The 54404-nt window shown below is 73.6% G+C and carries 55 protein-coding genes, 1 tRNA gene and 1 riboswitch (2 of these 57 only partly in view); of the genes, 36 read left to right on the top strand and 20 right to left on the bottom strand.

The genetic code is table 11. The annotated features are described in order from the left end of the window. The 3 genes from EOE48_RS01805 to EOE48_RS01795 all read right to left on the bottom strand — a co-directional run. Nucleotides 1-637, bottom strand: partial view of a methyl-accepting chemotaxis protein gene (locus tag EOE48_RS01805; protein ID WP_127727049.1) — the beginning only. The gene continues 1712 nt to the left of window position 1, outside the view; 637 of the gene's 2349 nt are visible here — the first part of the coding sequence; its start codon is at nucleotides 635-637; its stop codon lies off the left edge, out of view. A 144-nt stretch (nucleotides 638-781) separates the two neighbouring features. Continuing rightward, nucleotides 782-1708: a hydroxymethylglutaryl-CoA lyase gene (locus tag EOE48_RS01800; protein WP_127727048.1), complete on the bottom strand. Its 927-nt coding sequence runs from the start codon at nucleotides 1706-1708 to the stop codon at nucleotides 782-784. After that, nucleotides 1705-2934 (bottom strand): CaiB/BaiF CoA transferase family protein, encoded by a 1230-nt coding sequence (locus EOE48_RS01795; protein WP_127727047.1) that lies wholly within the window; start codon nucleotides 2932-2934, stop codon nucleotides 1705-1707. The genes EOE48_RS01800 and EOE48_RS01795 overlap by 4 nt, the downstream gene beginning before the upstream one ends. A gap of 319 nt (nucleotides 2935-3253) precedes the next feature. On the opposite strand from EOE48_RS01795, the gene EOE48_RS01790 reads away from it, so the two are divergent. Next, nucleotides 3254-3634, top strand: a complete 381-nt coding sequence (locus EOE48_RS01790) for a response regulator (RefSeq protein ID WP_127727046.1) — start codon at nucleotides 3254-3256, stop codon at nucleotides 3632-3634. Here EOE48_RS01790 and EOE48_RS01785 read toward each other — a convergent pair. Both EOE48_RS01785 and EOE48_RS01780 read right to left on the bottom strand, forming a co-directional pair. Next, the gene (locus EOE48_RS01785; protein WP_246153892.1) at nucleotides 3606-3809 is read right to left on the bottom strand and encodes a hypothetical protein; all 204 of its coding nucleotides are present in this window, start codon (nucleotides 3807-3809) and stop codon (nucleotides 3606-3608) included. The genes EOE48_RS01790 and EOE48_RS01785 overlap by 29 nt on opposite strands. 129 nt (nucleotides 3810-3938) lie before the next feature. After that, nucleotides 3939-4154, bottom strand: a complete 216-nt coding sequence (locus EOE48_RS01780) for a hypothetical protein (protein ID WP_127727044.1) — start codon at nucleotides 4152-4154, stop codon at nucleotides 3939-3941. A gap of 184 nt (nucleotides 4155-4338) precedes the next feature. On the opposite strand from EOE48_RS01780, the gene EOE48_RS01775 reads away from it, so the two are divergent. Then, nucleotides 4339-5493, top strand: a complete 1155-nt coding sequence (locus EOE48_RS01775) for a hypothetical protein (RefSeq protein ID WP_127727043.1) — start codon at nucleotides 4339-4341, stop codon at nucleotides 5491-5493. A gap of 298 nt (nucleotides 5494-5791) precedes the next feature. Here the strand turns inward: EOE48_RS01775 and EOE48_RS01770 are convergent. Both EOE48_RS01770 and EOE48_RS01765 read right to left on the bottom strand, forming a co-directional pair. After that, a tRNA-Asn gene (locus tag EOE48_RS01770) sits at nucleotides 5792-5867 on the bottom strand. 51 nt (nucleotides 5868-5918) lie between these two features. Further along, entirely contained in the window at nucleotides 5919-6293 is a 375-nt protein-coding gene (locus EOE48_RS01765) for a restriction endonuclease (RefSeq protein WP_127727042.1), read from the bottom strand. Between the two features lie 356 nt (nucleotides 6294-6649). Next, a riboswitch (TPP riboswitch) is annotated at nucleotides 6650-6760 on the top strand. A gap of 57 nt (nucleotides 6761-6817) precedes the next feature. Between EOE48_RS01765 and thiC the strand changes: the two genes are divergently transcribed. Both thiC and EOE48_RS01755 read left to right on the top strand, forming a co-directional pair. Continuing rightward, nucleotides 6818-8698 (top strand): phosphomethylpyrimidine synthase ThiC, encoded by a 1881-nt coding sequence (thiC, locus tag EOE48_RS01760; protein ID WP_127727041.1) that lies wholly within the window; start codon nucleotides 6818-6820, stop codon nucleotides 8696-8698. Nucleotides 8699-8892: 194 nt separating this feature from the next. Next, nucleotides 8893-10560, top strand: coding sequence for a methyl-accepting chemotaxis protein (locus EOE48_RS01755; RefSeq protein WP_127727040.1), 1668 nt, complete (start codon nucleotides 8893-8895; stop codon nucleotides 10558-10560). A 28-nt stretch (nucleotides 10561-10588) separates the two neighbouring features. Here the strand turns inward: EOE48_RS01755 and EOE48_RS01750 are convergent, their stop codons facing one another. After that, the gene (locus EOE48_RS01750; protein WP_127727039.1) at nucleotides 10589-14056 is read right to left on the bottom strand and encodes an indolepyruvate ferredoxin oxidoreductase family protein; all 3468 of its coding nucleotides are present in this window, start codon (nucleotides 14054-14056) and stop codon (nucleotides 10589-10591) included. Between the two features lie 129 nt (nucleotides 14057-14185). On the opposite strand from EOE48_RS01750, the gene EOE48_RS01745 reads away from it, so the two are divergent. After that, complete coding sequence (locus EOE48_RS01745) at nucleotides 14186-14671, top strand: Lrp/AsnC family transcriptional regulator (RefSeq protein ID WP_127727038.1); 486 nt, start codon at nucleotides 14186-14188, stop codon at nucleotides 14669-14671. 6 nt (nucleotides 14672-14677) lie between these two features. Here EOE48_RS01745 and EOE48_RS01740 read toward each other — a convergent pair whose 3' ends face one another. Continuing rightward, nucleotides 14678-15727 (bottom strand): MFS transporter, encoded by a 1050-nt coding sequence (locus EOE48_RS01740; RefSeq protein WP_127727037.1) that lies wholly within the window; start codon nucleotides 15725-15727, stop codon nucleotides 14678-14680. Between the two features lie 140 nt (nucleotides 15728-15867). Here EOE48_RS01740 and EOE48_RS01735 point away from each other — a divergent pair, with 140 nt between their 5' ends. From EOE48_RS01735 to EOE48_RS29680, 21 genes are all read left to right on the top strand, one after another. Then, nucleotides 15868-16983: a hypothetical protein gene (locus tag EOE48_RS01735; RefSeq protein ID WP_127727036.1), complete on the top strand. Its 1116-nt coding sequence runs from the start codon at nucleotides 15868-15870 to the stop codon at nucleotides 16981-16983. 91 nt (nucleotides 16984-17074) lie between these two features. Continuing rightward, complete coding sequence (locus EOE48_RS01730) at nucleotides 17075-17515, top strand: DUF1489 family protein (RefSeq protein ID WP_127727035.1); 441 nt, start codon at nucleotides 17075-17077, stop codon at nucleotides 17513-17515. Nucleotides 17516-17758: 243 nt separating this feature from the next. Next, complete coding sequence (locus EOE48_RS01725; protein WP_127727034.1) at nucleotides 17759-18340, top strand: hypothetical protein; 582 nt, start codon at nucleotides 17759-17761, stop codon at nucleotides 18338-18340. Then, nucleotides 18297-19742 carry a phage terminase large subunit gene (gene terL, locus EOE48_RS01720; RefSeq protein WP_187371285.1) on the top strand — a complete coding sequence of 482 codons (1446 nt, stop codon included), beginning with the start codon at nucleotides 18297-18299 and terminating at the stop codon, nucleotides 19740-19742. The genes EOE48_RS01725 and terL overlap by 44 nt, the downstream gene beginning before the upstream one ends. A gap of 2 nt (nucleotides 19743-19744) precedes the next feature. Beyond that, the gene (locus tag EOE48_RS01715; protein ID WP_127727033.1) at nucleotides 19745-21013 is read left to right on the top strand and encodes a DUF1073 domain-containing protein; all 1269 of its coding nucleotides are present in this window, start codon (nucleotides 19745-19747) and stop codon (nucleotides 21011-21013) included. A gap of 54 nt (nucleotides 21014-21067) precedes the next feature. Next, nucleotides 21068-22093: a DUF2213 domain-containing protein gene (locus EOE48_RS01710; protein ID WP_127727032.1), complete on the top strand. Its 1026-nt coding sequence runs from the start codon at nucleotides 21068-21070 to the stop codon at nucleotides 22091-22093. Then, on the top strand, nucleotides 22093-22527 hold the full coding sequence (locus EOE48_RS01705) for a structural cement protein Gp24 (RefSeq protein WP_127727031.1): 435 nt from the start codon (nucleotides 22093-22095) through the stop codon (nucleotides 22525-22527). Before EOE48_RS01710 ends, EOE48_RS01705 begins: the two co-directional genes overlap by 1 nt. Nucleotides 22528-22538: 11 nt before the next feature. Then, nucleotides 22539-23492, top strand: a complete 954-nt coding sequence (locus EOE48_RS01700; RefSeq protein WP_127727030.1) for a DUF2184 domain-containing protein — start codon at nucleotides 22539-22541, stop codon at nucleotides 23490-23492. A 4-nt stretch (nucleotides 23493-23496) separates the two neighbouring features. Continuing rightward, nucleotides 23497-23727, top strand: coding sequence for a hypothetical protein (locus tag EOE48_RS01695; protein ID WP_127727029.1), 231 nt, complete (start codon nucleotides 23497-23499; stop codon nucleotides 23725-23727). 2 nt (nucleotides 23728-23729) lie between these two features. Further along, complete coding sequence (locus EOE48_RS01690; RefSeq protein WP_246153891.1) at nucleotides 23730-24092, top strand: DUF4054 domain-containing protein; 363 nt, start codon at nucleotides 23730-23732, stop codon at nucleotides 24090-24092. Next, on the top strand, nucleotides 24092-24406 hold the full coding sequence (locus tag EOE48_RS01685) for a head-tail joining protein (RefSeq protein WP_127727027.1): 315 nt from the start codon (nucleotides 24092-24094) through the stop codon (nucleotides 24404-24406). Before EOE48_RS01690 ends, EOE48_RS01685 begins: the two co-directional genes overlap by 1 nt. Then, complete coding sequence (locus EOE48_RS01680) at nucleotides 24403-24681, top strand: hypothetical protein (protein ID WP_127727026.1); 279 nt, start codon at nucleotides 24403-24405, stop codon at nucleotides 24679-24681. The genes EOE48_RS01685 and EOE48_RS01680 overlap by 4 nt, the downstream gene beginning before the upstream one ends. A 3-nt stretch (nucleotides 24682-24684) precedes the next feature. Further along, the gene (locus tag EOE48_RS01675) at nucleotides 24685-25104 is read left to right on the top strand and encodes a DUF3168 domain-containing protein (protein WP_127727025.1); all 420 of its coding nucleotides are present in this window, start codon (nucleotides 24685-24687) and stop codon (nucleotides 25102-25104) included. 24 nt (nucleotides 25105-25128) lie between these two features. Next, nucleotides 25129-25575, top strand: coding sequence for a phage tail tube protein (locus EOE48_RS01670; RefSeq protein ID WP_127727024.1), 447 nt, complete (start codon nucleotides 25129-25131; stop codon nucleotides 25573-25575). 7 nt (nucleotides 25576-25582) lie between these two features. Next, complete coding sequence (locus EOE48_RS01665; RefSeq protein WP_127727023.1) at nucleotides 25583-26164, top strand: gene transfer agent family protein; 582 nt, start codon at nucleotides 25583-25585, stop codon at nucleotides 26162-26164. Then, the gene (locus EOE48_RS01660) at nucleotides 26161-27108 is read left to right on the top strand and encodes a hypothetical protein (protein WP_127727022.1); all 948 of its coding nucleotides are present in this window, start codon (nucleotides 26161-26163) and stop codon (nucleotides 27106-27108) included. Before EOE48_RS01665 ends, EOE48_RS01660 begins: the two co-directional genes overlap by 4 nt. Before the next feature lie 2 nt (nucleotides 27109-27110). Beyond that, complete coding sequence (locus EOE48_RS01655) at nucleotides 27111-27743, top strand: phage distal tail protein, Rcc01695 family (protein ID WP_187371284.1); 633 nt, start codon at nucleotides 27111-27113, stop codon at nucleotides 27741-27743. A 6-nt stretch (nucleotides 27744-27749) separates the two neighbouring features. Further along, nucleotides 27750-28619, top strand: a complete 870-nt coding sequence (locus EOE48_RS01650) for a DUF2163 domain-containing protein (RefSeq protein WP_127727020.1) — start codon at nucleotides 27750-27752, stop codon at nucleotides 28617-28619. A 4-nt stretch (nucleotides 28620-28623) separates the two neighbouring features. Further along, on the top strand, nucleotides 28624-29070 hold the full coding sequence (locus EOE48_RS01645; RefSeq protein WP_127727019.1) for a DUF6950 family protein: 447 nt from the start codon (nucleotides 28624-28626) through the stop codon (nucleotides 29068-29070). After that, a complete protein-coding gene (locus EOE48_RS01640) occupies nucleotides 29067-32996 on the top strand; it encodes a baseplate multidomain protein megatron (protein WP_127727018.1) in 3930 nt (1309 codons plus the stop codon). The genes EOE48_RS01645 and EOE48_RS01640 overlap by 4 nt, the downstream gene beginning before the upstream one ends. Further along, on the top strand, nucleotides 32989-34923 hold the full coding sequence (locus tag EOE48_RS29680; protein ID WP_246153890.1) for a DUF2793 domain-containing protein: 1935 nt from the start codon (nucleotides 32989-32991) through the stop codon (nucleotides 34921-34923). Before EOE48_RS01640 ends, EOE48_RS29680 begins: the two co-directional genes overlap by 8 nt. Before the next feature lies 1 nt (nucleotide 34924). Here the strand turns inward: EOE48_RS29680 and EOE48_RS01630 are convergent, their stop codons facing one another. Next, on the bottom strand, nucleotides 34925-35140 hold the full coding sequence (locus EOE48_RS01630) for a hypothetical protein (protein ID WP_127727017.1): 216 nt from the start codon (nucleotides 35138-35140) through the stop codon (nucleotides 34925-34927). A gap of 108 nt (nucleotides 35141-35248) precedes the next feature. Here EOE48_RS01630 and EOE48_RS01625 point away from each other — a divergent pair, with 108 nt between their 5' ends. The 4 genes from EOE48_RS01625 to EOE48_RS01610 are packed head-to-tail and all read left to right on the top strand — an operon-like array spanning nucleotide 35249 to nucleotide 36902. After that, complete coding sequence (locus EOE48_RS01625; protein WP_127727016.1) at nucleotides 35249-35779, top strand: glycoside hydrolase family 108 protein; 531 nt, start codon at nucleotides 35249-35251, stop codon at nucleotides 35777-35779. A gap of 28 nt (nucleotides 35780-35807) precedes the next feature. Further along, nucleotides 35808-36077, top strand: a complete 270-nt coding sequence (locus EOE48_RS01620; protein ID WP_127727015.1) for a Pam3-gp28 family putative phage holin — start codon at nucleotides 35808-35810, stop codon at nucleotides 36075-36077. Further along, entirely contained in the window at nucleotides 36074-36559 is a 486-nt protein-coding gene (locus EOE48_RS01615; RefSeq protein WP_127727014.1) for a hypothetical protein, read from the top strand. Before EOE48_RS01620 ends, EOE48_RS01615 begins: the two co-directional genes overlap by 4 nt. A 1-nt stretch (nucleotide 36560) precedes the next feature. After that, nucleotides 36561-36902: a hypothetical protein gene (locus EOE48_RS01610; protein ID WP_127727013.1), complete on the top strand. Its 342-nt coding sequence runs from the start codon at nucleotides 36561-36563 to the stop codon at nucleotides 36900-36902. 63 nt (nucleotides 36903-36965) lie between these two features. Here the strand turns inward: EOE48_RS01610 and EOE48_RS01605 are convergent, their stop codons facing one another. Next, nucleotides 36966-37808, bottom strand: coding sequence for a L,D-transpeptidase (locus tag EOE48_RS01605; protein ID WP_127727012.1), 843 nt, complete (start codon nucleotides 37806-37808; stop codon nucleotides 36966-36968). Nucleotides 37809-38173: 365 nt separating this feature from the next. Here EOE48_RS01605 and EOE48_RS01600 point away from each other — a divergent pair, with 365 nt between their 5' ends. Next, a complete protein-coding gene (locus EOE48_RS01600; protein WP_127727011.1) occupies nucleotides 38174-38701 on the top strand; it encodes a Ros/MucR family transcriptional regulator in 528 nt (175 codons plus the stop codon). A 132-nt stretch (nucleotides 38702-38833) separates the two neighbouring features. Beyond that, nucleotides 38834-39121, top strand: a complete 288-nt coding sequence (locus EOE48_RS01595; RefSeq protein WP_127727010.1) for a GCG_CRPN prefix-to-repeats domain-containing protein — start codon at nucleotides 38834-38836, stop codon at nucleotides 39119-39121. A gap of 37 nt (nucleotides 39122-39158) precedes the next feature. Here the strand turns inward: EOE48_RS01595 and EOE48_RS01590 are convergent, their stop codons facing one another. From EOE48_RS01590 to EOE48_RS01565, 6 genes are all read right to left on the bottom strand, one after another. Then, nucleotides 39159-40460 (bottom strand): MFS transporter, encoded by a 1302-nt coding sequence (locus EOE48_RS01590; protein WP_127727009.1) that lies wholly within the window; start codon nucleotides 40458-40460, stop codon nucleotides 39159-39161. Nucleotides 40461-40531: 71 nt separating this feature from the next. After that, nucleotides 40532-42082 carry a UxaA family hydrolase gene (locus EOE48_RS01585; protein ID WP_127727008.1) on the bottom strand — a complete coding sequence of 517 codons (1551 nt, stop codon included), beginning with the start codon at nucleotides 42080-42082 and terminating at the stop codon, nucleotides 40532-40534. Nucleotides 42083-42117: 35 nt separating this feature from the next. After that, nucleotides 42118-42858, bottom strand: coding sequence for an ABC transporter ATP-binding protein (locus tag EOE48_RS01580; protein ID WP_127727007.1), 741 nt, complete (start codon nucleotides 42856-42858; stop codon nucleotides 42118-42120). Nucleotides 42859-42869: 11 nt separating this feature from the next. Beyond that, a complete protein-coding gene (locus EOE48_RS01575; protein WP_127727006.1) occupies nucleotides 42870-44699 on the bottom strand; it encodes a branched-chain amino acid ABC transporter ATP-binding protein/permease in 1830 nt (609 codons plus the stop codon). Beyond that, entirely contained in the window at nucleotides 44696-45571 is an 876-nt protein-coding gene (locus EOE48_RS01570) for a branched-chain amino acid ABC transporter permease (RefSeq protein WP_127727005.1), read from the bottom strand. The genes EOE48_RS01575 and EOE48_RS01570 overlap by 4 nt, the downstream gene beginning before the upstream one ends. Before the next feature lie 76 nt (nucleotides 45572-45647). After that, entirely contained in the window at nucleotides 45648-46814 is a 1167-nt protein-coding gene (locus tag EOE48_RS01565; protein WP_127727004.1) for an ABC transporter substrate-binding protein, read from the bottom strand. A gap of 198 nt (nucleotides 46815-47012) precedes the next feature. Here EOE48_RS01565 and EOE48_RS01560 point away from each other — a divergent pair, with 198 nt between their 5' ends. The 4 genes from EOE48_RS01560 (at nucleotide 47013) to EOE48_RS01545 (ending at nucleotide 49896) form a co-directional block, all read left to right on the top strand. Beyond that, nucleotides 47013-48089, top strand: coding sequence for a malate/lactate/ureidoglycolate dehydrogenase (locus tag EOE48_RS01560; protein WP_127727003.1), 1077 nt, complete (start codon nucleotides 47013-47015; stop codon nucleotides 48087-48089). A 92-nt stretch (nucleotides 48090-48181) separates the two neighbouring features. Beyond that, complete coding sequence (locus EOE48_RS01555) at nucleotides 48182-48451, top strand: BrnT family toxin (protein ID WP_127727002.1); 270 nt, start codon at nucleotides 48182-48184, stop codon at nucleotides 48449-48451. Further along, a complete protein-coding gene (locus EOE48_RS01550; RefSeq protein WP_127727001.1) occupies nucleotides 48433-48777 on the top strand; it encodes a helix-turn-helix domain-containing protein in 345 nt (114 codons plus the stop codon). The genes EOE48_RS01555 and EOE48_RS01550 overlap by 19 nt, the downstream gene beginning before the upstream one ends. A gap of 87 nt (nucleotides 48778-48864) precedes the next feature. Continuing rightward, nucleotides 48865-49896, top strand: a complete 1032-nt coding sequence (locus tag EOE48_RS01545; protein ID WP_187371283.1) for an SMP-30/gluconolactonase/LRE family protein — start codon at nucleotides 48865-48867, stop codon at nucleotides 49894-49896. 112 nt (nucleotides 49897-50008) lie between these two features. On the opposite strand, the gene kce is transcribed toward EOE48_RS01545, so the two are convergent. The 3 genes in view from kce to EOE48_RS01530 are tightly spaced (at most 16 nt apart) and all read right to left on the bottom strand, a layout consistent with a single transcriptional unit that may run on beyond the window. Next, complete coding sequence (kce, locus tag EOE48_RS01540) at nucleotides 50009-50938, bottom strand: 3,5-dioxohexanoate:acetyl-CoA acetone transferase (RefSeq protein ID WP_127727000.1); 930 nt, start codon at nucleotides 50936-50938, stop codon at nucleotides 50009-50011. Nucleotides 50939-50954: 16 nt separating this feature from the next. Beyond that, complete coding sequence (locus tag EOE48_RS01535; protein WP_127726999.1) at nucleotides 50955-51881, bottom strand: 3-hydroxyacyl-CoA dehydrogenase; 927 nt, start codon at nucleotides 51879-51881, stop codon at nucleotides 50955-50957. 14 nt (nucleotides 51882-51895) lie between these two features. Further along, nucleotides 51896-54404, bottom strand: partial view of a branched-chain amino acid ABC transporter ATP-binding protein/permease gene (locus EOE48_RS01530; RefSeq protein ID WP_127726998.1) — the 3' portion only. Its footprint extends 71 nt past the window's final position; only the last 2509 of its 2580 coding nucleotides appear in the window; the start codon falls outside the window, past its right edge; it ends in the stop codon at nucleotides 51896-51898.

The raw sequence follows: 54404 nt of genomic DNA, 5'->3' as shown, positions 1-54404 counted from the left end.
CGGCCGACATGGCGCCGAGCCGCTTGAGCAGCGTCGCGACCGATCCGGCCTTGGCGTCGAACTGCGCTCGGGTCACGCCGGCCTCGCCGCCCTGGAGCGCGAACTGGAGCGCCCGCATCTCGAGGGCCGAGCGGACCGCGTAGGCGATGACCACGCCGGTGCTGGTGGCGGACTTCTGGTCGGCGAGGGCGCGCTCCAGTTCGCGGCCGGCCTCCCGCAGCCGCTCCTCCTGGCCCTTGCCGACCGCCGCCACCGCCTCCTGGACCTCGGCGATCAGGGCCATGTGCCGGGTCTGCAGGGCCTGCTTGTCGCTCCGCTGCCGGCCGAACGCCTCGACCTCGGCCGCGAAGGCGTCGAGGGAGGCAGCGATCCCGGCGGCCTCGCGAGCGGCGTCCGAGCCGTCGGGCAGGCGGCCGGCGAAACCCGCCAGGGTGGCGCGGACCCGGGCGACGGCGCCCGCCAGCGTCGCGTCGCGCTTGCGGTCGTCGCCCGACAGCGCCTGTTCGGAGGCCAGCGCCATCGCGGCGATGTCGCCGGCGGTGGTCTGCGCCGCGTTGGCGAGGTCGACGCGGCCGGAGAAGCCGCTGAGGCTCCGCCACCCCACGCCCGCCACCGCCACGGTGAGCAGGAGGATCAACCCGAATCCCCCGAAAAGCCGCGCTCCGATCGACATCACTCGCCATCCCGTCCGCATCTTGGACGACAATGTGAGGGCGAGGTTCTAAGGCTTTACTACTTGGCCTAAGTCGAATTGCGGAATTCTGTCCGGGGTTTTCTTCCGTTAGGTCAGTCCGGCGGCCGAACACGACTCGGGATTTGCGCTCAGCGCGTCGCGGACGCGGCCGCCCGGGAGCCCGCCGGGCAGGGCGGCGCCGTCGCGGGCGACCGGGATCAGCGCCGCCAGATCGATGCCGGTGGCGATCCCCATCCGGCCGAACATCCAGGCGAGATCCTCGGTGGCGACGTTGCCGGTGGCGCCCGGCGCGAATGGGCAGCCGCCGAGCCCGGCGAAGGAAGCGTCGAAGATCCGCACCCCGGCCCCGTGGGCGGCGTGCACGTTGGCGAGGCCGAGCCCGTAGGTGTCGTGGGCGTGGAAGGCCCAGGTGCGGGCCTGCGGGAAGCGGGCCCGCGCGGCCCGGAACAGGTCGCCGACCTGCGCGGGGTCGGCCCGGCCGGTGGTGTCGCACAGGCAGATCTCGGCCTCGGGCCGCACCGGCACCAGCCGGTCGAGCAGCGCCAGGGTCCGGTCCGCCGCCACCCGGCCCTCGAACGGGCAGTCGAAGGCGGTGGCGAGATTGAGGCGGATCATCACCGCGGGGGGGATCGCCGCGAGCAGGCGGGCATAGTCCTCGGCCGATTCCGCCGGCGAGCGCCTCACGTTGTTGCGGTTGTGGCTCTCGGTCACCGAGAGCACGAAGCCGAGACGGGGCGCGCCGGCCTCGGCGGCCTCGCGCCCGCGCCGCTCGCTCGGCACCAACACCTGCGGGTCGATGTCCGGGATCTCCTTGCAGGCGGCCAGCAACTCGGGCGTGTCGCGCATCTGCGGCAGGGCCGAGGCGCTGACGAATGAGCCGATCTCGATCCGCCGCAGCCCGGCGCCGACGAGGCGGCGCAGGAAGTCGATCTTCGTCGGCGTCGGGATGAACGGGCCGATGCCCTGCCAACCGTCCCGCGGGCCGACCTCGACGATCTCCACCGTGTCCGTCATCCCACCACTCCCTCGTCGCGCAGGGACCGGATCGCCGCCTCGTCGAGGCCGAGGTCGTCGCGCAGGATCGCGTCGGTGTGCTGTCCGAGCCGCGGGCCGGGCCAGCGCACCGTGCCCGGATCGTCCGGGACGTGGGGCACGATCCCGGCCTGGAGCACCCGGCCGAAGGCCGGATCCTCGACCTCGCGCACCATGCCGCGGGCGCGGAACTGCGGGTCGGCGGCGATCTCGGCCGCGGTGTAGGTGACGGTCGCCGGCACGTCGGCGGCGGCGAGCATCCGGTCGAGGTCGCGGGCGTCGTGGCGCCTCGTCCAGTCGCCGATCTCGCCGTCCAGCGCCTCGACGTTGCGCACCCGGTTGGCGTTGCCGGTGAAGCGGGGGTCGGCGAACAGGTCCGGGCGCCCCATCAGGCTGGTCAGGCGCTCGAAGATCGGGTCGGAATTGCCGCCGATCAGGATCCAGCCGCCGTCGCGGGTCGGGTAGGCCGAGGACGGCGCGGCGGTGGCGATGCGCGAGCCGGTCGGCTGGCGCACGGTGCCGAACACGCCGTATTCCGGCAGCATCCCCTCCATCATCGACAGCACCGATTCGCTCAGCGCCACGTCGAGGGTGCGGCCGCGCCCGTCGCCGCCGGGGCGGTCGCGGGCGAGCAGCGCCGCCACGACGCCGAAGGCGGCGTAGAGCCCGGCGATCGAATCGCCGATCGAGACCCCGACCCGCACCGGCGGCAGGTCGGTCTCGCCGGGAGGATGGTTGGTGAGGTGGCGCAAGCCCCCGATCGCCTCGCCGATCACCCCGAAGGCGGCGCGGTCGCGGTACGCCCCGTCCTGGCCGTAGCCGGAGATGTGCGCCACCACGATCCCGGGGCGAGCCGCCTCGAGGGCCGCGCGGGATAGGCCCATGCGGGCGAGCTGGCCGGGGCGGAAGTTCTCCACCACCGCGTCGCAGGTGCGCACGAGGTCGAGCACCAGCCCGACGGCGCGCTCGCGCTTGAGGTCGACGGTGATGCAGCGCTTGTTGCGGGCGTGCATCGACCACCACGGCGCCCCGGCGCCCTCGACCTGCCGCCCCCATTGCCGCACCGGGTCGCCGCCCGGCGGCTCGATCTTGATGACGTCGGCGCCGAGATCGGCGAGCAGGCGGGTGCAGAACGGAGCCGCCACGAAATGCCCGAGTTCGAGGATGCGCAGCCCCGAGAGGGGGCCGGAAGGGGCGGCGTCGCTCATCGGTGTGCTGTCTCCCTGACCGTCGCTCTTCGACCGGAGCGGCTCCCGGGCCGGGCCGGCGCGCGGCGCGTACCGCCGGTCTTCGCGCGGTCCGGCCGGGAGGACAAGACGAAAAGCACCCGGGCTCCGGCGCTCCGCGGCGCTGGACAAGCCCGGAATCTGCCACATTTCACACCGGGTGCGATCGGGACGGCGGGGCATGGCCCGGCCGGGCGCGCGGGTCCGGGGCGTGACCGGGACCTCGCGGCACTCCGGGCCCGACGGCCGCCCGGCGACGATGGTGCCACGACGACAGGAGCGCAGCGTGGGGGACGAGACCATGACGGATCAAGCCGAGCGGCCCGTCGTCCTGGTGGTCGAGGACGAAGCCTTGACGATCATGGACCTCGCCGACGTGCTGGAGGCCGCCGGCTACCAGGCGCTGCAATCGGCCTCGGCCGAGCGCGCCCTCGGCCTGCTCGAGACCCGCGGCGACATCGTGGCGCTCATCACCGACGTCGAGCTGTCGGGCCGGATCGACGGCTTCGCCCTCGCCCGGTCGGCCGCGCAGTCGCGGCCGGGACTGCCGATCGTCATCGTGTCCGGCCGCGCCAAGGCTGACCCCGACCTCATCCCGGCGGGGGCCCGCTTCGTCGCCCGGCCGTGCGGGGGCGACGACATTCTCGACGTGCTCACGGGTCTGATGGCGAATCGCGGCTGAGCCCGGCCGGATCGACCGGCAGCCACAGCTCGACCGGCGCCTCCGCTGCGTCGAGATCGACGATGACGTTGTGCAGACGGCGCGGCTTGGCGCCCTCCGGGCCGGGAAGGTCGATCGTCTCCCCGATCGCCCGGACCTCGCCCCGCAGCGTCGTCCGTCCGAGCGTCAGGGCCACGGGGGTTCTCGGTCTCGGTGGGGTCATGGCCTCTGGCTCCGGGGCAGTCGTCGATCTGCCCACCCAACGCCGGCCGGCCCGGTCCGGCCCATGCGGCGTTGGGTTAGGGTTACGCATCGGTTCATCCGGTCACCCACCCCGGTCCGCCCGGGCCGCCGGCTTCAGGGCGAGCAGGCGCTGCGCACCGGCCTGGGCCGGGGTTCGCCGCGGGGCGAGGCTGCGTTCCAGGGCGTCGAGCTGGCGGCTCTGCAGGATCAGGGCCTGCTTCAGGGCGGCGATCCGGTCATGCAGGGCCCGGGCGTCGGCGAGCGGATCGGGCGGCGGGAGCGGGGAATCAGCGGTCATGGCCGGCATTCGGGGCGGGCGTGGTTAATCGTTCGTGAATCGCGCCGTCCGGCCGGGCTCACGGCTGCGTGAGGCTCCCGGCGTCGCCGCCCTGCGAAAAATATCGCCGGGCACCGATGCGCCGGTGGCACGGCGGCATCATCTCTCCGTCATGGCACCCGGACCGCCGCTCGCCGGAGGAACCATGACACCCCTCGCGCTGCCGGATCCGGGCCTCGCCGTCGCTCCGGTTCCGACCGTGACGTCCGGCGACTCCGGCCGGCCCGTGCGCGGCCGCTGGCGCGGCGCGGCCGTGCCGCTCCTCGCCGGAACGGCCCTGCTCGCCTCCGCCCCGGTCCTGCTGCCCCGGGCCTGGGAGGCGTGGCACCTGCGGCAGGCCGCCGACGATCCGGCCGCCCTGTCCGACCTGCGCCTCGCCGCCGTGCCGGCGGCGGTCCTGGACCGCGAGATCGACGCCGCGGTGGCGGCCGGCGATTCCGACCTCGCCCGGAGCTTCCTCGCTCTCGCCGAGACCCGCGGCGTCGCGGTGTCGGCCGAACGCCGCGCCGCCGTCGAGGCACTCGACGCGGGTGCCGCCGGCCGTTCGGCGCGGGACCTCGCGCGCGGCTTCGCCACCGGCGAGGCGAAGGGCGCGGCCGGCCTTGCGGGCGCGGTGGCGGGCGACCTCGTCGGCTACGGCGACCTGCGCGACCTGTGGCGGGAGGGCGGGCGCTGGCTGCGCGACGAGCCCTACGACGAGGTGCTGCTCGGCCTGTCCGCGGTCGGCCTCGCGCTCACCGGCGTCACGGTCGCGACCCTCGGCGGCGGGGCGGCGGCGAGCGCGCCGGTCCATGCCGGGGCGACGACCCTGAAGGTGGCGAGCCGCACCGGGCGGCTGTCGCGGCCCCTCGCCGGGCTGCTCGCCCGGACCGGCCGCACCGTCCTCGATCCCGCCGCCGCCAGGGCCGCCTTCGTAGCGGCAGGGCGCCTCGACGTCGCGGCGCTCCGCCGCGGGTTGCAGGGGGCCCTGCGTCCCGCCGCCTTCGCCGAACTGCGCGGTCTCGGGCGCTCGACCGCGGCGCTGCAGGGGCGGCTCGGCACCCGCGGGGCGTTGCAGGCGCTCTCGGTGGCCGAGACGGCCGACGACCTGCGCCGGGCGGCGCGCCTGTCGGAGCGGGCGGGATTGCGGACGCGGGCGATCCTGAAGCTGCTCGGCCGCGGCGCCCTGGTTCTCGGGGCCGGGCTCGCGGCCCTGGTGCAGGGCATCGCGGCGGGGATCGCGTGGTTGGTCGGGCTGGCGCTGCTCTGCCGCCGCCTGGGTCTCGTGCTCGGCCGCCTGATCTGGCGGCGCCGGAGGTGATCCGTCCGAGCGGATCAGCCGAGGAGCGAGGTCAAGGCGTGGCCGAGCATCGCCACGAAGGCGAGGGTGGTGAGGAACTTCAGGTCTTCGAGGCGCTCGCTCATCTCGGTCTCCATCGGGGCTCGGCGCTGCGCACCGGCGATGGAAGAGGGATACGACGACTCGGCAGTCTTCGACGTGCGAAACTGCACCCGGCCCCGACCTTGCCCACGGATTCGTAACGGAGTGGTTAAAGACGGCGCTGTCCGGATGCGACCACCGCCGCGGTCCGGTTCAGATTTCGATAATGATGAAGGGATGGCTCCCCGAGCAGGACTCGAACCTGCGACAAGGCGATTAACAGTCGCCTGCTCTACCAACTGAGCTATCGGGGAACGACGGGCGCCTCTCTAGGGGATTCGCGGGGAGTCCGTCAAACCGAAAATTCACCCTGGCTGCCGTTTGACCGCGCGCCGGTCGCGGGTGAGGCGGGTCGCGGCGTGGAAATCGTCCGGCTTGGTGCGCACCCAGGCGAGGAAGCGGGCGATCTCCGGGTCGGCCCGCAGGCTGGCGACGTCGGCGAGCCGCCGGGCGATCTCGGCCTCGCTGTAGCGGGCGTGGATCGCCGAGTGGCAGATCTGGTGCAGTTGCACCGTCGCACCGTGGGTGCCGCCCTTCAGCTTGGGGGTCAGATGGTGGCGGCTCTGGCGGGCGCCGGCGGGGATCGGCCGCTCGCACAGCGGACAGAGCACCGGCTCGCGCCCCTGCGGCCCGTGCGTCGTCGGATCGTCGTCGCGCCAGCGCCGCTCCCGCCGTCCCAACCATCCCTCCGCGCGATCCTGTCCGTCGCTGCGCCCGAGATGGTCCCCGCCGCGCCCCGCGAACAGGAGGCGCGACATCCTCGACGCAGGGCCATCGCTTCAGAGCGATTGCCCTGGTTTCCCGCTTGACCTCAGGCGCCGGCAGTCACGTGCGACACGTCGTGTCGCCGTGACTTTGGCTTTCGCTCCGCTCTGTGTTCGAGGGGACATTCGTCCCCTCGAACCCGCTCCGCGGGGGCGCTCCTCGCGCCCGCCATGCAGCGTCGCCCTGCGGGCGACCGCAGGACAATCGCTGAAGCGATGGCCCCGCTCGACGCCCGCCGGATTGACAAGACCGGTCCCTGCGGCAACAGTCGGGGCGTTCCGAGGGGGGCCCCGCATCAGGGGCTGAGATTGGGCTGAAGGCGCCCTGACCCTTGAACCTGATCCGGTTCATACCGGCGGAGGGACAGGAACCCATGCTCGTGCGACATCCCCCCACGCCCCAGGTCTGAGTCGGGTCTTCTCCAAACCGGGAGGGATCCATGAACGCGCCATCACCCCTGCACGCCTCGCCGACGACGGTCACCACCGGCCCGGTCGCCGGCTCGTCGAAGGTCTACGCCAGCCCGAACGGGCGGCCCGACATCCGGGTGCCGTTCCGCGAGATCGCGCTCAGCGATCCCGCCGAGGCGCCGGTGCGGGTCTACGACCCGTCCGGCCCCTACACTGACCGGGAGGCGCGCATCGACCTCGCCGCCGGCCTGCCGCAGGTCCGCGCGCCGTGGATCGCGGCGCGGGGCTACGCCGCGGTCGCGCCGCGGGCGGTCAAGCCCGAGGATAACGGCTTCGTCGGCGAGGACCGGCTGGTGGCGCCGTGCCCCGCCGCCCGCACCGTGCGCCGGGCCGGTGCCGGGCAATTGGTGACCCAGTACGAGTTCGCCCGGGCCGGCATCGTCACGGAGGAGATGATCTACGTCGCCCACCGCGAGAACCTGTGCCGCGAGGCGATGCTGGCGCGGGCCGAGGCGGCGGTCGCGGACGGCGAGGGCTTCGGCGCCGCGGTGCCGCCGTTCATCACGCCCGACTTCGTGCGCGACGAGGTCGCCCGCGGCCGGGCGATCATCCCGGCCAACATCAATCACACCGAACTCGAGCCGATGGCCATCGGCCGCAACTTCCTGGTCAAGATCAACGCCAACATCGGCAATTCGGCCGTCACCTCCTCGGCGGCCGAGGAGGTCGAGAAGATGGTGTGGGCGATCCGCTGGGGCGCCGACACGGTGATGGACCTGTCGACGGGCCGCAACATCCACAACATCCGCGGCTGGATCCTGCGCAACGCTCCCGTCCCGATCGGCACGGTGCCGATCTATCAGGCGCTGGAGAAGGTCGGCGGCGACCCGCTCAAGCTCGACTGGGAGGTGTTCAAGGATACCCTGATCGAGCAGGCCGAGCAGGGCGTCGACTACTTCACCATCCATGCCGGCGTGCGCCTCGCCCATGTGCCGCTCACCGCCCGGCGCGTCACCGGCATCGTCTCGCGCGGCGGCTCGATCATGGCGCGCTGGTGCCTCGCCGGGCACCGCGAGTCGTTCCTCTACGAGCGCTTCGACGAGATCTGCGACATCTGCCGCGCCTACGACGTGTCGTTCTCGCTGGGCGACGGCCTGCGCCCGGGCTCGATCGCCGACGCCAACGACGCGGCGCAGTTCGCCGAGCTGGAAACCCTCGGCGAGCTGACCAAGGTCGCCTGGGACAAGGGCTGCCAGGTGATGATCGAGGGCCCCGGCCACGTGCCGATGCACAAGATCAAGGTCAACATGGAGAAGCAGTTGCGCGAGTGCGGCGAGGCGCCGTTCTACACCCTCGGCCCGCTGACCACCGACATCGCCCCAGGCTACGACCACATCACCTCGGGCATCGGCGCGGCGATGATCGGCTGGTTCGGCACCGCGATGCTCTGCTACGTCACGCCCAAGGAGCATCTCGGCCTGCCCGACCGCGACGACGTGAAGACCGGGGTCATCACCTACAAGATCGCCGCCCACGCCGCGGACCTCGCCAAGGGCCACCCTGCCGCACAGGTGCGGGACGACGCCCTGTCGCGGGCGCGGTTCGACTTCCGCTGGGAGGACCAGTTCAACCTCTCGCTCGATCCCGACACCGCCCGCGCCTTCCACGACGAGACCCTGCCGAAGGACGCCCACAAGGTCGCGCATTTCTGCTCGATGTGCGGGCCGAAATTCTGCTCGATGAAGATCACCCAGGACCTGCGTGCCGAGGTGCTGGCGATGGAGCAGGCCGGGCAGGTGCTCGGGCAGGCCGCCCCGCTCAGCGCCGAGGCCCGCGAGGCCGGGATGCGGGAGAAGTCGGCGGAGTTCCTCGCCGAGGGCGGCAAGCTCTACGTCGACGCCGCCGAGTAGGCGGCGCGGCCGAGTAGGCGGCGCGGCCGAGTAGGCGGCGCGGTCGGCCCTGGGACTGCGTTCCCCGGGCCGACCGCACTGTCGTCAGGTCAACTTTAGTGATGAAACTGCATGTAATGTGAACGAATTCCGTGCAGCTTCGACGTGGCCCACCGTCCCGTCCCCTCCACCTTGCCTGCGCGAGTCGAAGCCCGATGTTTCTCACGATCAAGAGTCGCCTCGTCGGCGTGCTGGGCCTGCTGTCTCTGGCGCTGATCCTCTCGACCACCCTCGGCGGGCTCGCCTCGCACTGGGCGAATGCCAGCATCCGGACGATCTACGAGGATCGGGTGATCTGCCTGGAGCAGTTCAACAGCTTGCGCGACCTCTACGACCGGGTCGCGAACACCTCGCGCAAGGCCCGGGACGGACAGCTCGACCCGGCGGCGGCGGCGCGGCAGATCGAAGGCGACCTCGCGGCGGTCCGCGCGCAATGGTCGGCCTATCTCGCGACTTACCTGATCCCGGCCGAGAAGGCCCTCGCGGCCGAGATGCAGGAGCGGATGCGGGGATCCGAGGCCGGACTCGCGGCCGCCGTGCAGCGCCTGCGGGCCGGGCGGATGGACGGCTACGGCGGGGTTCACAACGAGCTGTTCCAGGCGGTGCAGCCGCTCGCCGAGACCCTGTCCAGACTGGCCGCCGTGCAACTCGCCGAGACGCGGGCCGAGTACGACCGCGCGCAGGACCGGGCGGGGTGGTCGCGGCTCGGCCTGATCGCCTGCGCCGTCGTGGCCCTGGCCGCCCTCGCGTTCGGCGTCAGGACAGTGCTCGCCTCGGTGGTGCGGCCGATCGCCGGCATCACCGCCACGATGGGCCGTCTCGCCGGCGGAGACCTGTCGAGCCCGATCGCGGGGACCGACCGTCGCGACGAGATCGGCGCCATGGCGAAGGCCGTGCAGGTGTTCAAGGAGGCGATGATCGCCAAGCGCGCGGCCGACGAGGCCGCCCTCGCCGAGTCGGCCGCCAAGGGCCGGCGCGCCGAAGCGCTCGATGGGGCGACCCGGCAGTTCGAGGCCCAGGTCGGCCTCCTGACCCAGGCCCTGTCCTCGGCGGCGACGGAGATGGAGGCGACCGCCCGGACGATGACCGGAGCGGCGTCGCGCACCGCCGAGCAATCGGCGGGCGTCGCCTCCGCGGCCGGCCAGACCGCGTCGAACGTGCAGATGGTCGCCTCGGCGAGCGAGGAGATGGCGGCCTCGATCCGCGAGATCGCCGGTCAGGTCGCACGATCCTCGGCCATGGCCGACAAGGCGACCACGGATGCCGAGCAGACCCACCGGATCGTCCAGGGCCTGTCCGAGGGCGCCGAGAAGATCGGCACCGTCGTCGGGTTGATCTCCGGGATCGCCGGACAGACCAACCTGCTGGCGCTCAACGCGACGATCGAGGCGGCGCGGGCCGGCGAGGCGGGACGCGGCTTCGCGGTCGTCGCCGCCGAGGTCAAGGAACTCGCCGCCCAGACGGCGCGGGCGACCGAGGAGATCTCGGGGCAGATCGCCGGCATTCAGGGCGAGACGCAGCAGGCGGTGGCGGCGATCCGGGCGATCGCCGCGACCATCGTCGAACTGCGCGCGATCGCGGTCGGCGTCGCCGCTGCGATGGAGCAGCAGGGCGCCGCCACCCAGGAGATCGTGCGCAACGTGACCCAGGCCGCCCAGGGCACCCAGGCGGTGAGCACGAGCATCGTGTCCGTGCGCGAGACCGCCGGGGAGACGGGGGCTGCGTCGGCTCAGGTTCTCGCGGCGGCCTCCGAGCTGGCGCGCCAATCCGGGCAGATGACGACCGAGGTGTCGGCCTTCCTGGCGACCGTGAAGGCGGCCTGAGCGGCACGGGCGGCCCGCCGCCCTCGCCTCACGCCTGCGCCCGGGGGCGCTCCTCCCGCGGAACGGCGTGGTCCGGCTCGGACAGGGAGCGCAGCAGTTCGGCGCTGCGCTGCCGCCATTGCGCGATCGCGCGCGCCTTCACCGGCCCGAAGCCGCGGATCGCCATCGGGGCGGCGAGCAGGTCGAGCAGGGCGCCGCGGTCATCGCGGCCGAGCCGCGCCTGGACGAATGCCGCGTGGCGCTCGAACTCGGCCAGCACGGCGCGCTCCTCGCGTCGCTCGCCGATCAGCCGCAGCGGGTCGATCGCGCTGCCGCGCAGCCGCCGCAAGCCGGCGAGGCCGCGCAGCACCGGCAGCAGCCAGGGCCCGAACGCGATCTTGCGCGGCTCGGTCTCGCCGGGGCGGGGCCGGACGAGGAAGGGCGGCGCGAGATGGAAGGTGAGGCGCGCCGGTCCCTCGAATTCCCGGGCGAGGCGGGCCTGGAAGGCGCCGTCGCTGTGGAGCCGCGCGACCTCGTACTCGTCCTTGACCGCCATCAGCTTGAACAGCGAGCGGGCGAAGGCCGTCGTCAGTTCGTCGCCGCCGAGGCTCCAGCGCTCGGCCTCGCGGAACGCCGTCACGCGGTCGCGGAAGCGCTCGGCATAGGCGGCGTCCTGGTACTCGGCGAGGAACGCGGCGCGCCGGGCGATCAGGCCGTCGAGGGTCTCAGGATCCGGCTCGGGCGTGGCGAGTAGGCCCGCGACGTGGTCGGCATCGGCGGCGAGCAGGCGGCCCCAGGCGAAGGCGAGGCGGTTGGCGTCGGCCGCGACGCCGTTGAGGACGATCGCCCGGTCGAGGGCGGCGAGCGAGACCGGCACAAGCCCGATCTGCCAGGCATGGCCGAGCAGCAGCACGTTGGCGGTCTGCGCGTCGCCGGTCAGGCGCTCGGCCATGGCGTGGGCGTCGAGGCTGCGGAACGCGCCGGTCCGCACCCGGCGGGCGAGGAGCGCGGCGAGCGCCCGCGTGTCGACCCGGGCGTCGGGGTCACGCAGCATCGCGCCGGTCGGGATCTCGCGGCTGTTGGCGACGATCACCGTGCGGGCCGGATCGATGACCCCGGCGGCCTCGCGGCTCGCCGCCACCACGAGGTCGCACGCCAGCACCGCGTCGGCCTGCCCGCGGTCGATCCGGACCTGATTCAGCCCGTCCGGCCCGGCGGCGAGGCGGATGAACGACAGCACCTGCCCGCCCTTCTGGGCGAAACCCGTGAAGTCGAGCACGCTGGCGCCGCGCCCCTCCAGATGCGCCGCCATGGTGACGAGCGCCCCGACCGTGACCACTCCGGTGCCACCGACCCCGGCGACCAGGATCTCGTAGGGGCGCTCGCCGAGGCGGGTTTCAGGCTCCGCGAGTGTAGCGGCGCGGGCGAGCACCGCTTCGGGCGCCACCGCGACGCCGGCGGCCCGGCGTGGCCGGGCGCCGGACACGGTGACGAAGGAGGGGCAGAACCCCTTCAGGCACGACAGGTCGGTGTTGCACGAGGTCTGGTCGATCGTGCGCCTGGTGCCGAACTCGGTCTCGACCGGTACCACCGAGAGGCAGTTCGACTTCGACTGGCAGTCGCCGCAGCCCTCGCAGACCCGCTCGTTGATGACGACCCGCCGGGTCTCGGCCGGCACGAGCCCGCGCTTGCGCCGCCGACGACGCTCGGTGGCGCAGGTCTGGTCGTAGATCAGCACGGTGACGCCGGCGATCTCGCGCAGCGCGCGCTGGACCCGGTCGAGGTCGTCGCGGTGATGGACCGCGACGCCGGGGGCGAGGGGATCGGAGGCGCAAGCTGCCGCGACCCGGTCGGGATCGTCCGACACCACGACGACGCGCTTGACGCCCTCGGCCGCCATCTGCCGGCTGACCCGGCCGACGCTGAGCGGCCCGTCGACCGGCTGGCCGCCGGTCATCGCCACCGCGTCGTTGAACAGGATCTTGTAGGTGATGTTCGCTCCGCTCGCGACCGCCTGCCGGATCGCCGCGTGGCCGGAATGGAAGTAGGTCCCGTCGCCGAGATTCTGGAAGACGTGCGGCAGGGTGGTGAACGGCGCCTGCCCGCTCCAGTCGATGCCCTCGCCGCCCATCGGCACGATGCCGGTGGTGTCGCGGTCCATCCAGTTCGCCATGAAGTGGCAGCCGATGCCGGCGCGTCCCTGCGAGCCCTCCGGCACCCGGGTCGAGGTGTTGTGCGGGCAGCCCGAGCAGAAATACGGCGTGCGCACCGGCAGCCCCTCGGGCGGGCCGGGCGGGGCCGGCAGGTCGGGCTCGGCGAGGGCGATGCCGAGGGCCCGCAGCCGCCCGGCGAGGATCGCGGTCAGGCGCGACGGGCGCAGTTCCTCGACGGCCGGAACCAGCGGCGCGCCGGCGGCGTCGCGCTTGCCGAGGATTCGCGGCCGCCGGTCGGCCGGAAGGCCGTAGAACGCCTCCTTGAGCTGGCCCTCGACGACACCGGCCTTCTCCTCGACGACCAGCACCTCCTCGACGCCGGCCGCGAGGGCCGCGAGCCCGGCACCGTCGAGGGGATGGACCAGCCCGACCTTCAGCACGGCGACGCCGGCCTCGGCGAGGCGCTCCGGCGCCAGCCCGAGGAGCCGTAGCGCCTCCATGGCGTCGCCATGGGCCTTGCCGACCGTGACGACGAGGAGGCGGGGACGGGCCGGCGCGACCACGAGGCGGTCGAGCGGGTTGGCGGCCGCGAAGGCCCGCAGGGCGTCGAGCTTGGCCAGCGCCCGTGCCTCGATCCCCGGAGACGGAAGATCGGGCCAGCGCACGTGCAGGCCGCCGGGGGGCGGCAGGAAGTCCGGCGCGGCGAAGACGGGAAGCGGGGAGAGGTCGACCGAGGCGGCGCTCTCCACCACCTCCGACACCGCCTTGAACCCGACCCAGGCGCCGCAGAAGCGCGAGGCGGCGAAGCCCCACAGGCCGAAGGCGCGGTACTCGGCGATCGAGGCCGGATGGATCACCGGCATCGCCCAGGCGGCGAGGGCGAGGTCGCTCTGGTGCGACATCGAGGACGACACGCAGCCGTGGTCGTCGCCGGCCACCACCAGCACGCCGCCGCGCGGGCTCGACCCGTAGGCGTTGCCGTGGCGCAGGGCGTCGCCGGAGCGGTCCACCCCCGGGCCCTTGCCGTACCACAGGCCGAACACCCCCTCGACGGTGGCCTGCGGGTCGAGGGCGACCCGCTGCGTGCCGAGCAGCGCCGTGGCGGCGAGATCCTCGTTGATCGCCGGCTGGAACCGAATGCCGGCGGCGTCGAGATGGTCCTTGGCGCGCCACATCTCCTGGTCGACGGCGCCCAGCGGCGAGCCGCGGTAGCCCGACACGAACCCGGCGGTGCGCCAGCCCCGCGCCCGGTCGGCCGCGGCCTGATCCAGCATCAGCCGCACTAGCGCCTGGGTGCCGGTGAGATGGACCCGGCCGCCCTCGCGGCGGTAGCGGTCGTCGAGCTGGTAGCCGAGGTCGGTCACGGCGGTCTCCGGGAGATGGCCCGACCGTCAGGCTACGACCGGCCCGGAGGCAAAGCCTGCCTGAATCCTCCCCGATCCGTGGCGGATATGGCATGAACCGACCCGATCGCGCGCGTCAGGAGAACGATCATGCCCACCGGCCGCCCCGGCCTCGACCGCTACGAGCGCGCGATCCTCGACGCGCTCCAGGACGACGCGCGCCTCAGCGTGCAGGACCTGTCGCAGCGCATCGGTCTGTCGACCTCGCCGACCTGGCGCCGGCTCAAGGCGCTGGAGGAGCGCGGCGTGCTGCGCGGCTACGTCGCCCTCGCCGATCCTGGAGCGCTCGGCTACGGCCAGTGCGTCTTCGCCCACGTCACCCTGACCAAGCACGACCGCGACGGCGTCGAGGCGTTCGAGTGGATGATCCGCGGCCGCGACGAGGTGCTGGAATGCTTCTCGACCACCGGCGACGCCGATTACCTGCTGCGGGTGATCGTGCGCGACGCGGCCCACTACGAGCGCTTCCTGCGCGACGCGGTGTTCTCGTGCCCGGCGTTCCAGCACATCCACTCGAACTTCGCCCTGCGCGAGGTGAAGTTCAGCGTGAAGGTGCCGACGGGCGAGGCCGACTGAGCAAGGTCAATCGAGGGAGCGCCGGGCCCGCCCGGCGGCGAGCGCCAGCGCGAGGCCGAGGCCGGCCACCGGCAGCATCAGGGCGAGGGCGGTGGATCCGCCGCCGAACCGGAACGCCGCGCCGCTCGCCAGCGTCGCGAGGGCCGAGGCCAGCGCCGCGAGGGCGGAATAGCGCCCTTGCGCGGCGCCGCGCGCGCCCTCGGGGGCGAGGCGCGACAGGGCCGCCATCACGCCGAGCTGCGTCGCCCCGAAGGTGAGGCCGTGCAGCACCTGGAGCGGCAGGATCGCGGCCGGCAGCGCCCCCACCGCCCAGGCGAGCCCGATCGCCGCCGGCGACAGGCCGAGGGCGGCCCACTGGATGCTGCCGAAGGCGTAGACCGCCGCGTGGCTCGCCTGCACCAGAGCCGCGGCGCCCATCGCCAGCAGCAGGGCGGGCGGCATCCGGCCGGGCCTGGCGGGCGCCGCGACGGGGCGCGCGGTTGCGGGCGGACCGTCGCGGCGCAGGCCGAGGAAGATCGCGCTGCCGGCGGCCGACACAAGGGCGAGCACCGCGAGAAACACCGTCGCCCCGGCCCGCTCGCCGACGAGGCCGAGGAGCCAGCCGCCGCCCAGGCTGGCGGCGAGGAAGCCGAGAGAACCGCCGAGGCGGATCCGCGCGTAGGCGAGCCGCGGCTCCCGGCGCACCGCCGCGAGGCTGAGATAGTCGAGGCACGGCACCAGCGGCGCCGCCGCGACGGCGTTGGCCGCGATGAGGACGGCGAGGAAAGGCCAGCCGAACCCGGCCGCCGCCGGCATCGCCGCGTAGGTGAGAAACAGCCCGAGGCTGCCGGCGACGAGGATCCGGCGCGCGGCGACGCCGCGGTCGACGAGGCCCATCAGCGGCGCGGTGGCGAGGATCTTCACCCCGATCGGCAGGGCGAGGAGGACCCCGATCGTCTCGGGCGCGAGGGCGAGGCTGGCGAGCCAGAGCGGCAGGAACGGCATCGCGACGCCGATCCCGGCGAAGACGAGCGCGTAGAGCAGGCCGAGGCGGGTCGCGGTGGGGAGAGCGGGCATCGGGGGCGAGATCGGGCGCGGGCGCCGGCCGGGAAGGGGCGGGGAGCGAGCGACAGGCGCGTAAGCCGCCGTTAACGGGGGGATGTCACACCTGAGCGCGCTCAAGAGGATCGCCGGTGATCCTGCTGGAACGTCGGAACATGGTCGCGTCTCAACTGCTCACGACGATCAGCCCGGAAGAGTACGGCGCCCTGGAGTCCGCGCTCCTGGAAACGGCCCGGGGGCGCTGGTTCCTGAGCGAGTACGCCCGGCGCAACTGCAACGCCGACACCGACGTCCTGCTCGACGCGATCGGCCGGCTCGAGAACGCGGTCCGGCCCGACCGGCAGCAGCCCCAGGGGCTCGACCGCCTGCGCTTCGACCTGATGGAGATGGCCAAGGCGATCAGCCGGACGAAGTCCGAGATCGCGGCGATCCACGCCCCCGACCACGACCAGAGCCGGCTGCTCGCGGCGTCCGAGGCGCTCGACGGGATCGTGCGCACCACGGAGCGGGCGACCTCCGACATCCTGCAGGCGGCCGAGCAGGTCCAGGAGGTCGCCTGGACCCTGCGCGAGAGCGGCGCCGACACCAAGGTCTGCGACGCCCTCGACCTCAACGCGACCCAGATCTACACCGCCTGCTCGTTCCAGGATTTGACCGCCCAGCGCACCAGCCGCATCGTCAACACCCTGCGCTACCTCGAACAGCGGGTGAACGCGATGATCGCGATCTGGGCCGAGGAGGGCGAGGAGCCGATCGAGCCGGCTCCCGGGCATCATTCGGCCCCGGTCGATGTCGGTCTCGACCAGGGCGACGTGGATGCGGTGATCGGCACTCCGACGCCGCCGGGCGCCGCCGGGCCGCCCCGCCTGACCCTGGTCGACACCGCCGAACCGCTCGACGATCTCGCCTTCATGCCGGTCGCGGTCGAGGTCGCGGTTCCCGAGGTCGAGATGACGACCGTGGTGACGGCCGTCCCGGACGAGCCGGCCACCGTGCAGGCGGAGGCCCCGCAGCCCGAGTCGGACGCGACTCCGGCGATCGCCGCGGCGAAACCGGCCGTGCCGGACGATGCCGCGATGGACGATGCCGAGGCGGCCGAGGCCGAAACGCACGAGACCGTGACGCACGAGCCCGAAACCCACGAGGCCGAAGCCCACGACGCCAAGGACGACGGCGAAGGGGCCAAGCCCGCCGAGATCCTGTCACTGACCCAGGTCTTCCACGATGTCGACCGGCTGATCCTGAGCGAGAAGCTCGGCCGCTTCTCGTGAGCCGGCGCCGCGCCGGGACCGGCCGGTGCCGCGCGGGCGCCACGATCAGGCCGCAGCCGGGCCCATCCTCTCGGGCCCGCGAACCGGTTCCATGACCCTGCACCTCCTGAAGCTCTGCGTCGGCTGCGAGTCGATCGGCGACCTCGAAGCCTGGATCGCCGAGCGGCGCGCCGAGGCCGAACGCCAGGGCCGGGCGCACGAGCAGACCCACACCACCCGCATGGTGCCCAAGCGCGGCGGCGAGATCGCCGGGGCGGGCTCGCTGTACTGGGTCATCAAGGGCCAGATCGCCTGCCGCCAGCCGGTGCTGGACCTGCGCCCGTTCACCGACGCCGAGGGCATCGGCCGCTGCCGCATCGTGCTCGATCCCGCGCTCGTCGCCGTCGAGCCGCGCCCGTGCCGGCCGTTCCAGGGCTGGCGCTACCTCGCGGACGCGGACGCCCCGCGCGACCTGTCCCGCGCCGCCGCCGACGGCCTCGCGGCGATGCCCGAGCCGATGCGGCGCGAACTCGCCGCCCTGGGCCTGCTGTGACCGCAAGGGATTTTTTCTTTCACTTGCAAAAGAACATTTGACGAACATCAGGAGCCGTCGTATCAAGGGTGCAGGTTATCCAGGTCTGCGGCCTGCCACCGGGAAGTGGCCGCTCGACTGCCCCGCTCGCGGGGATGTGTCCCTGGACCCGGCCCACGGCATCACCGAGGCGGCGGGCGGCTCGTGTCCTGCGATCGGCCGCAGCAAGTCTTCGCATGTGCCGTGCCTCATCTCGGGATCACCATGGCACGCCCCAGAACCGACTGGACGGCGATCGAGGCGGCCTATCGCGGCGGCCCGGTCTCCGTGCAGGATCTCGCCCGCACGCACGGGCTGCACCCCGACACGATCCGCCGCCGCGCCCGCGGGGAGGGCTGGACCCGCCCATCCGAGCTGCCGACCCCGGAGCCCGACCTCCTGCCGCCGGCCCGCGGCGCCGAGGCCCGCCGCATCGTGATCGAGCAGGGGCAGGCCGTGACCCTGCGGCTGCTCGACGAACTCCACGCGGCCTCGGCCCGCATCGGCGAACTCGAAGGGCTGATCGCCGCCGCCACCGCGGCCGACGACGAGCCGTCCCGGCGCGAGGCCCTGGAGCGCGCCGTCTCGCTGCCCCGCCGCAGCGCCGCCCTGCGCGACATCGCGGCGGCGGCGCGTCTCTGGATCGACCTCGAACGGCAGGCCCTGGGCCTCGACGGCGGAGCCGGTGAGCAAGCACCCCGCATCGACGTCGCGCTCCGGCTTCTCGGTCCCGAGCAGCGCGAGCAGCTCCGGCGCATCGCCGATGTCCTGGCTGCGCGACCCGCCGGCCCTGCTGCGGGCGCTTGACCGGCTCGACTGCGAGCAGGGCCTCGCCGGCTTCATCCGCCGGGCCTGGCCGGTGATCGAGCCGGCCGCCCCCTACAGCCACGGCTGGCACATCGATGCGGTCGCCGAGCACCTCGAGGCGATCACCGCCGGCCAGATCACCCGGCTGCTCATCAACGTGCCGCCGGGCACGATGAAGAGCCTCGCGGCCGGCGTGTTCTGGCCGGCCTGGGAATGGGGCCCGCGCGGCCGGCCGGCCCTGCGCACCGTCGCGGTCTCCCACGCCCTGCGGCTCGCCGTGCGCGACAACCTGCGCGCGCGCCGCCTCGTCACCTCCGACTGGTACCGCGCCCTGTGGGGCGAGGGGGTGCAGCTCATGCCCGACCAGAACAGCAAGCAGCGCTTCGAGACCCGCGCCACCGGCCTGCGCGAGGCGGTCTCGGCCGGCTCGATCACCGGGTCGCGCGGCGACCGCCTCATCCTCGACGACCCGATCTCGGTCGAGGGCGCCAACTCGGAGCGCGTCCGCGAGGCGGTCAACCGCTGGTTCCTCGAGGCGGTGCCGACCCGGCTCAACGACCCGGCCGGCTCGGCGATCGTGGTCATCATGCAGCGGCTGCACGAGCGCGACGTCGCCGGCACCATCCTGGCCCGGGACCTCGGCTACGAGCACCTGATGCTGCCGATGGAGTTCGAGCCCGAGCGCGCCTGCGTCACCGGCATCGGCTTTCGCGATCCGCGGCGGGAGGCGGGCGAACTGCTGTTCCCCGCCCGCTTCCCGCGCGCCACGGTGGAGCGCGACAAGGCGGCGATGGGCGCCTACGCCGCCGCCGGCCAGTTCCAGCAGCGGCCGGCACCGCGCGAGGGCGGGCTGTTCAAGCGGGCGTGGTTCGGCCGCGTGGGCGCCGCACCCGCCGGCTGCCGCTGGGTGCGGGCCTGGGACCTCGCCGCAAGCGTGCCGCGGCCGGGTTCGGAACCGGCCTACACCGCCGGCGCCAAACTCGGCCGGGCGCCCGACGGCCACCTCTACCTCGCCGACATGCGCCGCGACCGGCTCTCGCCGGGCGGCGTCGAGCGGCTGATCCTCGCCACCGCGGCCGAGGACGGCCCCGACTGCCGGGTTCTTCTGCCCCAGGATCCCGGCCAGGCCGGCAAGGCCCAGGCGCAGTACCTCGTCCGCCGGCTCGCCGGCTTCGACGCCCGCGCCACGCCCGAGAGCGGCGACAAGGCGACCCGGGCGCAACCGGTCTCCGCCCAGGCCGAGGCCGGCAACCTCCACCTCGTCGCCGGCCCGTGGAACGACGCCTTCCTGGACGAGGCGGCGCTGTTTCCCAACGGCGCCTTCCTCGACCAGATCGACGCCCTGTCGCGCGCCTTCGCGGCGCTCGCGGTCCCGGGCTACGGCATGCTGGGAGTCCTGTGACCATGTGGCTCGCCGACCGTCTCCAGAACCTCGTCTCCGGCCTCGGCGGCCCGCGCGACAAGAGCGCCGGGCTCCTTCACGTTCACGTCCCGCGGGCGCGGGCGGAGCTGGAGGCCGCCTACCGGGACAACTGGCTCGCCCGCAAGATCGTCGACGTGGTGCCGTTCGACATGCTGCGCGAGTGGCGGGCGTGGCAGGCCGCCCCCGCCGACGTCGCGGCGATCGAGGCGGCGGAAGCGGGCCTGCGCCTGCGCGCGGTCGTGATGCAGGCTCTGCGCCTCGCCCGGCTCTACGGCGGCGCCGTGATCCTGATCGGCGACGGCGCCCCCGATCCCGCCCTGCCGCTCGACCCCGAGCGGGTCGGGCGCGGGTCCCTGCGCTTCCTGCACGCGGTGAGCCGCCACGCGATCCGGGCCGGCGCGGTCGAGCGCGACCCGCTCTCGCCGTGGTTCGCCGAGCCGGCCGGTTACGCCCTGCCGGGCGGGCAGGCGGTCCACCCGTCGCGGGTGGTGCGGCTCCTCGGCGCCCCCGTCCCGGAGGAGGGCGGCGGCGAGGGCTGGGGCGACAGCGTGCTCCAGGCGGCGTTCGAGGCGGTCGATCAGGCGAGCAGCGCCGCAGCCCACATCGCGGCGATGCTGCCGGAGTCCAAGCAGGACGTGATCTCGGTGCCGGGCCTGTCGCAGGCGCTCGCCACCGAGGACGGCACCCGGCGCCTGACGGAACGCTTCGCCTACGCGGCGCGGATGAAGGGGATGTTCGGGATGCTGCTGCTGGAGGGCGACGGCGCCAGCCCGACCGGCGAGCGCTACCAGCAGAAGCAGCTCGACTTCGCCGGCCTGCCCGAGACGGCGCGCCTGTTCCTCCAGGTCGCCGCCGGCGCCGCCGACATCCCGGTGACGCGGCTCCTCGGCCAGTCGCCGGCCGGCCTCAACGCCACCGGCGAGGCCGATGCCCGCAACTACCACGATCACGTCGCCGCCCGGCAGAAGGCCGAGCTGACGCCGGCCCTCGCCCGCCTCGACGCGCTGCTCCTGCGCCACGCCCTCGGCCGGGCGGCGCCCGAGGTCTGGTACGAGTGGCGGCCCCTGAGCCAGCCGGGCGAGCGCGAGAAGGCCGAGACCGGCCGGATCAAGGCCGAGACCGCGGCGATTCTCGCCCGCGAGGGCCTCGTGCCGGCGGCAGCCCTCGGCGCCGGGGTCGAGGGCTGGCTGCGCGGCGCCGACCTGTTTCCGGGCCTCGACGCCGCCCTGTCCCGGCGCCCGCCCGCCTGACGCCGGTCTGCCGGCCCCGGCTTTCCCCAAGCGGCCGGCCTGCGAGCGAGAGCCATGCCCCTGTTCGACACCTTCAGCCTCGGCCCCGCGGCCGGGATCGACGCCGCGCGCCCGACGCGCAACGGCGCCCTCGTGGTCCAGGCCCGGGCCGCCCGGGCCGGCAACGTCCAGCTCTACCGCGGCGACGAGCTCGCCCGGCCGGATCTCGCCGCGGTCCGGGTCTACCGCGACCCCGAGGAGATCTTCCGGGCCGAATCCCTGCGCAGCTTCGGCCACAAGGCGGTCACCCTCGACCACCCGGCCGAGGCCGTGACCCCGCGGACGTGGCGCGAGGTCGCCCGCGGGCATGTCGGCGACGAGGTTCTGCGCGACGGCGAGTTCGTCCGCATCCCGATGCTCCTCGCCGACGCCGCCGCCATCGCGGCGGTGCAGGGCGGACGCCGCGAGATCTCGGTCGGTTACCATTGCGACCTCGACTGGACCCCCGGCACCGCGCCGGACGGCAGCCCCTACGACGCTCGCCAGACCGGCGTGGTGGTCGACCATGTCGCGATCGTCGAGCGCGGCCGCGCCGGCCCCGAATGCCGCATCGGCGACGGGGCGGAGGGCGACCTGCGCCGGCGCCTCGCCGACGCGGTGGCGACGCTGCTCGCCCACGACACCGCGATGGCCCGCCTGCGCGAGGAGCACGCGGCGGCGCTCGCCCTGCGCGACGGCGAGATCGCGGCGCTCCGCGCCGGGGCGCCCGACATCGACGCCCTGGCGGCCGAGCGGGCGGCGCTGATCGCCGACGCCCGCCGGCTCCTCGGCGACGGCTTCGACCCGGCCGGCCTCGACGCCGGCGCGATCCGGCGGGCGGCGGTCGCCGCGAGCCTCGGCGAGGCCGAGGCCGCCGCGATGAGCCCGGCCTCGATCGAGGGCGCGTTCCGGGTCGTCGCCGCCCGCCCACCCGCCGGCCCCGACCCGCTGCGGGCGGCCCTGCGCCGCCCCGCCGCCGACGCCCTCTCGCCCGAGGCCGCCCACGCGGCGATGGCCGAGACCCTGCGCAACGCCTGGAAGCACCCGAGAGGAGACCAGTGATGCCCGCCACCCAGACCAGCTACGGCCCGGCGGCCGCCGCCTACGAGGGCATGATCGCCTCGGCCGAACTCGCCACCGCGATCAGCCGCAACGCCGAGGACGCCGCCGGCATCGGCTTCGGCAAGGCCGCGTTCCAGGGCACCGCCGAGGCCGGCATCCGCGCCGCCGGCTCGGTGTTCCGGGGGGTCACCCTCGTCGACCACAACGCCCGCCCGGCCAACGGCGACGCCTATGCCCGCGGCGACAGCGTGCCGGTGCTGATCCGCGGCGTCGTCTGGATCACTGTCGTGAACGGCGTCGCGGCCGGCGCGCCCGCCTACGTCACCGGGTCGGGCGGCTTCACCGCCAACGCCTCCGGCACCACCGCCATCCCCAACGCGAGCTTCGACTCGTCGGCCAGTGCCGGCGGGCTCGCGAAGCTGCGCCTGAAGTGAGGAACCCGGCCATGACCGCGCCCCGCCCCCTCGTCACCGACGCCCCCCGGGCGCTCGCCTTCCTGGTCAGCCAGCAGAGCTTCATCGAGCCGACGGTCTACCGCACGCTCTATCCGTCGATCCGCTATCCCCGCCTCGTCCCGGTCGACACCGACGCGCCCGAATGGGTCTCGACGGTGACGTACTACTCCGTCGACCGGGTCGGGCAGGCGGCCTGGATCCACGCCCAAGCCGGCGACGTGCCGCGGGCCGAGGTGCTGCGGCGCCAGTACGAGACGACGGTCGCCATGGCCGGCACCGGCTACGGCTACGACCTGGAGGAAATCGGCAAGGCCCAGCTCATGGGCATGAACCTCTCCGCCGACAAGGCCGATGCCGCCCGCCGCGCCTCGGAGGAGTTCATCGATCAGGTCGTGCTCTACGGCGACGCCGCCAAGGGGTTCTCCGGCCTGCTCAACAACCCCGCCGTCACCACCGGCACCGCCGCCGCCACCGGAACCGGCGGCAGCACCGCCTGGGCCCAGAAGACCGCCGACCAGATCCTCGCCGACATCAACGGCCAGCTCGTCGGCATCTTCACCGGCTCGGCCAATGTCGAGATGGCCGACACCCTGCTGCTGCCCTACGACCAGATGCTGTCGATCGGGCTGCGCCGGATCGACCCGACGAGCCCGGTCACCATCCTCGAATGGATCCGCGGCCACAACGTCTACACCCTGGAGACCGGCCAGCCGCTGGCGGTGTTCGGCGTCCGCTCGCTGGAGACCGCCGGCACCGGCGGCACCGCCCGGATGGTCGCCTATCGCCGCGACCCTTCCGTGCTGAAGCTGTGGCTGCCGATGCCGTTCCGGTTCTTCCCGGCCTGGCAGACCGGGCCGTGGCGGTTCGAGGTGCCGGGCGCCTTCCGCCTCGGCGGCCTCGACATCCGCCGGCCCGGGGCGTTCCGCTACCTCGACGGGATCTGAGGCGATGGCCCGGATCACCAACCGCGCCCCCGGCGCCCGGGCGTTCTGGGTCCGGGGCGACGCCGCGCCCCGGTTGCTCCAGCCCGGGGAGAGCGCGGAACTCGACCTGCTCGATGCCGAGGACCCGCTGGTGGCGGCCTGGGCGGCCTCCGGCGAGATCGTGGTGGAGGCGCCCCCGGACGCCTCCCGCCGGGATCTTCGCCGGCGCCGGCCGGCCGCCGGGCGGGAGGCCTGATCATGGCCTCGCCCGCCGACCTCAAGGCGCGCTTCCCCGCCTTTTCCGCTGCACCCGACACGGCGGTCGCCGCCGCCCTGGCCGAGGCCGCGTCCCGGGTCGATGCGACCTGGGCCGAGGCCGACCGCGATCTCGGCCTGCTCCTCCACGCCGCCCATAGCCTCACCCTCGACGGGCACGGGAGCGGGGAGGGCGCGCTGATGCGCGCCGGTGGTCCCGACCTGCGCTCGCTGCGCAGTGGCAGCGTCCACATCGAGCGCCGGGACGCCCCGGCGCCGATCGCTGGCGGCCTCGGCCTGACCTCCTACGGCCGGCGCTTCCACGACCTCCTCCTGCGCAACGCGCCCGGCGTGACGGTGGTGTGATGGCCCTCCTCGACGACCTCGCTTCCGCCCTCGGCGAAGCCCTGGCGCCGCTCGCCCGGCCGGCGGTCCTGCATCGTGCGGGCTCCGGTGGCTTCGCCGACCTCGCGATCCGGGCCCAGCCCGACCTCGCGGGCGCCGGCACGGAGGGGGCGGCACCCGGGCGGGAGATCCGGGCGCTCGTCCCGATCGCGGCACCGTTCGTCCTGCCGACGACCGACGACGAGATGACTCTCGGCGGAATCCGCTACCGCATCGCCGCGGTCGAGGCCGACGCCACCGGCGCCTACGCGGTGTTGCGCGGGCACGCCCTGTGAGCGCGCCCCGCCTGCCCGGCCTCGCGCGCCTGATCCGGTCGGGCGCCGCCCGGGGGCGCGGGCGCGCCGCCGCCCGGGCCGACCGCCTAGCCGGTGCGCTGGCGGAGGATCCCGCGGTCACCCGGGCCACCGTCTCGGCCTCCGACCTCGGCGCTGTGGTGACGATCGAGGCGCCCGGCCTCGCCGCGCGCGAATTCGGCACCGCCGACACCGTCGCCAAACCCGTCCTCGCCCCGGCCCTCGACCGGCTCGCCCGCCGGTTCCCGGAGACCTGACCCATGCCCGGCCTCGACCTCGCCGACCCGCTCGCACGGGCGGTCCTCGCGCGCCTCGCGGCGGACCCGGACCTGCGGGCTCTGGTCCAGGGCCGCGTCCGCGACATCGTCTCGGCACGCGAGACCTGGCCGTTCCTGCGCCTCGACCCGCCCGAGACGGCGCCGTTCGAGGCCGAGGGCTGGACCGGCTGCACCTGCCGGCTGTCGGTCCACGCCTTCGCCCGCGGCGAGCGCGACGGCGGCGCGATCCGCCGCCTCCTCGCCGGGGCGGCGGCGGCCCTCGACGAGGCCGACCTCGCCCTGGAGCGCGGCGAATTGCTGTGGCTCGCCCACGACCGCAGCCTCGTGCTCGCCGAGCCGCACGGGCCGGCCTCCTGGCACGGCGTCGCCCGCTTCACCGCCGTCGCGGCGCTTCCCCGCTGATCCCCCGCACCACAGGAGCCGACCATGGCCCAGCCCACCACCCTGCCGTTCTCCGCCGTCGCGGTGAAGCTCGAGAGCGCGACCACCGCCAACGCCTTCGAGGCGCCCTGCGGCCTCACCGAGCGGGCGGTGCAGTTCACCAAGGAGACCAACAGCGTCGCGGTGCCGGACTGCGCCGACGAGGACGCCGCGCCCTTCGTCGACCGCACCGTCGTGTCGAAGTCGGTGGCGATCAACGGCAAGGGCGTGATGGCGCGCACGAGCCTCGCCCGCTGGCGCGCCGCCTTCGAGGCCGATGCCCCGGTGCGCGCCCGCGTCGAGGTGGCGGGCACCGGCGCCGCCGGCGGCGGGCGCTGGGAAGGGCTGTTTCACCTGACCAGCTTCGAGGTCGGGGCGATCCGCGGCGAGCGCTGCACCGTCGCGGTGGCGATGCAGTCGAGCGGCGCGGTGCCGTTCACCGCCGCGGCGTGAGGGCGCGATGAGCCGCAACGGCCATGTCGACCTCGACTTCGGCGGTGCGCTACGCCGGTTCCGCCTCGCCATCGGCGATCTCGAAGCCCTGCAGGAGGAGATCGGGCTCGGCCCCCTCGACCTGCTGCACCGGCTGCATCGCGGGCGCTCCTTCCGCTTTTCCGACATCCGCACCTGCCTGCGGCTGGCACTGGTCGGCGGCGGCCTCGGCGTGACCGAGGCCGACCGCCTCGTCGCGTCCCTCGACGCCATGCCCTGCCTCGAGGCCATCGCGACCGCGACCCTCGTTCTCGCCGCCGCCCTCGACGGGGCTGCCGACGAGCCGGTCGGGCGCGGCGGCGAGGACGGCCCGGCGCGGGCCGACGGCCGCCTCGCCTTCGCGGGGTTCTATGCGGCGGCCGCCGCGATGGGGCTGTCGCCCCTGGACCTGCGGGCGATGAGCCTGTGGCAGTTCGCGGCCACCGTCGACGGGTTCAACCGCGCCCGCGATCCCGACGCCCCCGAGCCGCTGACTCCGGCCGAGGAGGACGCGCTGTGGTCCTGGCTTCACGGCGAATCCGCCGCGCCTGCCACGGAGGAGCCGGCATGACGACCGAGATCGACCGGCTGGTAGTCTCGCTGGAGGCCAATATCGGCGCCTACGAGCGCGAACTCGCCCGGGCGGCGCCGGCCGCCGAGCGGGCGGTCGCCGAGATCGAGCGCCGCTTCGCGACAGGGGGCACCCGCATCGCCGGCGCGATGGCGCGGACCGGCGCCGCCCTGCGCGAGGAGGTCGCCCGCATGGCCGGGGCGCGGCCGCGGGTGGCGGACGACGACTCCGCCTATCGCGGCGAGGCCGACCGGATCGCCCGCCGCACCGCCCTGCTGCGGATCGAGGCCGAGACGGTCGGGCAGTCCGAGGCCGCGGCGGCGAAGGCCGAGGCGGCGTACCGCCTGCTGGAGGCGGCCAAGCGGGCCGACCTCACCGTCACGCCGGCCCTGCGCGAGGAGATCGACCGCGTCGCCGCCGCCTACGGCGCCGCGAGCGAGCAGGCGGCGGAGGCCGAGGAGGTGCAGCGGCGCTTCCTGCAATCCTCGCGCGACCTCGGCGCCTCCCTCGCCGAGGGGCTGAAGGGCGCGGTCCTCAAGGGCGAGGCGTTGTCCACCGTGCTGTCGAAGCTGTCGACCTCGCTCGCCTCCCGGGCGATCGACCGCGGCGTCGAGGGCCTGTTCGGCCGCGGCGGTGCCGGCACCGGCCTGTTCGGCGACCTGCTCGGCGGGCTCGGCCTCAACCCGACCGGGCGGGCCGGGGGCGGTCCGGTCTCGCCCGGCATCGCCTACACGGTCGGCGAGCGCGGCCGGGAGACCTTCGTGCCGCTCCAGCCCGGCCGGATCCTGCCCGCGGCGACCACGGCCGCCGCGCCGCAGGCGCCGCGCCCGATCCAGGTCAGCGTGGTGGTGAACGCCGCCGACGCGCCGAGCTTCGCCCGCGCCGAGGGCCAGATCACCGCCGCCCTCGCCCGGGCGGTGCAGCGCGGAACCAGGAGCCTCTGAGCATGCCGGCCTTCCACGAGGTGCGCTTTCCCCTGCGGCTGTCCTACGGCTCGCGCGGCGGGCCGGAGCGACGCACCGAGATCGTCACGCTCGGCTCGGGCGACGAGGAGCGCAACAGCCTGTGGCGCCACTCGCGCCGGTCCTACAACGTCGGACCCGCCCTGCGCTCGGCCGCCGACGTGGCGGCGCTGATCGCGTTCTTCGAGGAGCGGCGCGGGCCGCTGCACGGCTTTCGCTGGTGCGACACCTTCGATCACGCCTCGGCCGCGCCGGGGGCGGAGATCGGCCCGGGCGACCAGCCGATCGGGACGGGCGACGGCGTCGCGGTCGCGTTTCCCCTCGCCAAGACCTATGGCGCGGCTTTCGCGCCGTACCGGCGGCCGATCGTCAAGCCGGTGGCCGGGACTGTGCGGGTCGCGGTGGCGGGGGTGGAACTCGCCGCCTCGGCCTTCGCGGTCGATGCGGCGACCGGGTTGGTGACGTTGCGGGCCGCGCCGCGGGCGGGGGCAGTGGTGACGGCCGGCTTCCGGTTCGACGTTCCGGTGCGGTTCGCCACCGACCGGATCGAGGTCGATCACCAGGCGGTGCAGGCCGGGATGGTGGCGGACATCCCGGTCGTCGAGTTGCGGCGGTGACATCTGATGAAAACCCTGCCCCCCGACCTCGCCGCGAGCCTCGCGAGCGGGATCACCACGCTCGCCTGGTGCTGGATCGTCACCCGCCGCGACGGCGTCCGGTTCGGCTTCACCGACCACGACGAGGATCTGACCGTCGAGGGCGTCGCCTGCTCGGCCCGGACCGGCCTGACCGCTTCGGCGCTGGAGCAGTCCGGCGGGCTCGCGATCGACACCCTGGAGGTGATGGGCGCGCTCTCCGACGACCGGCTGTCGGAGGCCGACCTCGCCCGCGGCCTGTTCGACGGGGCGGCGGTCGCGGCGTGGCGGGTGGACTGGGGGGACCCCTCCCAGCGTGTCCTGGTGACGAGCGGCCATCTCGGCGAGGTGGCCCGCGGGCGCACCGGCTTCGTCGCCGAGGTGCGCTCGCTCGCCGCCGCCCTCAACCAGCCGCGCGGACGCCTGTTCCAGCGCGGCTGCGACGCCGTGCTGGGGGACGCCCGCTGCCGCGTCGACCTGACGGTGCCGGCCTACCGCGCCGAGGCGCGGGTCGGCGCGGTGCTGTCGGGCCGGTCGTTCCGCAGCACCGGCCTCGCCGCGCCGGGCGACGGCTGGTTCGCCGGCGGGCGCCTCGTCTGGACCTCCGGGTCCAATGCCGGCGCGAGCGCCGAGGTGCGCCGGGACGCCCGGATCGGGCCGGCCGCCGGCACCACGATCGACCTGTGGGAGCCGATGCCCGAACCGATCGCGGCCGGTGACGGCTTCACCGTCACGGCGGGCTGCGACCACACCTTCGCGACCTGCCGGACGAGGTTCGGCAACGGCCCGAACTTCCGCGGCTGCCCGCACATCCCGGGCAACGATGCCGCAACCGCCTATCCCCGCCGCGACGGATGATGTCATGTCCGATCCCGCCCCTTGCGCCGCCCGCATCGTCGCGGCGGCCCGCTGCTGGCTCGGCACGCCCTACCGCCATCAGGCGTCGTTGCGCGGCGCAGGCTGCGACTGCCTCGGCCTGCTGCGCGGGGTGTGGCGCGACCTCTACGGCGCCGAGCCCGAGGTGCCGCCGCCCTACAGCCCGGCCTGGGCCGAGGAGCACGGCGCCGAGACCCTGCGCGACGCCGCCCGCCGGCACCTCGTCGAGATCGACCCGGCCGAGGCCGCGGCCGGGGACGTGGTGCTGTTCCGCTGGCGCGACGGCGTCCCGGCCAAGCACTGCGCCATCCTCGCCGGCCCCGGCCGGATGATCCACGCCTATGACGGCCACGCGGTCGTCGAGAGCGCGATCCCGCGTGCCTGGGCCCGGCGCATCGCCTGGGCCTTCCGCTTTCCCGAGTTGCCCCGATGAGCACCCTCGTCCTCGGCTATGCCGGACGCGCCGCCGGCACCGCCCTCGCGGGGCCCCTCGGCGGCGTGCTCGGCGGGCTCGCCGGAACCCTCGGCGGCGCCCTCGTCGATCGCGGGCTGTTCGGCGGCTCGCGCGGGCCGGCGGTCCACGAGGGGCCGCGCCTGTCCGACCTCTACGTCACCGCCTCGACCGAGGGCGCGGTGGTGCCGCGGGTGTACGGCCGCATGCGGGTAGCCGGCCAGATCGTGTGGGCGACCCCGATCCGCGAACGCCAGACCGTCGAGCGGGTGCGGAGTTCCGGCGGCAAGGGCGGGCCGAGCCAGCCCAGGACCTACACGGTGACCTACGCCTACTCGGTCTCGTTCGCGGTCGCCCTGTGCGAGGGCCCGATCCGCGGCCTCGGCACCGTGTGGGCCGACGGCAAGCCGATCCGCCTGTCGGACTACCCGCACCGCCTCTACCTCGGCGACGAGACGCAGGAGGCCGACCCGGCGATCGAGGCGGTCGAGGGCGCCGGGCAGGCGCCGGCCTATCGCGGGCTGGCCTACCTCGTGTTCGAGGACCTGGCCCTCGCCGCCTTCGGCAACCGCATCCCGGTCGTCACCGCCGAGGTCGTCCGCCGGCCGCCGCGGGCGGATGGCAGGCCCGCCCTCGAAGACCTCGTCACCGCCGTCACGCTGATCCCGGCGATGGGCGAGTTCGTCTACGCCACCGCGCCGGTGGTGGCGCAGGATCTCGGCCGCCTCGCGGTCCAGAACACGGTGTCGGGCGGCGTCGATCTTCTCGCCGCCCTCGACCGGCTGCAGGCCGAGGCGCCGAACTGCCGGCACGTCTCGCTGGTGGTGGCGTGGCACGGCACCGACCTGCGCCTGGATGCCTGCCGCATCGTCCCCCGGGTCGAGACCGCCGCCAAGACGACGACCGGCGCGGTCTGGCAGGCCGCGGGCCTGACCCGTGAGCAGGCCGGCCTCGTCAGCCGCGACGCGGCCGGCAACCCGCTCGTCGGCGGGGCGCCCTCCGACCTCTCGGTGGTGCAGGCGATCCTCGAACTGAAGCGGCGCGTCCTCTCGGTCACGCTCTACCCGTTCGTGATGATGGACATTCCCGCCGGCAACGGCCTGCCCGACCCGCATGGCGGCGCCGAGCAGGCGGCCTTCCCGTGGCGCGGCCGGATCACCTGCCACCCGGCCCCCGGCCGTCCTGGCTCGCCGGACAAGACGGCGGCGGCGGCCGGCGCGGTCGCGGCGTTCTTCGGCACCACGACGGCGGCGGACCTCGCCTGGACCGGCAGCACGGTCGCTAGCGCCAGGCCGGCCGAATGGAGTTTCTGCCGCTTCATCCTGACCTGCGCCCGCCTCGCGCAGGCGGCGGGCGGGGTGGACAGCTTCCTGATCGGCTCGGAGATGATCGGGCTGACCACCCTGCGCTCCGGCCCCGCGACCTTCCCGGCGGTGGCCCGCCTGCGGGCGCTCGCAGCCGAGGCCCGCGCCATCCTCGGGCCGGGCACGAAGATCGGCTACGGCGCCGACTGGACCGAGTATGCCAGCCATCGCCCGGCGGACGGCTCGGGCGACGTGCTGTTCCACCTCGATCCACTGTGGGCGGACCCCGCAATCGACTTCGTCGGGATCGACAACTACATGCCGCTCGCCGACTGGCGCGACGGCTTCGACCATCTCGACGCAAGCGCCGGCGCCGCCTCGACCTGCGACCCGGACTATCTCGCCGGCAACGTCGAGGGCGGCGAGTTGTTCGACTGGTACTATGCCGATGCCGCGGCCCGCGACGCGCAGGTGCGCACGCCGATCCGCGACACGGCGCATGGCGAGCACTGGGTGTTCCGGGTCAAGGACCTGCGCGGCTGGTGGAGCAACCCCCACCGCGATCGCCCGGGCGGGGTGCGGGCCTCGACCCCGACCGCGTGGGTGCCGGGCTCGAAGCCGGTGTGGTTCACCGAACTCGGCTGCCCGGCGGTCGACAAGGGCGCCAACCAGCCCAACGTGTTCGTCGACCCGAAGTCGTCGGAGTCGTTCCTGCCCTACTTCTCCCTCGGCCGGCGCGACCTCGCGGTGCAGCGCGCCGCCCTGGAAGCGGTGCTGGGCTATTGGCGTCCGGAGGCCGGGCACAATCCTGTCTTCCCCGCCACCGGCCGGCGGATGGTCGAGGCCGACCGGACCGCGGTCTGGACCTGGGACGCCCGGCCCTATCCCGACTTCCCCCGCCAGTCCGGGATCTGGCGCGACGCCGGCAACTACCGGCTCGGCCACTGGATCAACGGCCGCCTCGACCTCGCGCCGCTGGCCGACGTGGTCGCCGACCTCTGCGCCGGCCTGCCGGTCGCGGTCGACGTGTCGCGCCTGCACGGCGTGGTCGAGGGCTACACTCTGGCCCGTATCGCCTCGCCGCGGGAGGCGATCGAGGCGCTCCAGAGCCTCCACCATTTCGACGCCACCGAGAGCGGCGGCCGCATCGTCTTCGACCACCTCGCGCGGGCGCCGGTGCGGCAGATCGAGGCCGGCGACCTCGTGGCGGGGCAGGGCGGGCGCTCGGGCTCCGACCTCACCCGCACCCGGGCCGAGGAGCTGTCGCTGCCCGGTGCGGTGGCGCTGACCTACGTCGATCCCGCCGCCGACTACCGGAGCGCCACCGCCGAGGCGCGGCGGCTCGCCGGTTCTCCGGCCGCCAAGACCGGCCTCTCCCTCGATCTCGCCCTCGACGAGGGCGAGGCGCGGGCGGCGGCGCAGACGCTGCTGCAGCGAGCCCATGTCGAACGGGAGACGCTGAGCTGCGCCCTGCCACCCTCGGCGCTCGCCCTCGATCCGGGCGACGTCGTGCGCCTCACCGCGGACGGCCGGACGGGCGAGTACCGGCTGACGCGCGTCGGGCTCGAGGGCGGCCGGCCGGTCCAGGCGGTGCGGGCCGATGCCGGCCTGTTCGCCGCACCCGACGGCGGCCGCGAGCCGCGGCTGCCCGCCCCGCCGATCGTCGTCGGCGTCGGCCTGTTCGCGGTTCTCGACCTGCCGCTCCTGCGGGACGGCGGAAGCGCGCACGCGCCGTACTACGCCGCCTACACCGAGCCGTGGACGCCGGTCGCGGTCCAGCGGGCAGCGGCGGGCGAGCCCCCTGCCGAGGAGGCCCGGATCGACGCCCGCTCGGTCATCGGAACCCTGCTCGCCCCGCTCGCCCCCGGGCCGCTCTGGCGCTGGGACCGCGCCGGCGCGATCGACGTGCGGATCCCGACCGACGCCGACCTGTCCTCGGCGACCGCGCGGGCGGTGCTCGACGGCGCCAACGCGGCGGCGGTCGAGACCCGGCCGGGTCGCTGGGAGATCGTGCAATGGGCCCGGGCCGAGCTGACCGGGCCGGGGCGCTACCGGCTGACGCATCTCCTGCGCGGGCAACTCGGCAGCGGCGACGGCGAGGGGGCGCCGGCCGGCGCCCGCTTCGTCGTCCTGAGCGATGCCCTGGTCCAGTCCGGGCTGCCCCTCGACGGGCGCGGCGTGCCGCAGCGGCTGCGCTACGGCCCGGTGTCCCGGCCGCCGGAGGAGGCGAGCTGGGCCGAGACCTCCCTGGTGCCGGCCGCGCCCGGACTCGTCCCCTTGGCACCGGTCCATGCCCGCGCCCGGCGGCTCGCCGACGGCGGCATCGCCCTGACCTGGATCCGCCGGACCCGGCGGGGCGGCGATCCGTGGGAGCAGGTCGAGGTGCCGCTCGCCGAGGAGAGCGAGGCCTACGAGGTCGACATCCTGGCAGGCGACGACGCGGTCCTGCGCACGCTCGCCTCCGGCACGCCGGCCCTCCTCTATCCCGCCGCCGCGCAGGCGGCCGATTTCGGCACCCCGGTCCGGCGCCTGTCGGTCGCGATCCACCAGCTCTCCGCCGTCGTCGGCCGCGGCGCGGCCCTGAGGAGGACCCTCGATGTCTGACGCGACCCCGCGCCTCGCGCTGCCCCTGCTCGCCGCCGCCCAGGCGCAGAAGCACGTCACGCACAACGAGGCCCTGACGGTCCTCGACGCCCTGGTGCAGCTCGCCGTGCTCGACCGCACCCGCACCGCGCCGCCCGCGAGCCCCGCCGAGGGCGACCGCCATCTCGTGACGGTTGCCGGGCCGACGGGCGCCTGGGCCGGATGGACCGGGCGGATCGCCTGCTTCCAGGATGGCGCCTGGATCTCCTACGCCCCCCGCCCGGGCTGGCTCGCCTGGGTCGCCGCCGAGGGCGCCCTGTTCGTCCATGACGGCGCCGGGTGGGTCGCCTGCCGCCCGGCGCCGGATTCGCTGCAAGGGCTCACCCGTCTCGGCCTCGGCACCGAGGCGGATGCCCAGAACCCCTTCGCCGCCAAGCTCAACACCGCCCTGTGGACCGCCCGCGCCGCGGCCGAGGGCGGCTCGGGCGACCTGCGCTGCATCCTCAACAAGGAGGCGCCGGGCAACACCCTGTCGCTGCTGTTCCAGTCCGGCTGGTCGGGCCGGGCGGAGATCGGGCTCACCGGTTCCGACGACCTGCGGCTGAAGGTCTCGGCGGACGGCAATTCCTGGCGCGAGGCGCTGCGGATCGAGCGCGCGAGCGGCGGCGTCGACTTCCTCGCCGCCGAGACCGGACTCGCGGCGGCCGCGACCCTCGACCTCGGCGCGGCTGCGACCCTGAAGGTGGCGGTCACCGGCAGCGCGACGGTGACGAGCTTCGGCACCAGCCCCAACCGGGTGCGGCTGCTGCGCTTCACCGGAGCCGTCACCCTGGCGCACAGCGCCGCCGGCCTGATCCTGCCCGCCGGGACCAGCCTCGTGACGGCGGCCGGCGACACTTGCCTCGCGCTCTCGGACGCGGCCGGCGTCTGGCGGGTCTGGCACTACCAGCGCGCCAGCGGCAAGTCCCTCGCCGGCCCGTCCGCCGCCGAGATCGCCGACGCCACCGCCACCGGGCGCGCCGCGCTGACCGCCGCCGGTGCCGCCGCGCTCGCCACCGCCGCCGGGCTCGGGACCGGCGCCAGCCCGACCTTCGCCGGGCTGACGGCGGGTGCCGGCGCGCGCGCGACGACGATCGACGCCAGCGGGCGCGTCACCTCGGACTACGCCGACAACGGGCTCGTGGTGGTCCACACGCTCACCAACGGCGGCATCACCGCGGCCGGGCACGGCGTGGCGTGGTCGGCCCGGCTCGGCTCGTCGCTCGCCGGCCGCGTCGAGGCCGGCCGGATCGAGCTGGCGGCGGGCGGCGACTACGCCACCGCGGCCGGCCAGTCGTCGCGCTGGGTGCTGCGGGCGCAGGTCGCCGGCACGCTGGTGCCGGCGCTGACCCTCGACCCGGTCGCCGGCCACCTGAGCCACCACGACTGGAAGCCGGCGGCGGACAACGCCCGCGCACTCGGCGGCGCGACGTCGCGCTGGTCGCAGCTCTATGCCGGCACCGGCACGATCAGTACCTCGGACGCCCGCGAGAAGACCGCGGTCGCGCCGCTGACGCCGGCCGAGCTGGCGGCGGCGGCCGATCTGGCGCGGGAGGTCGGCGCGTTCCGGTTCCTCTCGGCGATCGACGCGAAGGGCGCGGGGGCGCGCCACCATGTCGGGCTGACGGTGCAGCGGGCGATGGCGATCCTGACCGGCCACGGGCTCGACCCCTTCGCCTACGCCTTCGTGTGCCGCGACGCCTGGCCGGCGAGTCCGGGCCGGCCGGAGATCAGCGAGGAGGTTCTGGACGAGGACGGCGCGCCGACCGGGGAGACCCGGGTGGTGCAGGAGGCCGAGCCTGCGCGCCCGGCCGGCGAGCGGCTGGGGTTCCGGGCCGACGAACTCGCGCTGTTCCTGATCCGCGGCCAGGAGGCCCGCCTCGCTGCGCTGGAGGCCGCCGCGGGCTGATTCAGCGCAGGAAGCCCGCCTCGCGCAGCGCGCTCTCCACGGTGTCGCAGAGCGCGGCCAGCGGATCGTCGTTCTGTGCCGGGGGAGGAGCGAGCGGCTCCATCGGCGGAAACGCCGTCATCTCCTCGGGCAGGACGCCCTGCCGATCGCCGGCTTCCGTCTCGGGCCGGTGCGGATCCCGCGGGCCGCGGGCCACCGGGATGAGTCTGCCGAGCATCGACGCCTCCTGCTGCCCTCGCAGGCACAACCCATACCACCGCCGGCAGTTCTGCGCCGAGTCCCGACCCGGCCGCCGGCGCGACCCTTTCCACCGATGGAGATGACGATGAGTGACGCGGGCTTCGCGCACGCGCTGCCGCTCGTGCTGCAGCACGAGGGCGGCTACGTCGACCACCCGAAGGATCCCGGCGGCGCGACCAATCTCGGCGTGACCATCGGCACGCTCGGCGACTGGCTCGGCCGTCCTGCGACGAAGGCCGAGGTCAAGGCGCTGACGCCGGCCTCGGTCGCGCCGATCTACCGCGCCCGGTACTGGGACGCGGTGCGCGGCGACGACCTGCCGGCGGGCCTCGACTACGCCGTGTTCGACTTCGCGGTGAATTCGGGTCCGGCCCGCGCGATCATGGCGCTCCAGCGCGCCGCCGGCGTCGCCGACGACGGCCGGCTCGGACCCGTCACCCTGGCGGCCGTGCGGGCGCGGCCGGGCGCCGACCTGGTGCAGCGGGTCTGCGCCGACCGGCTCGCCTTCCTGCGCCGCCTCTCGACCTGGCCGAGCTTCGGCACCGGCTGGGCGCGGCGCGTCGCCGGCGTGCGCGCCGAGGCCCTGCGCCAGTCCCGGGTGGCCCCCGCCGCCTGATCCGACCCTCTCACAAGGAGACGCTTCCATGAATCGCGAACAGGCCCTGTCCTTTCTCAGAACCGTTCTCCAGGTCGGCGGCGGCATCGCGGTCGGGCGCGGCTGGATCGGCGCCGACGAGATGACGGCGCTCGCCGGCGCCGTCCTGACCCTCGCGGCGACCGCCTGGAGCCTCTACGCCCGCCGCGATGCCGGCCTCGTCGCCGCCGCCGCGACCGTGCCGGAGGTGCACCGCATCGTCGCCGCGCCGCGCCTCGCCGACGCGGTCCCGAGCGGCAAGGTGAGGGCGCAGCCGTGAGCGCGCTGGCCCCGCCCCGGCCGGCGCATCCCGCCGGCCCCTATTCCGCCCACCGCCTGTTCGAGTGGGCGATGGCGGTGATGATGCTGCTCGTCGCCCTGACGCTGGCGGTGCCGGGGGACGCGCTGGAGCGCGCCTCGCTCCGGCCGGTCGCGGCCCTCGGCTTCGGCGAGGAGGAGATGGCGCTGTTCTTCGGCGCGGTCGGCACCCTGCGGACGGCCGCCCTGGTCCTGAACGGGCACATCAACAACGGTGTGGCGCGCCCGAACGGCGCCAACATCCGGGCCGCCTGCTCGGGGTTCGGGGCTGTCATCATGGGCCAGCTCACCCTGGCCCTCGTCGTCGACGCCCTGTCGGCCGACGCGCCGTCCTTCGTCATCCCGGTCTTCGGCACGCTGACCGTGTTCGAGGCGATCTCCTGCTACGTCGCGCGCCGGGATGCCGTCGCCCGGCGGCGGCCCGTCGTGCCGAAGGCGAGGTAGCATGGACCCGCTGATCGCCCTGCTGCCGCACCTCTCGTCGATGCCGCTGCTCCAGATCGTCGTCGGCGGCGTCGTCGCGGTCTCCTGCCTCGCGATGGTGCTGCGGGCCGACCGGGACCGGCACGAGGCGCCGCCCGCCGAAGGGCCGGGACCGCCGGCGCCGGGCGGAGCCGAGGCCCTGCGCGACCTGCGCGAGCAGGCCCGGCGGCTCGCGGACCTGCTGGCCCGGATCGCCGAGCTGCTGCGCAGCCTGCGCGACGAGACCCGCAAGCAGACCGAGATCCTCGAGCGGATCGACCGCGAGCAGGCCGTGCATCACCGCGCCAGCCACGGCCGCGACTGATCCCGACCCGTTTCCCCGACCCGCGCGGCTTCCCGCCGCGCGGGTTTTTTCGTGCGCCGAGGATCAGCCGATGACGTGGACTTGGGCGCCGACCGCGACCCGGGCGTAGAGGTCGATCACGTCCTGGTTGATCATGCGGATGCAGCCCGACGACACGCTGCGTCCGATGCTCTCCGGCTCGGTGGTGCCGTGGATGCGGTACAGCGTGTCCTTGTTGTTCTGCCACAAGTACATCGCGCGGGCCCCGAGGGGATTGCGCGGGCCGCCCGGCACGCCGAGGCCGCTCTGGAGCTGCGACACCTGCCGGGCCAGGGCCGGCTGGCGGGCGATCATCTCCTTGGGCGGATACCAGTCCGGCCAGGCCTGCTTGGAATTGACCGTGGCGACCCCCGACCACGCGAAGCCCTGCCGGCCGACGCCGACGCCGTAGCGCCGCGCGAGGCCGCCGCCCTGGACGAGGTAGAGGTGGTGGGCCCGCGGATCGATCACGATCGTGCCGGGCTCGAAGCGGCCGCCATAGGCGACCTGCTGGCGCAGGAAGGCCGGGTTGGCCCGGCGCCAGCGGAAGGCGGGAATCGGGAACGGCTCGCCCGGCACCGGCTCGTAGGCGCGGGCGTAGTCGATCGGCCCGTCGTCGATCTCGGTCGCGACCACCTGTCCGGGGCCTCGCGGATCGACGGGCCGCTGCGGGGAAGGGCTGCCCCAGAAGGAATCCTCCGGCGGCGCGCCCTGGGCGCCCTCGTAGAGGGGATCCGGCTCGGGCTCGGGCTGCCGCATCCGGCCGCGGCCGAGGGGCGAGCCGTAGGAGCGATCCGACCAGGCGAGGGCCGGGGCGGCGCCGAAGACGAGCGAGGCGAGGCCGCCGGTCGCTCCGGTGATGAGGAGGCGTCGTGAGAGGTTGGTCATGGTCCGACAGGCTTCGTCCGGCAGTCGCCGCGACCTTGGCCGCGATCGACTTCCGGGCGGGTTAAGGCGATCCGGCGGCCGAAATGCGGCCATCCCTGCGGCCGGAGTTGTCGACAGGAATTTTCTGCTTGCCCGGCCGCCCCGTCCAGGCCCGCCCGCCGCCGGCCGCGGGGCGGATCCCGACCGTCCGGCCGGGGCGAACCGGTCAAGACCGCCGCCATGGCGGTCGCTCGTCGGCCTGCGTCACGCGGTTACTGTCGAGTGCATCCCGAAAGTCGTGAAGAGTGTCGGGATTCACACAACTCAACGTTGACTGCACCGAGGAGACGTGGCCTTCTTGGGCGTCTCAGCCGGGTTGGTGACGCATGGCAGACGATATCCAGACCCCATCCTTCGACTACGTCAGTCTCACGGCTGACATCGTGTCGGCCTATGTCTCGAACAATTCGGTGCCGATGGCGGACATCCGCGGCGTCATCGAGGCGGTCCACACCTCGCTGAGCCACCTCGGCTCGCCGCCGCCGTCCGAGCCCGAGAAGCTGGTACCGCCGGTGCCGATCCGCCGGACGGTGACGCCGGACGCGATCATCTCGCTGGAGGACGGCAAGCCGTACAAGACCCTCAAGCGGCATCTGGCCGGCCGCGGCCTCTCGCCGGAGCAGTACCGCCAGAAATGGGGCCTGCCGCCGGACTACCCGATGGTCGCCTCGAACTACGCCGCCCAGCGCTCCGAACTCGCCCGGACCAGCGGCCTCGGTCAGCGCCGGCGGGGCCAGGGCGCCGCCGAGGCGGTCGAGAGCGAGCCCGAGCCGGTCGAGACCGCCCCGGCCGAGCCGGAACCGGCTCCCGAGGAGGCCCCCGCCCCGCGCCGCCGGCGCAAGCCCGCCGGCTGACCGCCGGATCGCGGCTGTGGACGGACCGAATCCGATCCGTCCGAGTCATGATGCGTTCAGGTCGCGGGGCGCTCTATCGAGGCGTAGTCGGGCAGTCGGACGGCTGCCCGTCAACGTTGGAGAGATCCTGCGATGTTGCACCTGAGAGTGCTCGGGATGGCGGCGTTCGTCGCCGGTAGTCTCGGCTTGTCGTCGGCGGCCAGCGCCGCGACGATCGGGCTCGGAGCCGTGGCGCCCGAGACCGCGGTGACCCGGGTGGCCGGCGGTTGCGGACCGGGCTTCTTCCCGAACCGCTGGGGCTATTGCCGGCCGTTCTACGGGCCGCGGCCCTTCTACGGACCCCGGCGGTTCTACGGCCCGCCGCGGCCGTACTGGCGCCGGCCGTATTACGGCCCGCGCCGGTTCTATTACGGCTACTGATCGGTCCGACCCGGCGTCCCCGCGACGCCGGGTTTTTTCATGGCCGGGCCTGCGCCGCCACCGCGTCCTCGGCCGTGCGCTCGGACAGGCGCAGGGCGGTGACGAGGCTGACCAGGGCCACCGCCGCGATGATGAGGCCCGGGGCTCCCGGCCAGCCGGTCGCCCCGATGAGCAGGTTGGCGGCCAGCGGGCCGAGACCGCTCAGCAGCGTGAAGCCGAGATTGAGCGACAGCGCGACGCCGCTGAAGCGCACCCGCGTCGGGAACAGCTTGGCGAGCAGGTAGGCGAAGCTGCCGTTCGCCCCGGCGACCGCCACGGTGAGCAGCGGCAGGACGAGGATCAGGTTGGCGTCGCCCCGGGCGAGGACCGCGTAGGCCGGCACCGCCCCGACGAGCAGGATCACCGACGAGGCGAGCAGCAGCCGGCGCGGCGGCACCCGGTCGGCGAACCACGATGCCGCGAGCAGCGACAGCGACATCGCCACCAGCGCCAGATTCATCGCCAGCGCGATGCCCTGCCGGTCGTAGCGCAGCACTCCGGCGAGATAGGCCGGCATGTGGGCGAACAGGATGCCGTTGAACCCGGCGGTGAGCGCCACGATGCCGATGCCGGCGAGCACCGCCCGCCGGTGGTGGCGCAGCACCTCGCCGACCGGGCTGCGCGCGGCGGCGTGCTGCAGGCGCAGGAATTCCGGCGTCTCCTCCAGGGCCCGGCGCAGCCACACGCTGACCAGCCCGAGCACGCCGCCGAACACGAAGGCGAGGCGCCAGCCGTACTCGGCCATCGCCGCCGGCGGCAGCCAGGATTGCAGCGCGAGGTTGACGAGGCTGGCGAGCAGCACGCCGCTGTTGACGAGGGCGAACACGATCCCGCAGGCGAAGCCCGGCCGGTGCCGGGCGGTCTCGACCACGAAGGTGATGGCGCCGGGCAGCTCGCCGCCGATGCACAGCCCCTGGACGAAGCGCAGGGTGACCAGCAGCAGGGTCGCCCAGACGCCCCAGGAGGCGTGCGGCGGAATCAGCCCCATGCCGAGGGTGCAGGCCGACATGACGAACACCGTCACGACGAACACGGTCTTGCGGCCGTAGCGGTCGCCGAAATGGCTCAGCACCATGCCGCCGAGCGGCCGGGCGAGGTAGCCGACGGCGAAGACCGCCAGCGACAGGGTCAGGGCGGCGACGGGGTCGCTCGCCGGGAAGAACGCGGCGGCGATGTACTGGGCGAAGATGCCGTAGACGATGAAGTCGTAGTATTCGAGCCCGCCGCCGAGGCTGGCGAGCAGGGTCATCGTCCACTGACGGCGGGTCAGGTCGGCCCGCCCGGTTGATTCGGGTGTCATGAGCGCGTCTCGTCTCGGAGCCCGCGAACCCGGCTCCGGCCCGCGCCCATAGCGCGGCGAGCGGCGCCCGGCTACATCACCGCGCCGACCTGCCAGGGCACGAACTCGGCATCGCCGTAGCCGAGCTGCTCCGACTTCGACGGCGCGCCGGAGGCGACGCGCAGGACCGTCTCGAAGATCTCCCGGCCCTTGTCCTCGATCGACACCCCGTCGAGGATATCGCCGCAATTGATGTCCATGTCCTCTTCCATGCGGCGGTAGATCTCGCTGTTGGTCGCGAGCTTGATCGAGGGCGTCGGTTTGCAGCCATAGGCCGAGCCGCGGCCGGTGGTGAAGCACAGCACGTTGGCGCCCCCCGCCACCTGCCCGGTCGCCGCCACCGGGTCGAAGCCCGGCGTGTCCATGTAGACGAAGCCCTTGGCGGTCACCGGCTCGGCGTAGCGGTAGACGCCGGTCAGCGTCGTGGTGCCGCCTTTGGCGGTGGCGCCGAGGGACTTTTCGAGGATCGTCGTCAGGCCCCCGGCCTTGTTGCCGGGGGAGGGGTTGTTGTTCATCTCACCGCCGTTGCGGGCGGTGTACTCCTCCCACCAGCGGATCATCGCGACGAGCTTCTCGCCGATCTCCCGGGTCGCCGCGCGGGCGGTCAGCAGGTGCTCGGCGCCGTAGATCTCGGGCGTCTCGGACAGGATCGCGGTGCCGCCGTGGCGCACCAGCAGGTCGACCGCGGCGCCGAGCGCCGGGTTGGCGGTGATGCCGGAATAGCCGTCCGAGCCGCCGCATTGCAGCGCCAGCACCAGTTCGGAGGCCGGTACGCTCTCGCGCCGGGCGCGGGCCACCGCCGGCAACATCTCGCGGATCGCCGCGACCCCAGCCTCGACGCTGCGGCGGGTGCCGCCGGTCTCCTGGATGGTGAAGCTGCGGAAGGTCTCGCTCTCCTCGATGCCGTAGGCGCGCTTCCAGCGGTCGATCTGGAACCCCTCGCAGCCGAGCCCGACCATGATGACGCCGCCCATGTTCGGGTTGGCGGCGTAGCCCCACTGGGTGCGCTTGAGGATCTCGGCGCCCTCGCCCTTGAGGTCGTAGGCGCAGCCGGTGCCGTGGACGAGGGGGATGATGCCGTCGATGGTCGGGTACTCGTCGAGGATGCGCGAGCGGTTCACCTCCTCGGCGATGAAGCGCGCCACCGTGGCCGAGCAGTTCACCGAGGTCAGCACGCCGAGATAGTTGCGGGTGCCGACGCGGCCGTCGGCCCGGCGGTAGCCCTCGAAGGTGGCCTGCTCGGGCTTCGGCAGCGGCTCGGTCGGGCGCGCCTCCTCGGTGAAGCGGTAGTCGCGGGCGAAGTCGCCCTTGGCCTCGCCGAGGCCGACATTGTGCTCGTGGACCCACTCGCCCGGAGCGATCGGCCGGCTGGCGAAGCCGATGATCTGGCCGAACTTGCGGATCGGCGCGCCCTCGGCGACCGGGGCGGTCGCCATCTTGTGGCCCTTCGGCACCCGCGCGGTGGCGGTGACGCCCTCGACGGCGTGGCCGGGCGCGATCGCGTCGACCGCCACCACCACGTTGTCGTCGGGGCTGAGCCGGACGGTGCGGGGTTCGGGCAGGGGCAGGACGGTCGCGGACATGATGGTCTCCGGTCGGTCGGGTGCGCCGGGTCTTCTCAGACCGCGGCCGCCACCGTCTGGCGGCCGCCGAGATAGGCGGCGCGGATGTCGTCGTTGGCCCACAGGGCTTGCGGCTCGCCGCTGAGCACGAGGCGGCCGGTCTCCAGCACGTAGCCGCGGTCGGCGACCGACAGGCCCATGCGGGCGTTCTGCTCGACGAGGAGCACGGTGGTGCCGCGGCGGCGCACCTCGGCGATGATGGAAAAGACCGCCTGGACGATGACCGGGGCGAGGCCGAGGGACGGCTCGTCGAGGAGCAGGATGCGGGGCTTGGCCATCAGCCCGCGGGCGAGCGCGACCATCTGGAGCTGGCCGCCCGACAGCGTCCAGCCCAGAGCGTCGGCGAAGCGGCGGATGTCGGGAAACAGCTCGAACATCCCGTCGGCCTCGTCGCGGATCTGGCGGGCCGACAGGCCCTTCCGGTTCGAGGCGCCGAGCATGATGTTCTCGCGCACGGTGAGGCCGGGGAAGACCCGGCGGCCCTCCGGCACCTGGGCGACGCCCCGGCGCACGATCTCCTCGGCCTTGAGGCCGCGCAGGGATTGGCCCTCGAACAGGATCTCGCCGCCGGCGGGCTTCACCAGCCCCGAGATGGTCTTGAGGGTGGTCGACTTGCCGGCCCCGTTGGAGCCGAGCAGGGTGACGACCTCGCCGGCCTCGACCGAGAACGAGATGCCGCGCACGGCCTCGATCTCGCCGTAGCGCACGGTCAGGTCGCGGATCTCCAGGAGCGCCAAGGGATCCTCCTTCAGGCCGGGGCGAGGTCGGACTTGAGGCCGGTGGCCGGGCCCTCGGCCGCCTCCTGACCGAGATAGGCCTCGATGACGGCCGGCTCGCGCAGCACCTCGGCGGTGACGCCGTCGGCGATGCGCCGGCCGAAGTTCAAGACCGTGATGTGGGCGGCGACGTCGCTGACCAGGGTCATGTCGTGGTCGATGATGAGGATGGTGAGACCCCGGGCGGCCATCCGGCGCAGCAGGCCGGTGAGCGCGTGCTTCTCCGTCGAGTTGAGGCCCGCCGCCGGCTCGTCGAGGAGGAGCAGCACCGGATTGCCGGCGAGCGCCCGGGCGATCTCGATCAGGCGCTGGTGGCCGTAGGAGAACGACGAGACCGGCTCGCCCGCCCGCGCCTCCAGGCCGACGAAGGCCAAAGCCGCCCGAGCCCGGGCCTCCAGCGAGGCGCGGTCGCGGGCGACGGCGTCGTTGCCCGGCCGCTCGGCGCCGATCACCACGTTGTCGAGGGCGCTCATCGAGCGGAACAGGCGGATGTTCTGGAACGTCCGGCCGAGCCCGGCGGCGGCGCGCTCGTGCGGCGGCATCGCGGTGATGTCGCGCCCGTCGAGCCGCACCCGCCCGCCGGTCGGGGAGTAGAGCCCCGACAGGACGTTGAGCGTCGTGGTCTTGCCCGAGCCGTTCGGACCGATCAGGGCGTGGATGCCGCCGCGGGCGACGGAGAAGCTCACCTCGTCGACCGCCTTGAGGCCGCCGAAGTGCTTCGACAGGCCCTCGACCTGAAGCACCTGCGGGCTGTGCCCGGCGCCCTGCGTCAGGACGAGGTCCCGGGCCGGCGGCGGGGCCGGCTTCTTGCGCCGCAGGCGCTTCACCTGGTCGCCGAGGAAGCCCCAGATGCCCTCGGGCATGAACACCACGATCAGGATGACGGCGAGGCCGTAGATCGCGAGGTAGAGGCCCGGTATCTCCTTCAGGAATCGCAGCCACTCGGGAATCAGGATGAGGAGCCCGGTGCCGATCACCGCGCCGACCGGCGAGCCGACGCCGCCGAGCAGCGCCATGGTGAGGAACACGATTGATTCGGCGAAGGAGAACTGGTCGGGGCTGACATAGGCGAAGCCGCCGGCGAACAGCGCGCCGCCGAGCCCGGCCAGGAACGCCCCGATGGCGAAGGCCGTCACCTTGGTGCGGTAGACGTCGACCCCGGCGACCCCGGCGGCGAGCTCGTTGTCGCGCACCGCCCGCATGGCGCGGCCGAGGCGGGTCTTCGGCATGTGCCAGACCACCCAGGCGACCACCGCCAGCACCGCGAGGCAGAAGGCGAGGTAGCTCTGCCCGTCGGCGAACAGGTCGGGCCGGCGGATGCGCGGCACGCCGTCCGGCCCGTGGGTGACCGGGATCCAGTTGATGAGGACCAGCGTCACGATCTGCTGGAACGAGATCGTCACCATCGCGAGGTAGTGCCCGCCGAGCCGCAGCGTCGAGGCGCCGAGGAAGGCGCCGAACACCACCGAGATCGCGAGCCCGATCGGGATGCAGAGCCAGTAGCTTAAGCCCCAATCGACGGTGCCGAGGGCGACCGCGTAGGCGCCCAGCCCGAAGAACGCCGCCTGCGCGAGGTTGATCTGCCCGCACAGGCCGAGGACGACGGTGAGCCCGATCACCGCGACCGAGTAGGTCGCGGCCTGCATCAGGATGTTGAGCAGGTAGCCGTTGACCGTCACCGAGGCGGCGAGGAGCACGATCCCGGCGGCGAAGACCGCGTACAGGATGCTGCCGAGCGGCAGGCGCCGGGGCGCGGGAGCGGCCGCGAGGTCGGCCGGGGCGGGGCGGGGGGAGCCGGTCATGCCTTCTCCGCGATGCGTTCGCCGAACAGCCCCTGGGGTCGCAGGATCAGGAAGGCGACGAGGACGATGAACGCGAAGGCGTCCTTGTAGGGTACCGAGATGTAGGCGGCGCCGAAGGTCTCGATGATGCCGAGCGCCAGCCCGCCGATGATCGCCCCGGTGACGTCGCCGAAGCCGCCGATGATGGTGGCGGCGAAGGCCTTGAGCGCGATGGTCGCGCCCATCTGAATCGACACGAACAGCACCGGCGCCACCAGGATGCCGGCGATGCCCCCCAACATCGCGCTGTAGACGAAGGTCAGCATGATCATCCCGGCGACGGGAATGCCGAGAAGCGCCGCCATTTCCTTGTCCTGGGAGGTGGCCTGGAGCTTCTTGCCGATCAGGGTGTGCTCGAAGAACCAGTACTGGAACGCCACCAGCACCGCCGTCACGACGATAATGAGGAGGTACTGGCTGTCGAGGAAGACCGGCCCGAGCAGGAACCCTTGCGTCTCGAAGACCGGCGAGAGCACCTGCGGCTGCGGCCCGTACAACGCCAGCGTGGTGTTGGCGAGGAAGATCGAGGCGCCGATGGTCGAGATGATGACCGGCAGGTAGGTGCGGTGGCGCAGGGGGTAGTACACCCCGAGGTTGAACAGCGCCCCGAGCAAAGCCATGCCGCCGATCGCGATCAGGAACGACAGCCAGTACGGCCATTCGAGGTCGACCGCGAACACCACCATCAGGAAGGCGGCGACCATCGAGAACTCGCCCTGGGCGAAGTTCACCACGTTGGTGGCGCGGAAGATCAGCACGAAGCCGAGCGCCACCAGGGCGTAGACCGCGCCGATGCCGATGCCCGTGAACAGAAGCTGGAGAACGAGATCCATGCGGGGCCCGCCCGGCGTGACAGGGGAGGGGCGGCGCACTCGCTGAGCGCGCCGGTGACGCGGCAACTTCGCGGGCTCAGCCCTTGTAGAAGTCGATTCGCTTGTCGAAGACGATGTTGCCCTTGTCGTTGCGCACGACGTTGTAGCCGTGCAGGCCGTCGCCGTTCTGGTCGAAGTTGTAGGTGCCCTCCGCCCCCTCGTGGCCGCGGATCGCGAGCAGCGCCTCGCGGATCGCCTTCGGGTCGGTCTTGCCGGCGGCGTTGATCGCCTTGGCCAGCGCCGTCACGGCGTCGAAGGTCCAGGACGACTGGTTGTCGGGAGCGAGCTTCATCACCGCCCGGTACGCCTTGCCGAAGTCGCGCGCCGCGTCACTCGATTCCTCGGCGTAGTCCGCCACCCCGTAGGTGTTGTAGAGCGAGGGGCCGGCGAGCTTCAGCGCCGTGACGTTGACGATCGAGGCCGAGCCGACCCACGGCGCCTGCACACCGAGCTGGCGCAACTGCCGGGCGAAGATCCCGAGGTCGTTCTCGAACGTGAAGTACGAGCCGATCACGTCGGCGCCGGACTGGCGGATCGCCAGCACGACGGGCGTGAAGTCCTGGCTCTGGTTGGTGTAGCCCTGGTCGAGCGCCACGGTGGCGCCGGCCTTGCCCAGGGCCTCGGTCAGCGCCTTGGCGCCGCTGGTGCCGAAGGCGTCGGTCGAGTGGATGATCGCCCACTTCTTCTTGGCGAGACTGCCGGTGCCGTACTCGGCGATGACCCGGGCCGAGAAGCTGTCGTTCGGCCGGAACCGGAACATCCACGGATTGCCCATCTGGGTCAGAACGGGGTCGGTTCCGCCGAACGCCACCGGCTTTCCGGTCTTGAGGATGTCGGGCGCCATGGCGTGGTTCTGGGTCGAGCGGATCGATCCGATGAACGCCACGAGATCGGGCTGCGAGGCGAGCTTGGAGAAGGCCAGCACCGCGCCCGGATTGGTGGTCTGGTCGTCCTCGGTGACCAGTTCCATCGGCTTGCCGAGGACGCCGCCGGCCTTGTTGACCGCCTCCAGGGCGATCTTGGCGCCGTTGAGGGCGAAGCGCCCGGCATCGGCGCCCGGGCCGGTCACCGGCAGCACCATGCCGATGCGGGTGGTGGCTCCGGTCCCCTGCGCGTAGCCGGCACGGCTGACGAAGGGGCTGGCGACGCTGCCGATCACGGCAGACGCGGCACCGCCCAGGAAAACGCGACGCGTCGTCCTCATGACGTCCTCTCCCATCACCGGTGCGGTCGAAGGCCCGGTGTTGGGAACGATTGGACACCGGCAGCGCTGCCATGTCCAGTCCTCGTGCGTGAATCCCGGGGGGCGGTCAGCGAATAGGGGTCGTGCAGACGGGCCGCTTCACCGCTGCACCAGCATTCGCTATTCGCGGACGACCAAAGAAGAACCGGAGGAGACCCCATGCAGATCGCCGCCGATCGCCTGACCGCCTACGTTCGCGACATCTTCGCCGCCGAGGGCTGCGCCCCGGCCGAGGCCGAGCGGATCGGCCGCTACCTCGTCGCCGCCAACCTCACCGGGCACGACAGCCACGGGGTGATCCGGGTGCCGCGCTACGTCGCGTGGCTGAGGGAGGGCGAGGTGGTGGCCAACCAGACGCCGCAGATCGTCAGCGACAGCCCGGCCTTCGCCCTCGTCGACGGCGGCTACGGCTTCGGCCAGACCGCCGGCCCGTTCGCGACCGAACTCGGCATCGCGCGGGCGAAGGCCAACGGCGTCGCCATCGTGGCCCTGCGCCATTCCGGCCATCTCGGGCGGATCGGCGAATGGGCCGAGCAGGCCGCCGCGGCGGGTCTCGTCTCGGTGCATTTCGTCAACGTCGCCGGCAGCCAGCTCGTGGCGCCGTTCGGCTCGGTCGACCGCCGGTTCTCGACCGCGCCGTTCGCCGCCGGCTTCCCGGTGGCCGGCGAGGAGCCGATCATCCTCGACTTCGCCACCTCGGCGGTCGCCGAGGGCAAGGTGCTGGTCGCCTCCCAGGGCGGCAAGGCGCTGCCCGAGGGCGTCCTGATCGAACCCGACGGCCGGCTCAGCCGCGATCCCGCGACGCTGTTCGGGCCGATCGAGGGCACGCTCGCCCGCGACAGCCGCAACGGCGCCGGCGCGATCCGGGCCTTCGGCGAGCACAAGGGCTCGGGGCTGGCGCTGCTATGCGAGCTGCTCGCCGGGGCGCTCACCGGCTCGGGCACCTGCGGACCGGGCCAGCGCCGGTTCTGCAACGGCATGCTGTCGATCTACCTGACGCCGCAGGCCTTCGGCTCCGACGACGCGGTGGCGGCCGAGACCCGCACCTATCTCGACTTCTTCAGGAGCGCCCGCCCGGCGACGCCCGGCGGCGAGGTGCTGCTGCCCGGCGAGCCCGAGCGCCACACCCGCGCGACGCGCCTCGCCGAGGGCGTGCCGCTGACCGACCCGGTCTGGGAGACGCTGCTGGCGGCGGGGCGGGACCGGGGGTTGGACGGGGAGGGGTATCGGGGGTAGCGGAAGCAGGATCTTCACTGATCCGCTTTTTCCGGGGAACATGTCCGGGGCATTCCCTTGCGGCATGACGGGCGCGGGACCTATCGTGCCGCATGGACTTCGACTGGCGCGACGAGAAGAACGAGACGGTTCGCGCCGGGCGCGGATTCGGTTTCGAGGATGCCGTCGGCATCTTTCTCGGCCGCACCGTCGAGTGGCAGGATACGCGTCAGGATTACGGCGAGGTCCGGATGGTGGCGGTCGGCGAGACGGGAGGCCGTTTCTTCACGGTCGTGTACACGGATCGCGGGCCGATCCGCTGGATCATCACCGCTTGGGCCGCGAACAGGAAGGAGCGGGCGCGATGGCGAAATACAGCCTGACCGAGGCGCGGCAGCGCACGCTCCGGGTCGACGAAGCCCGGCTCGATGCGACGACCGAGGACGAGATCCGTGCCCACCAGATCGAGGATGGGTACGATCCCGACTTCGAGCCCGCATCGGTGCGGGTGGTCCACGCCCCGCAGGAGATCCGCCTCAGGCTCGCGATGACGCAGGACGAGTTCGCCGCCGAACTCTCGGTGCCGCTCGCCACCGTGAAGGAGTGGGAGACGGGCCGCAGCAGCCCGACGACCACCGCGCGTAATGAACTGGATCGCCTCGCCTCGGGGTTGTCGCCGGCGGCCACGCGGCGGAGAGGTCAGGCGTGACGGTCCCGGTCCGCCGCCACTCCGGATAGCGACCCGCCGTCCACCGCCCTACACTCCCTTCCGTCCGAACCTGGACGGGAGGAAACCATGCACCGACGTGACGTCCTGATGGGCGCCGCGGCCGTCGCCGCGACCGCGTTCACCGGCCGGGCGGCGCAGGCCGACAGGCTGCCGCTCGGCGACCTGCCCGGCACGCGCTACCCCGACCCGCGGGTGGAGGCCCTCGACAAGCGGTTCCGCTACAAGGTCGGCAACGCCGCGATCGAGCGCATCGCCACCGGCTTCCGCTGGGCGGAGGGGCCGGTATACTTCCGCGATGGCCGCTATCTGTTGTGGAGCGACATCCCGAACAACCGGATCATGCGCTGGCTGGAGGATGACGGCCGGGTCAGCGTGTTTCGCGCCAACTCGAACTACTCGAACGGCAACACCCGCGACCGGCAGGGGCGGCTGCTCACCTGCGAGCACGATTCGCGCCGCGTCACCCGCACCGAGCACGACGGCACGATCACGGTCGTGCTCGACCGCTTCGACGGCAAGCCGCTCAACGCCCCGAACGACGTGGTGGTGGCCGCCGACGACGGGATCTGGTTCACTGATCCGGGCTACGGCATCGACGGCTTCTACGAGGGCCACAAGGACAAGGCCGAGTTGCCGACCCGGGTCTATCGCGTCGATGGCCGGACCGGGCAGGCGACGGTGGCGGCCGAGGGAATCGACCGGCCAAACGGCCTGTGCTTCTCGCCCGACGAGAAGACCCTCTACGTCGTCGACAGCGGCGCGACCCATGGCGGGCGGGCCAACATCCGCGCCTTCGCGGTCGAGGGCGACCGGCTCACCGGCGACAGGGTGTTCGCGGAGGGGTTCTCGCCGGGCTTCACCGACGGGGTGCGCTGCGACGTCGACGGCAACGTCTGGTGCAGCATGGGCTGGGCCGACCCGAAGGAGGACGGGGTGCGCTGCTACACCCCGTCCGGCGACCTGATCGGCAAGATCCACCTGCCGGAGACCTGCGCCAACCTCTGCTTCGGCGGCACCAAGCGCAACCGCCTGTTCATGGCGGCGAGCACGTCGGTCTACGCGGTCTATGTCGAGACGCAGGGCGCGCTGAAGCCGTGAGGGTGCGGCCCGCCCCGATCGGGGCGGGCCGAGGAAGTCCACGCCCGATCCTCTCACCTTCGCGGGGGAAGGGCGGGCGTGCAGCCGGTCGGCGAGCCTCGAAGGAGGCCCGTCAGAACCCGACCCGGTCGCCGCCCTTCAGTTCCAGGATCTCGCGGGCGTCGTCCGGGGTGGCGATCTCCAGCCCCAGCCCCTCGATGATCTGGCGCGCCTTGCGGACCTGATCGGCATTGGTCTCGGCGAGCTTGCCGGGACCGATCCACAGCGAATCCTCGAGCCCGACCCGGACGTTGCCGCCGAGCGCCACCGCCTGCGCGGCGATGGGGAGCTGGTTGCGGCCGGCGCCCAATACCGACCAGCGGTAATTGTCGCCGAACAGCCGGTCGGCGGTGCGCTTCATGTGCTGCACGTCCTCGGGATGCGGGCCGATGCCGCCGAGTATGCCGAACACGCTCTGGACGAAGAACGGCGGCTTGATGACGCCGCGATCGGCGAAATGGGCCAGGGTGTAGAGGTGGCCGATGTCGTAGCACTCGACCTCGAACCGGGTGCCGTTCTCGGCGCAGGTGGTCAGGATGTGCTCGATGTCCGCGAAGGTGTTCTTGAAGATCCGGTCGCGCGAGCCTTCGAGATAAGGCTTCTCCCAATCGTGCTGGAAGGTCTTGAAGCGCTCCAGCATCGGGTAGAGGCCGAAATTCATCGACCCCATGTTGAGTGATGCGACCTCGGGCTTGAAGTGGGAGGCCGGGGCCAGCCGCTCGTCGATGCCCATGGTCGGGGCGCCGCCGGTGGTCAGGTTGATGACGCAGTTCGAGCGCTGCTTGATGACGCTCAGGAACGGCTGGAACGCCTCCGGGTTCTGGTCCGGCTTGCCGGTCTTCGGGTCGCGGGCGTGCAGGTGGACGATCGCCGCGCCGGCCTCGGCGGCGCCGATCGCGGCCTCGGCGATCTCGTCGGGGGTCACCGGCAGGTGCGGCGACATCGAGGGGGTGTGGATCGCGCCGGTGACGGCGCAGGTGATGACGACCTTGCGGGGGGCCATGGGTGTCTCCTCGGGTTCAGGCCTGATCGCGCTTGTGCGCCATCAGGGCGGCGAGTCGGGCGTCGCGCCGGCGGCTGCGCTCGGCGGCGGGAGCCGGGTCCGGGCCGGCGCCCCAGGCGGCGACGAGGCGGCCGGTGTTGTCGGCGTCCCACACGCTCGGCGGGGCCGGGTCGGCGGCGAGGCTGCGGTAGAAGCCGCCGTAGCGGGCGCAGTAATCGCCGATGCCGCCGGGGGCGTTGAGGTCGATCGTCGCGAAGGGGCCGAGGAACGACCAGCGCAGGCCGAGCCCTTGCGCGATCGTGGTGTCGAGGTCCTCCGGGCTGACCACGCCCTCGCCGACGAGGCGCAGGGCCTCCGACAGCAGCGCACCCTGCAGCCGGTTGAGCACGAAGCCCTCGACCTCGCGGTGGACCAGCACCGGCGCCTGCCCGGCGGCGGCGTAGAGGTCGCGGGCGCGGGCGATCGCCGCCGGATCGGTCCAGGGCGCGCCGCAGAGTTCCACCACCGGCACGAGGTGGGGCGGATTGACCGGATGGCCGACGAGGCAGCGGGCCCGGCCCGGCAGATCCTCCGTGAATCGCGACGCGACGATGGCCGAGGTCGAGGAGGCGAGAATCGCGTCCGGCGGCGCCAGCCGGTCGAGTTCGGCGAACAGGGCGCGCTTGGCCTCGACCTGCTCCGGCCCGTTCTCCTGAACGAGGTCGACGCCGTCGAGGGCCTCGGCGAGCCCCGGCGCGACGGAGATCCGCGCCAGGATCGCAGGCACGTCCGTCACGAGGCCGTGGCCGGCGAGCTGGTCGAGGGCGGCGGCGATGTGGCCAGGGGCGGCCTCCAGGGTCTGGGCGTGGATGTCGGTGAGGCGCACCGTGAAGCCCGAACGGGCGAACACCACGGCCCAGGAGCGGCCGATCAGGCCGGCTCCGACGACGGCGACGACGGGCATCTCTCGGTCTCCGTTCACAGCCACAGCACCTTGCGGCGCAGGTCGAGATCGTCGCGCAGGTCCTTCGACGGGCCGCTGTGCATCACCCGGCCGCGCTCCAGCGCGACCGTGCGGTCCGACAGGGCCAGCGCGAGGTCGAGGTTGTGGTCGACGATCACGATCGAGACCTCCTTGCGCAGGGCGTCGAAGGTCTCGAACAGGCTCTCGACCACCGCCGGGGCCAGCCCCTCGAACGGCTCGTCGAGGAGCAGCACCCGGGTGTCGCCGGACAGCGCGCGGGCGACCGCCACCATCTGCTGCTCGCCGCCCGACAGGTAGTCGGCGGCGGTGCGCCAGCGCTCCTTCAGGCGCGGGAAGTAGGACAGGATGCGGTCCTCGTCCCAGTGCACGCCGTTGCCGGTGCGGCGCTTCAGGCGGCCGAGTTCGAGGTTCTGCGCCACGCTCATCCCGGCGAACAGCCCGCGGCCCTGCGGCACGTAGCCGATGCCGGCCCGGGCGATGCTGGCCGCCGAGCGCCCGTCGAAGCTCTCGCCCCCGAGGGTGATGTGGCCCCTGGCATAGGGCGCGATGCCCGTGATGGTCTTGAGGCAGGTCGACTTGCCGGCGCCGTTGCGGCCGAGCAGCGCCACGATCTCGTGCTCGTGCACGTCGAAGGTGACGCCGTTGAGGATGTGGCTCTTGCCGTAGAAGGTGTCGACGGCCTCGAGCGCCAGCAGCACCTGCGGCTCGGCGGCGCTGGCCCGCGGGCGGGCCGCCATCGCGGCGGTGCCGGAGCCGATATAGACCTCCTGCACCTTCGGGCTGGAGCGGGCGTCCTCGACGGTGCCGTCGACCAGGACCTGCCCCTCGTTCATCACCGTGACGGCGTCGGCGATCTGGAACACGCGGTCGATGTCGTGCTCGACCATCAGCACCGGGACCTCGGTCGAGACCCGCTTGATGATGTCGCCGATGCGGGTGCGCTCGGCCGCCGCGAGGCCGGCGAGCGGCTCGTCGAGGAGCAGGACGCGGGGCTTGGTCGCGAGCGCCACCCCCATGTCGAGCAGGCGCTGGCCGCCGTAGGACAGCGAGCCGGCCTCGGCCCGCTCCAGCCCGGCGAGGCCGAGCCAGCGCAGGATCTCGGTCGTCTCCGCCTGCACCGCGGGGTCGCGGCGGGCGTCGCGCCAGGGGTCGAACCGGCCGGGATGGCGCCCCTGCACCGCGAGGCGGATGTTTTCCTCGACGGTGAGCGCCGGGAACAGGTTGGTGATCTGGAACGAGCGGCCGAGGCCGGCCTCGCAGATTTTTTCGGGCGCGAAGCCCGCCACCGAGCCGCCGCGCAGGGTGACGCTGCCGGTATCCGGCCTGAACATCCCGGAGATGAGGTTGAAGGCGGTGGTCTTGCCGGCGCCGTTCGGGCCGATGAGCGCGTGCAGCGTCCGGTCGCGCACCGCGAGGCTGACGTCCTGCACCGCCTTGAGCCCGCCGAACCGCTTCGAGATGCCGTCCGCCGCCAGGATGGTGCCGTCGACCGCCTCCGCCGGGCGCAGGAAGGCCGGCAGGTTCTCTGGCGTCCCGGCGCGCCGGCCGGCCATGGCGGCGTCCTCGGTCGCCTCGGGCCGGATCATCCGCATCACCCGCCGGACGATGCCGACGAGGCCGTCGGGCGAGAACAGGATAAAGCCGACGAACAGCAGGCCGAACCAGAACAGCCAGTCGCCGGTCCAGATCGACAGCAGTTCGCGGAACAGGATGAAGAACAGCGCGCCGATCGCCGGGCCGGCGAGGCTGCGCATGCCGCCGATCACCACCATCGCCAGCAGTTCGCCCGAGAAGGCGGTGCCGAGGGGCTCGGCCGAGGCGAAGCGGTGGCTGAACGCCATCAGCACCCCGGCGAGCCCGGTGACGGTGGCCGAGACCGCGAAGGCCGCGAGCTTGTAGCGGTTGGTCGGGTAGCCGAGGAAGCGGGCGCGCTGCTCGTTCTCGCGCACCGCCTCCAGCACGGTGCCGATCGGCGAGCGGCGGAAGCGGGCGAGCGCCACCAGCACGACGAAGCCGACCACCGCGACGACCGCGTACCAGATCCAGGGACTCGCCACGTCGAGGCCGAGCAGGCCCTCGCGCACGACGCCGCCATAGCCGTTCTCGCCGCCGGTGAGCGCGGTCCAGCGGAACGCCACCGTGAAGCACAGCGCCGACAGCGCGAGCGTCAGCAGCGAGAAGTACACCCCGCGCCGGCGCAGGATCAGCAGGCCGAGCAGCAGGGCGAGGCCGGCGACCAGCACCAGGGCGGCGAGCGCCGGCAGAACGAGGCCGCCGGGGAACAGGTTGCGCTGGAGGATCGCCGCCGCGTAGGCGCCGATGCCGAAGAAGGCGCCGTGGCCGAACGAGACGAGGCCGGTCTGCCCGACCAGGATGTTGAGGCCGAGCGTCGCGATGGCGAAGATCACCACGTCGGTGGCCGAGGTCAGCGTCAGGCCGAGGCCCTGGAGGGCGAAGGGCAGGACGACGAGCGCCAGGGCCGCGGCGCCGAGGGTCACGCCC

Origin of the sequence: Methylobacterium oryzihabitans (assembly GCF_004004555.2) — a bacterium.
GTDB lineage: Bacteria > Pseudomonadota > Alphaproteobacteria > Rhizobiales > Beijerinckiaceae > Methylobacterium > Methylobacterium oryzihabitans.
The sequence above is the reverse complement of the archived record's forward strand: the minus strand, read 5'-3'. Positions and strand labels throughout refer to the sequence as shown.

Excerpts from the sequence above, each read along its gene's own strand:
- EOE48_RS01800 (WP_127727048.1), bottom strand. The coding sequence starts at position 1,708 with ATGACGGACACGGTGGAGATCGTCGAGGTCGGCCCGCGGGACGGTTGG.
- EOE48_RS01795 (WP_127727047.1), bottom strand. The coding sequence starts at position 2,934 with ATGAGCGACGCCGCCCCTTCCGGCCCCCTCTCGGGGCTGCGCATCCTC.
- EOE48_RS01790 (WP_127727046.1), top strand. The coding sequence starts at position 3,254 with ATGACGGATCAAGCCGAGCGGCCCGTCGTCCTGGTGGTCGAGGACGAA.
- EOE48_RS01780 (WP_127727044.1), bottom strand. The coding sequence starts at position 4,154 with ATGACCGCTGATTCCCCGCTCCCGCCGCCCGATCCGCTCGCCGACGCC.
- EOE48_RS01775 (WP_127727043.1), top strand. The coding sequence starts at position 4,339 with ATGACACCCCTCGCGCTGCCGGATCCGGGCCTCGCCGTCGCTCCGGTT.
- thiC (WP_127727041.1), top strand. The coding sequence starts at position 6,818 with ATGAACGCGCCATCACCCCTGCACGCCTCGCCGACGACGGTCACCACC.
- EOE48_RS01755 (WP_127727040.1), top strand. The coding sequence starts at position 8,893 with ATGTTTCTCACGATCAAGAGTCGCCTCGTCGGCGTGCTGGGCCTGCTG.
- EOE48_RS01745 (WP_127727038.1), top strand. The coding sequence starts at position 14,186 with ATGCCCACCGGCCGCCCCGGCCTCGACCGCTACGAGCGCGCGATCCTC.
- EOE48_RS01740 (WP_127727037.1), bottom strand. The coding sequence starts at position 15,727 with ATGCCCGCTCTCCCCACCGCGACCCGCCTCGGCCTGCTCTACGCGCTC.
- EOE48_RS01735 (WP_127727036.1), top strand. The coding sequence starts at position 15,868 with ATGGTCGCGTCTCAACTGCTCACGACGATCAGCCCGGAAGAGTACGGC.
- EOE48_RS01730 (WP_127727035.1), top strand. The coding sequence starts at position 17,075 with ATGACCCTGCACCTCCTGAAGCTCTGCGTCGGCTGCGAGTCGATCGGC.
- EOE48_RS01725 (WP_127727034.1), top strand. The coding sequence starts at position 17,759 with ATGGCACGCCCCAGAACCGACTGGACGGCGATCGAGGCGGCCTATCGC.
- terL (WP_187371285.1), top strand. The coding sequence starts at position 18,297 with ATGTCCTGGCTGCGCGACCCGCCGGCCCTGCTGCGGGCGCTTGACCGG.
- EOE48_RS01715 (WP_127727033.1), top strand. The coding sequence starts at position 19,745 with ATGTGGCTCGCCGACCGTCTCCAGAACCTCGTCTCCGGCCTCGGCGGC.
- EOE48_RS01710 (WP_127727032.1), top strand. The coding sequence starts at position 21,068 with ATGCCCCTGTTCGACACCTTCAGCCTCGGCCCCGCGGCCGGGATCGAC.
- EOE48_RS01705 (WP_127727031.1), top strand. The coding sequence starts at position 22,093 with ATGCCCGCCACCCAGACCAGCTACGGCCCGGCGGCCGCCGCCTACGAG.
- EOE48_RS01700 (WP_127727030.1), top strand. The coding sequence starts at position 22,539 with ATGACCGCGCCCCGCCCCCTCGTCACCGACGCCCCCCGGGCGCTCGCC.
- EOE48_RS01695 (WP_127727029.1), top strand. The coding sequence starts at position 23,497 with ATGGCCCGGATCACCAACCGCGCCCCCGGCGCCCGGGCGTTCTGGGTC.
- EOE48_RS01690 (WP_246153891.1), top strand. The coding sequence starts at position 23,730 with ATGGCCTCGCCCGCCGACCTCAAGGCGCGCTTCCCCGCCTTTTCCGCT.
- EOE48_RS01685 (WP_127727027.1), top strand. The coding sequence starts at position 24,092 with ATGGCCCTCCTCGACGACCTCGCTTCCGCCCTCGGCGAAGCCCTGGCG.
- EOE48_RS01675 (WP_127727025.1), top strand. The coding sequence starts at position 24,685 with ATGCCCGGCCTCGACCTCGCCGACCCGCTCGCACGGGCGGTCCTCGCG.
- EOE48_RS01670 (WP_127727024.1), top strand. The coding sequence starts at position 25,129 with ATGGCCCAGCCCACCACCCTGCCGTTCTCCGCCGTCGCGGTGAAGCTC.
- EOE48_RS01665 (WP_127727023.1), top strand. The coding sequence starts at position 25,583 with ATGAGCCGCAACGGCCATGTCGACCTCGACTTCGGCGGTGCGCTACGC.
- EOE48_RS01660 (WP_127727022.1), top strand. The coding sequence starts at position 26,161 with ATGACGACCGAGATCGACCGGCTGGTAGTCTCGCTGGAGGCCAATATC.
- EOE48_RS01655 (WP_187371284.1), top strand. The coding sequence starts at position 27,111 with ATGCCGGCCTTCCACGAGGTGCGCTTTCCCCTGCGGCTGTCCTACGGC.
- EOE48_RS01650 (WP_127727020.1), top strand. The coding sequence starts at position 27,750 with ATGAAAACCCTGCCCCCCGACCTCGCCGCGAGCCTCGCGAGCGGGATC.
- EOE48_RS01645 (WP_127727019.1), top strand. The coding sequence starts at position 28,624 with ATGTCCGATCCCGCCCCTTGCGCCGCCCGCATCGTCGCGGCGGCCCGC.
- EOE48_RS01640 (WP_127727018.1), top strand. The coding sequence starts at position 29,067 with ATGAGCACCCTCGTCCTCGGCTATGCCGGACGCGCCGCCGGCACCGCC.
- EOE48_RS29680 (WP_246153890.1), top strand. The coding sequence starts at position 32,989 with ATGTCTGACGCGACCCCGCGCCTCGCGCTGCCCCTGCTCGCCGCCGCC.
- EOE48_RS01630 (WP_127727017.1), bottom strand. The coding sequence starts at position 35,140 with ATGCTCGGCAGACTCATCCCGGTGGCCCGCGGCCCGCGGGATCCGCAC.
- EOE48_RS01625 (WP_127727016.1), top strand. The coding sequence starts at position 35,249 with ATGAGTGACGCGGGCTTCGCGCACGCGCTGCCGCTCGTGCTGCAGCAC.
- EOE48_RS01620 (WP_127727015.1), top strand. The coding sequence starts at position 35,808 with ATGAATCGCGAACAGGCCCTGTCCTTTCTCAGAACCGTTCTCCAGGTC.
- EOE48_RS01610 (WP_127727013.1), top strand. The coding sequence starts at position 36,561 with ATGGACCCGCTGATCGCCCTGCTGCCGCACCTCTCGTCGATGCCGCTG.
- EOE48_RS01605 (WP_127727012.1), bottom strand. The coding sequence starts at position 37,808 with ATGACCAACCTCTCACGACGCCTCCTCATCACCGGAGCGACCGGCGGC.
- EOE48_RS01600 (WP_127727011.1), top strand. The coding sequence starts at position 38,174 with ATGGCAGACGATATCCAGACCCCATCCTTCGACTACGTCAGTCTCACG.
- EOE48_RS01595 (WP_127727010.1), top strand. The coding sequence starts at position 38,834 with ATGTTGCACCTGAGAGTGCTCGGGATGGCGGCGTTCGTCGCCGGTAGT.
- EOE48_RS01590 (WP_127727009.1), bottom strand. The coding sequence starts at position 40,460 with ATGACACCCGAATCAACCGGGCGGGCCGACCTGACCCGCCGTCAGTGG.
- EOE48_RS01585 (WP_127727008.1), bottom strand. The coding sequence starts at position 42,082 with ATGTCCGCGACCGTCCTGCCCCTGCCCGAACCCCGCACCGTCCGGCTC.
- EOE48_RS01575 (WP_127727006.1), bottom strand. The coding sequence starts at position 44,699 with ATGACCGGCTCCCCCCGCCCCGCCCCGGCCGACCTCGCGGCCGCTCCC.
- EOE48_RS01570 (WP_127727005.1), bottom strand. The coding sequence starts at position 45,571 with ATGGATCTCGTTCTCCAGCTTCTGTTCACGGGCATCGGCATCGGCGCG.
- EOE48_RS01565 (WP_127727004.1), bottom strand. The coding sequence starts at position 46,814 with ATGAGGACGACGCGTCGCGTTTTCCTGGGCGGTGCCGCGTCTGCCGTG.
- EOE48_RS01560 (WP_127727003.1), top strand. The coding sequence starts at position 47,013 with ATGCAGATCGCCGCCGATCGCCTGACCGCCTACGTTCGCGACATCTTC.
- EOE48_RS01555 (WP_127727002.1), top strand. The coding sequence starts at position 48,182 with ATGGACTTCGACTGGCGCGACGAGAAGAACGAGACGGTTCGCGCCGGG.
- EOE48_RS01550 (WP_127727001.1), top strand. The coding sequence starts at position 48,433 with ATGGCGAAATACAGCCTGACCGAGGCGCGGCAGCGCACGCTCCGGGTC.
- EOE48_RS01545 (WP_187371283.1), top strand. The coding sequence starts at position 48,865 with ATGCACCGACGTGACGTCCTGATGGGCGCCGCGGCCGTCGCCGCGACC.
- kce (WP_127727000.1), bottom strand. The coding sequence starts at position 50,938 with ATGGCCCCCCGCAAGGTCGTCATCACCTGCGCCGTCACCGGCGCGATC.
- EOE48_RS01535 (WP_127726999.1), bottom strand. The coding sequence starts at position 51,881 with ATGCCCGTCGTCGCCGTCGTCGGAGCCGGCCTGATCGGCCGCTCCTGG.